The organism is Streptomyces sp. NPDC005533 (assembly GCF_042871845.1).
Taxonomy (GTDB): domain Bacteria; phylum Actinomycetota; class Actinomycetes; order Streptomycetales; family Streptomycetaceae; genus Streptomyces.
The window spans coordinates 79,597-135,596 of record NZ_JBIAJH010000023.1 but is presented as its reverse complement, the minus strand read 5'-3'; the positions used below and the strand labels follow the sequence as shown (position 1 = coordinate 135,596).

Below are 56,000 nucleotides of genomic sequence, written 5' to 3'. Positions count from 1 at the left end.
GCCGGGGGCGGCCCGGTGGGCGTGTACTGCGGCTCGGGCGTCTCCGGAGCCCACGAGGTCCTCGCGCTGGCGGTGGCCGGCATCGCGTCCGACCTCTACGCGGGCAGCTGGTCGCAGTGGTCCTCGGACCCGGCCCGCCCGGTGGCCACGGGACCCGACCCGCAGTAGCGGGTCCGCAGGCGGGCGTGCCGCCGCCGGGCCGACCCCGGCGGCGGTGCTACTCCTGCTTCTTGCGGCGGGTGCCGAAGACGATCTCGTCCCAGCTCGGCACCGCCGCGCGCCGCCCGGGGCGGACCCCGTCGGCCTCGGCCTGGCGGTCGGTGGTGCCGGTCAGGCGGTCGCGGTGGCCCGCCACCGTGCGGGGCATCAGGACGTCGGCGTACGCGGAGCCCGCGCCCGCCGAGGCGGCCGGGGCCGGCGGCTCCTCCGCTTCCGGTTCCGTCGCCGGGGCGTCGGTGCGCTCGGGGACCACCATGTCGCCGCGGAAGCTCGGGACGGCCTCCAGCAGGCTCGTCAGGGTGTCCCGCTCCTCCTCCGGGTCCGGTGCGGGCGCCGGCCTGCTGTCCGGCCGCTCCAGCTGCCGGTCCAGGGCGCGGTCCAGCGGGCGGTCGCGCGGCAGCCGCGCGATCCTCGGCACGAAGGGAAAGCTCGGCTCCGGCGTCGCCGGCAGGTCCTCGGACTCGCCGATCAGGGAACGGGCCTCGTCGTCCACGGCCACGACCAGCCGGCGGGGCGGGTCGTAGGTCCAGCTCGCCGAGTGCGGCTCGCCCGCGACGCGGTAGACGAGGAGGACCTCCCAGGTGCCGTCGTCGCGGCGCCAGGAGTCCCACTGCACGGACTCCTTCTCGGCCCCGCGCAGGGACAGCCGCTCCTGCACGGCCTCGCCGAGCTGCGGCCCGGTGTTCTCGCCGGGACGGCGCACGGGGGTCTTGCGGGCCCGCTCGGCCATGAAGGCGCGCTCGGCGAGCACGGGGCCCTCGAAGCGGCGTACGCGGTCGACGGGGATGCCGGCGAGTTGGGCGACCTCCTCCGCGGAGGCACCGGCCCGTATGCGGGCCTGGATGTCGCGGGGGCGGAGGTGGCTCTCGACCTCGATCTCGATCTGGTTCAGGCGCGCGCGGTCGTTGCGCACGGCAGCCCGCAGCCGTTCGTCGATCGGAAGCGTGTACTCCGTGCTGTCCCCAGCCTTGAGCACCAGTCGTGTGCCGTCATTTGAGACGGCCACGACACGCAGTTCGGGCATGGGGACCTCCCGGGTGGTGCCTGCCGACGTCACGTGCGTCGCTGCTTCCGCTAGTCGAGTGTGGCCTGCCCGGGTGCAGCCTGCCACAACCTTGCCGAGTTAAACCGGCGTGTCGGGCATGCGCCCTTGATCGCCGTTATGGCACGGTTACCTGTTGGGCACGCACAGTGACCGAACGGTTACTGTGCGCAGCAGGAGCCCGTGCAATACCGCGGCATCACCGGTCTTGAGTGCCGTTCTCCATCAGTCGGCCCCCTCTCCCGAGTCCGGACATCCGAAAGGAAGGACGGCCCCAGGGCTCGCCACAGTACTCCATTCGGGCCACCTGGGTGGACCGCCGCGCCGCCGAACTTCTCCCGGACGGCGGGAGTTGGCCTGCCCTCCGTCGGGCCCCACCTGCACCCGGCGTCCGATTTCGGGTGTCTTGCTTCACAGAATCACCCGAAACGGAACTATCCGCTTCGCTCGGCGGTCAGTAACTGCTGAAAGAGGAGAAGCGTGAGAGGCGGGACACACACGGGATGTCGACGGGTCGCAAGAGCACGCAGGACACCGGGGAAGCGCCCGAGGAGAAGAAGCTCGACCTGAGCGCGGCCCAGGTCGCGGGCTCCTCGCTCGCCACCGTCGCGGCGGCCCTGCTCGCCTCGAAGTTGGGCGTCTACGGGACGATCCTCGGGGCCGGCGTGGTCAGCGTCGTCGCCACCGCGGGCGGGCCCGTCATCCAGCACCTCTTCCGGCGCACCGGCGACCAGTTGCGCGAAAGCGCCCGGACCGGGGCCCGCCGGGTGCCGACGCCCCGTGAGGAGCGCCACCCCGCCGTTGCCGTGACGGCACCGCACACGGCCGCGCCCGCCGGGGAGTTCGGCGAGCCCACCGTGCACGGCACCCGGGTACGGGGCTGGAAGCGCACCGCGGTGGCCTCCGGAGCCGCCTTCGTCCTCGCCCTCGGCGGCCTCGGCACCTACGAGGCGATCGCCGGCACCGCCGTCAGCAGCGGCGGCGGCACGCTCTTCTCCGGCGGGACCCGCAAGGCCGGCCAGGACCGGCCCGCGACCCCCCGGGAGGAGCCGGCCGGCGACCGGAAGGGCGGCCGGCACCCCGGGCCCTCGGCCACGCCCGACTCCTCGCCCCTGCCCGGCGGCGGCCCGAGCCCGAGCCCGGGCCGCGACGCGAGCGGGAGTCCCCGTCCCGACCCGGGCGCCTCCGGTTCGGGGAGCCCGACGCCCGGACCCTCCCCCTCGGAGCGGACGCCCACGCCGACCCCCGCGCCGCCGACCCCGCCGCCGACTCCTGACGCGTCGACACCGGCTGCGCGACAGAGCGCTCCCTGACGCCCCGTGAGCCCACGCGGTGCCGAGCGGCTCCGGCCGGACCTCAGTCGCCCAGGACGCGCCGCAGGTAGTCGTTGCCGAAGACCCGGCCCGGGTCGAGGCGGTCGCGCAGCGCGGTGAACTCCCCGAACCGCGGATGGACCCGCGCGAGGTACTCCGCGTCCCGCGTGTGCACCTTGCCCCAGTGCGGCCGGCCGCCGTGCGCGGTGAAGATGCGCTCGGCCGCGGTGAAGTAGGCCTGGTACGGGGTGCCCCGGTACATGTGCACCGCGACGTACGCCGTCTCGCGCCCGGAGGCCGTCGACAGCGCGATGTCGTCCGCCGGAGCCGTCCGCACCTCCACGGGGAAGCTGATCCGCAGCCCCGAGCGGTCGACCATCGCGCGCAGCTCCCGCAGCGCCTCGACCACCCGCTCGCGGGGGAGGGCGTACTCCATCTCCACGAACCGCACCCGCCGCGGGCTGGTGAAGACCTTGTACGGGATGTCGGTGTAGGTGCGCGCCGACAGGGCGCGGCTGGCCACGCGGGCGATGGAGGGGATGGTGGCGGGCACCGCGCGGCCCAGCGAGTTCACCACCTGGAAGAGGCCGTTGGAGAGGAGCTCGTCCTCGACCCAGGCGCTCACCGGTCCGGGCGGGGCGGCGGGGCCCTGGCTGCGGTTGTTCCGCTTGGTGTTGCAGTTGCCGGTGTGCGGGAACCAGTAGAACTCGAAGTGCTCGTTCTCCGCGAAGTGCTCCTCGAACTCCGCGGTCACCCGGTCGAAGCCCATGGGCTCCTCACGGGCGGTCAGGAAGAAGAGCGGCTCGACGGCGAAGGTGATCGCGGTGACGATGCCGAGCGCGCCGATGCCGATCCGGGCCGCCGCGAAGACCTCGGGGTTCTCCTTCTCCGAGCAGACGAGCAGCCGGCCGTCGGCGGTGACCAGCTCCAGGCCGCGGATCTGGGCGGCGATGGAGGCCGAGTCGCGGCCGGTGCCGTGGGTGCCGGTGCTGATGGCGCCGGAGACCGTCTGCTCCATGATGTCGCCCATGTTGGTCAGCGACAGGCCCTCCCGGGCGAGGGCCCGGTTCAGGTCCTTGAGGGTCGTGCCCGCCTCCACCGTGACGGTGCCGGCGGTCCGGTCGACGGCCCGGATCCCGGTCAGGGCCTGGGGGCGTACGAGCACCCCGTCGGTCGCGGCGGCCGCGGTGAAGGAGTGGCCGGTGCCGACCGCCTTCACCCGCAGCCCCTCTTCGGCGGCCCGGCGGACCGCCTCCTGGAGCTCCCCGACCGAGGCCGGGGTCACCACGCGGGCCGGCGTGGCGGTGACGTTGCCCGCCCAGTTATGCCACGTGGTGGCCGGCCTGCTGTTCCCTGCTGTCCCCGCTGTCGCCGTCGCCATCGCTAGAGGGCTCCTCCCCTTGCGCCGGCCTCGTCAGCCGGCGGTATCCCGCGAACGCAACCGCCGCCGCGGCCACCCCCGCCGAGATGGAGACGACGTACCCGGTCCGCGCGCCGGCCGCGTCCACGACCCAGCCGGTCACGGAGGACCCGAGCGCGATCCCGACCGCGAGGCCGGTGCTGATCCAGGTCATGCCCTCGGTCAGCTTCGCGTGTGGTACGTGCGCCTCGATCAGGGCCATCGTGGTGATCATCGTGGGAGCGATGGCGAGGCCCGAGACGAAGAGCGCCACGGCCAGAAACGGAAGGTTCCCGGCCAGTAGGAGGGGGATCATACTCACGGCCATCGCACATACGCCCAGTATCCAACGGCGTTCGGTCCGGCCCTTGAGATGCAGTAGGCCGAACACGATGCCGGCCAGGCAGGATCCGAGGGCCCAGACGGCCAGGATGAAGCTCGCCGAGGACTTGCTGCCCTGCTCCTCCGCGAAGGCCAGGGTGGCCACGTCGATGGAGCCGAAGATCGCGCCGGTCGCCACGAAGGTGAACGTCAGCACCTGCAGGCCGCGCGAGCGCAGGGCCGAGGTGCGTTGCGCGCTCTTGTCGTGCGGGTGCGGGGCGGGCTCGGTGGAGGTCTGGGCGGTGAGCAGCCACACGCCGACCATCAGGCAGACGGCGGCGATCAGCGGCCCGGCCTCCGGGAACCAGGTGGTGGACAGTCCGATGGCGAGGATCGGGCCGAAGATGAAGCAGACCTCGTCCACCACCGACTCGAAGGAGTACGCGGTGTGCAACTCGCGCGGGGAGTCGCGGTAGATGACGGTCCAGCGGGCGCGGACCATCGAGCCGACGCTGGGCACGCAGCCGGCGATCGCGGCGCAGACGAAGAGCGTCCAGTCCGGCAGGCCGTTCGCGGCGGCCAGCAGCAGCCCGGTGACCGCCGCCACGGAGATCAGGGTCGCGGGACGCAGGACGCGCCGCTGGCCGTACTGGTCCACGAGCCGGGAGACCTGGGGGCCGATGACCGCGGCGGCGAGCGCCAGCGTGCCGGTGAGCGCGCTGGCCATGGCGTAGCGCCCGGTGATCTCGGAGATCATCGTGAGGGTGCCCACGCCGACCATGGATATCGGCAGCCGGCCGATGAGGCCGGCGGCGCTGAACCCCTTGGTGCCGGGGGCCGAGAAGATGGCGCGATAGGGACTGGGCAAGGGCCCTCCGTAAGGGACGACGTGCGCCCATACAGGTTACGACCGCCTACCGGGCACCCGCACGGGGAAGGTTCCGGACATGGAACTAAGGCTTACTTACCTTTGCGGCCGGTCGGCTCCTGGCCGGGCCGCTTCTCCCCGGGGGACGCCGGGTGGCAGGATTCGGGGCATGTCAGACCAGCTCCGCCCGCCCGCCGGCGGGCCCGCCGCCCCGTACGACGCCCTCCTGCTGCTGTCCTTCGGCGGCCCCGAGGGACCCGATGACGTCGTGCCGTTCCTGGAGAACGTCACGCGCGGGCGCGGCATCCCGCGCGAGCGGCTCAAGGAAGTCGGGCAGCATTACTTCGGCTTCGGCGGGGTCAGCCCGATCAACGCGCAGAACCGCGCGCTGCTGGACGCGCTGCGCAAGGACTTCGCCGGGCACGGCCTGGACCTGCCGGTCTACTGGGGCAACCGGAACTGGGCCCCGTACCTGACCGACGTGATGCGGGAGATGGTCGCCGACGGCCGGCGCCGGATCGCGGTGCTCGCGACCAGCGCGTACGCCTCGTACTCCGGCTGCCGGCAGTACCGCGAGAACCTCGCCGACGCGCTGGCCACCCTCGCCGAGGAGGGGCTGGAGTTGCCGCGGGTCGACAAGTTGCGGCACTACTTCAACCACCCCGGCTTCGTGGAGCCCATGATCGACGGGGTGCTGGCCTCGCTCGCCGCGCTGCCCGAGGAGGTCCGGGACGGGGCCCACCTTGCCTTCACCACGCACTCCATCCCGACGGCCGCCGCGGACGCCTCCGGCCCCGTGGAGGACCACACCGGGGGCGGCGAGGGCGGCGCGTACGTCAGGCAGCACCTCGACGTCGCCCGGGTGATCGCGGACGAGGTGGCCGCACGGACCGGGACCGCGCACCCCTGGCAGCTCGTCTACCAGTCCCGCAGCGGCGCCCCGCACATCCCGTGGCTGGAGCCGGACATCTGCGACCACCTGGAGGCCCTGCACGCCGAGGGCGTCCCCGCCGTCGTGATGGTCCCCATCGGCTTCGTCTCCGACCACATGGAAGTCCTGTACGACCTGGACACCGAGGCCACCGCCAAGGCGGCCGAACTGGGCCTGCCCGTCGCGCGCTCCGCGACCGTCGGCGCCGATCCGCTGTTCGCCGGGGCCGTACGGGAGCTCGTGCTGGAGCGGGCCGCCAAGGAGCGCGGGGAGCGGCCCGCGGAGTGCTGGGTGGGCACGCTGGGGCAGAGCCACGACCTGTGCGCGGTGGGCTGCTGCCCGGCGCGCAGCCCCCGGCCGGCGGCCGCGGGCGCCGACAGTCCGTACGCGTAGGAAGAGGAACCGTGATCTCCGAAGAGCTGAAGGCCGAACTGCTGGACGTGGGCCTGGAGGCCGCCCGCCAGGCCGGGGCTCTGCTGCGCGACGGCCGGCCGGCCGATCTGGCGGTGGCGGCGACCAAGTCCAGCCCGATCGACGTGGTGACCGAGATGGACATCGCGGCGGAGAAGCTGATCACCGGGATCCTCGCCGAACGGCGGCCCGAGGACGGGCTGCTGGGCGAGGAGGGCGCGGACACCCCGGGGACCAGCGGGGTGCGCTGGGTCGTCGACCCGCTCGACGGCACCGTGAACTACCTCTACGGGCTCCCGAGCTGGGGCGTGTCCATCGCCGCCGAGTACGGGGGCGAGACCGTGGTGGGCGTCGTGGCGGCGCCGATGCGCGGGGAGACGTACCACGCGGTGCTCGGCGGCGGGGCCTGGCTGGGCACGGCGCGCCTCGCGTGCCGGCCGGCGGCGCCGCTGGACCAGGCGCTGCTCGGCACGGGCTTCGCGTACGTGCAGGCCCGGCGGGCCCACCAGGCCGAGATCGCGGCCCGGATCATCCCGCTCGTACGGGACATCCGGCGGGGCGGGTCGGCGGCGCTGGACCTGTGCGACGTGGCCGCCGGGCGGCTGGACGGGTACTACGAGCGGGGGCTGAACCCCTGGGACCTGGCCGCCGGCGACCTGATCGCGCGGGAGGCGGGGGCCCTGACGGGCGGCCGGCCGGGGGAGCGGGCCTCGGGGGAGCTGACCCTGGCCGCCACCCCCGCGGTCTTCGCCTCGTTGCAGCCGCTGCTGGAGGAGTTCGGGGCCTGGCACGACTGACCGCTCCGCACGACCGACCGCTCCCGCGGTGCCCCGGCCCGATGAGGGGCGGGCGGGCCGCGCCCGCCGGAAGCACGCGAACCCCGGCCGCCGGAAGGGCGGCCGGGGTTCGCGCCGTGCGGGAGCCGTGCGGGACCAGCAGGTCGGCTCGGGTCGGATCGGCAAGTCAGGTCAGCAGGCGGGCACGGTGGCCGTGACCGGCACCCCGTGCTCGGCGGCGAGCCGCTGGAGGTCTTCCAGCTCCGCCTGTTCCACTTCCGCGAGGAAGTCGTCGCCCGTCTCGCGGGCGTGCATGAGGTCCGACTGCGTGGCCCTGATGCGCTGCAGGAGACCCGCGGTGAATGCGTCCATGATGGGTTCGCCCCCTCTTCGTGGGTCGGCGGCGGCACGTGGCTGTCCGCCGTCAGGGAGTGGATGGGGTGTGGTGACGTCCTCCCCGGCGCTCTGGGCCCAGAAACCTCTCCAGGCCAGGGAATCCTCACTTCCGTCCCGTGAGTGCGCCCGCGAGCCGCCTTACAGCCGGTTTACGGCCGAAACGTGCAGGATGGACGACGCAATACACGTGTGCCCTTCTGGGCTCGGAGGAAGGAAACGACGTGCGCGTACTCGTCGTCGAGGACGAGCAGCTGCTCGCCGATGCGGTGGCCACCGGACTGCGCCGGGAGGCCATGGCCGTGGACGTCGTGTACGACGGCGCCGCCGCCCTGGAACGGGTCGGCGTGAACGACTACGACGTGGTCGTGCTCGACCGGGACCTCCCGCTCGTGCACGGCGACGACGTGTGCCGGAAGATCGTCGAGCTCGGCATGCCCACCCGCGTGCTCATGCTGACCGCCTCGGGTGACGTCAGCGACCGGGTGGAGGGCCTGGAGCTCGGGGCGGACGACTACCTGCCCAAGCCCTTCGCCTTCACCGAGCTGACCGCCCGCGTACGGGCCCTCGGCCGGCGCACCACGGTCGCGCTGCCGCCCGTACTGGAGCGTGCCGGGATCAAGCTGGACCCCAACCGGCGCGAGGTGTTCCGCGAGGGCAAGGAGGTGCAGCTGGCGCCGAAGGAGTTCGCGGTGCTGGAGGTCCTCATGCGCAGCGAGGGGACCGTCGTCTCCGCCGAGCAGCTGCTGGAGAAGGCCTGGGACGAGAACACCGACCCGTTCACCAACGTCGTACGGGTGACGGTCATGACCCTGCGGCGCAAGCTCGGGGAGCCGCCGGTCATCGTCACCGTGCCCGGCTCCGGATACCGGATCTGACCGCGTGGCAACCAGCCCGGCGCCACCGACGGCGCCACCGAAACCGACCTGGGACCCCGGCCAGCCCGAGGGTCCCTTCCCGTGGCTGCGCCCGACGATCCGGATACGCCTCACGCTGCTCTACGGCGGGATGTTCCTGATCGCGGGGATCCTGCTGCTGTCGATCATCTACCTGCTGGCGGCGCAGGCGCTGCGGCAGGGCAACGCCCTCATGTACGAGATCGTCGACGGCCAGAACGTCCAGGTCACCAGCACCACCTGCCCGGTGTCGAGGATCAACCAGCTCGAACAGTTCAACACCGCGATGAAGGCCTGCGCGCTGGAGCAGCGCCGGCACGCCCTGGACGACCTGCTGAGCCGGTCGCTCATGGCCCTGCTGGGGCTGAGCATCATCGCCTTCGCCTTCGGCTACGCGATGGCCGGCCGGGTGCTCTCGCCGCTGGGCAAGATCACCCGTACCGCCCGCCGGGTGGTCGGCACCGACCTGACCCGGCGGATCGAGCTGGACGGGCCGGACGACGAGCTCAAGGAGCTCGCCGACACCTTCGACGAGATGCTCGACCGGCTGGAGCGGGCCTTCACGGCGCAGCAGAGGTTCGTCGCGAACGCCTCGCACGAGCTGCGCACGCCGCTCGCGATCAACCGGACCCTGCTGGAGGTGCACCTCTCCGATCCGGGGGCCCCGGTGGAGCTCCAGCAGCTGGGGAAGACCCTGCTCGCCACCAACGAGCGCAGCGAGCAGCTGGTCGAGGGCCTGCTGCTGCTGGCCCGCAGCGAGAACCAGATAGTGGAGCGCAAGCCCGTGGACCTGGCGGAGGTCGCCTCGCGCGCCGTCGACCAGGTGCGGGGCGAGGCCGACGCGAAGGGCGTGGAGATCCGCGGCGAGCGCGCCCTGGCCGTGGTCCAGGGCAACGGCGTGCTGCTGGAGCGGATCGCCCTCAACCTGGTGCAGAACGCCGTCCGGTACAACGTGCCGGAGGACGGCTGGGTGGAGGTCACCACCGAGGTCCAGCACGGCCAGGCGGTCCTTCTGGTATCGAACACAGGTCCCGTTGTTCCCGCGTACGAGGTGGACAACCTGTTCGAGCCCTTCAGGCGGCTGCGTACGGAGCGCACGGGCAGTGACAAGGGTGTCGGGCTCGGTCTGTCGATCGCGCGCTCCGTGGCGCGCGCACACGGCGGAAGGATCCAGGCGACCCCCCGGGAAGGCGGTGGCCTCGTGATGCGTGTCACTCTTCCCTTGTGAGTCAGGCACTCCGTGTTCGCTGTTGGCTGAATGCTTGCCGTCTGAAAGTAATTGCTCCTGTGTGATCGATCACAGTGGCGAGTGTCGGTGCATGTGCGTTCAGTGACCCCGGGGCGGCCGGAAAGCCCGGGAAGTCCGGGTTTCCGGCCCTCCATATGGCGGGAAATACACGGGGTGGCGTTTGTGCAAGACGGCCCCCGGACCGTGTACGGTCCCGGTCGTCATCCCAGCCAATCGCCCCTTCAGGTGGGCGGCTGGGTGTCGATTGAGTAACAGACCTTGATGTGAGGCAAAATCTCCGCCTCAGGTCGGGCACAAGTCCGGCCTCTCGTGCGTTACGTGCGCTGAGACACCGCTAACACCCAGAGGGGGAGAGCGAACAATGGCAACGGACTACGACACCCCGCGCAAGACAGACGACGACGTCGACAACGACAGCATTGAAGAGCTGAAGGCCCGACGTAACGAGAAGTCGTCCTCGTCCGTGGACATGGACGAATTCGACTCGGCCGAGAGCCTGGAGCTTCCCGGTGCGGACCTCTCCAATGAGGAGCTGGCCGTCCGGGTCCTGCCCAAGCAGGCCGATGAGTTCACCTGCATGAGCTGCTTCCTGGTGCACCACCGCAGCCAGCTGGCACGTGAGAAGAACGGTCAGCCGATCTGTCGCGACTGCGACTGAGAGGCGTCGGCCGTGGCTGGCTCGACACCCTTTCGGAAGCGACGCTTCCGGAAGTCTGGTGATCAGGCGGAGGCGCAGGTGGCACCCCCGGACCCGGAAACGGGTTCCGGAGCCCCCGGCGGCTCCGCCAGTGAAGTGATCGCCGTGCCCTCCGACACCGCCCCGGCGGTGCCGTCGGTCACAGAGCCCGGCGAGGGGGCCCGGCCCAGGCCCGGGGCCCGTCGGCTGCAAGCCGTCAAGAAGGGTGTACGCAAGGGCGGCGAAGGTGTCAGACACGCCGCCCTGTACATCACCGAGAGGGTCATCGAGAACGCACCGCGCGTTCCGGTTCGGGACCTCGCGACCCTGCGCGCGCAGTTCCCGGGCCTGGACCCCGAGCAGCTTGCCGACAAGCTGATCTCGGGCGCGGCCAACGCCACCTCCACCGTCGGCGCCGGGATCGGCGCGGCGGCCATGCTGCCCGTCCCGCCCGCGATGCCGGCGGAGCTGGCGGCGGAGATCACCGGGGTCGCCGCGATCGAGCTGAAGCTCATCGCCGAACTCCACGAGGTCTACGGGCTCCGCGCGCCCGGCACCCTCGTACAGCGCAGCTACGCCTACCTGACCTCCTGGACGGAGGAGCGCGGGGTCGACCTGACCAAGCCGACCACGCTGAACGCCGCGCTCGGCGGCCAGATGAAGCGCGAACTGCGCCAGCAGATCATGAAGCGGATGTTCCGCAACCTGCCGAACCTGATGCCGTTCATGGTGGGCGCCGCCGTCGGCGCGGTCATGAACCGGCGCGACACCCGCAAACTCGCCGAGAAGGTCCGTGGCGACCTGCGCACCAGGGCCGTGGCGTGGGACGCCCTGCCCGCCCTGCCGCCCCTGGAGCAGCCCACACAGCCCCTTCCCGAGGCCACCAGGGCCGCACTCGAGGGTGGGGATCCCGAAAGCCACGGCTGAGGCCGGCCGCAGCCGGGCTCGCGGGCGCTACTCGGCCGGGACCGCCCGGGCCTTCGCCGCGCGGATCGCCGCGACCAGGGCCCCGGGCTCGCGGGTGGAGACGTACACGTACGGGGTGGGGTCCGCCGGGTCGGTGACCTCGACGCGGACCGCGGTCGGCACGTAACTGCGCAGCAGCATGAAGGCGCGCGTGTCCGCCTTGTGCGTGCGCCAGGCGCGCGACTCCTCGGCGTCCAGCACCTCCGGCTCACCCAGCGCGGTCACCGGGATCCGTGCCTCGCCGACCGCCAGCGCCCCGTTCACCACGCGCACGCGCGCGGAACCGTACGAGCTCACCAGCAGTCCGCTCAGCGCGGTGCCCCCGACCAGGCCCGCCAGCAGCGGCATCGTGCCCAGCGGCAGCAGCATCAGCGCGCACGCGAGGCCGGTCAGTACGGCGATGGCCCACCAGGAACGGGGAGCGGTCAGGCGTTCGTCGTGGTGCGCGGGGGAGAGCTGCATGAGCTCAAGCCTGCCACGAGGCGAGCGGTGGGCAGCCGCGCGGGTAAGGTCTGCGGCTGTGAGTGGACGAAACACAGCGTTGACGCCCCCGGCCGACGCCACCGCGCCGGTCCGGCACCCCGACGCCCCGGCACCCGGCGAGCTCCTCGGTGCGCACTACGAGCACTGTTTCGGCTGCGGCGGGGGCCAGCCGCACGGCCTCCACCTGGAGGCCCGCGCGGGTGAGGGCGTGCGCATCACCGCCGAGTTCACCGTCAGGTCCGCACACCAGGGCGCTCCCGGCCTCGCCCACGGCGGGGTGCTCGCCACCGCGCTCGACGAGACGCTGGGCTCCCTGAACTGGCTGCTGCGCGTCATCGCGGTGACGGGGCGGCTGGAGACCGACTTCGTACGGCCCGTGCCCGTCGGCACCGTGCTGTACCTGGAGGCCGAGGTCACCGCCGTCGCCGGACGGAAGATCTACTGCACCGCCGTCGGCCGAATAGGCGGTCCGCAGGGCCCGGTCGCCGTGCGCGCCGACGCCCTCTTCATCGAGGTGAAGGTCGACCACTTCATCGACAACGGACGGCCCGAGGAGATCCGGGCGGCGATGGCCGACCCGGACCAGGTCAGGCGCGCACGCGCCTTCGAGGTGAACCCCTGATGTCCCTGAACCCCAACGGACCCCGCCATGAGGTCGACGTGCTGATCCGCCGCGTCGATCCGGAGGTCCCCATTCCGGCGTACGGCCACCCCGGCGACGCCGGCTGCGACCTGGTGACGACCCGGGCCGCCGAGCTGGCACCCGGCGAGCGCGCCGTACTGCCCACCGGAGTGTCCATCGCCCTGCCCGACGGGTACGCGGCCTTCGTGCACCCCAGGTCCGGCCTGGCCGCACGCTGCGGGCTCGCCCTCGTGAATGCCCCGGGGACGGTGGATGCCGGGTACCGTGGGGAGATCAAGGTGATCGTGGTCAATCTCGACCCACGCGAGAGCGTCCGGTTCGAGCGTTTCGACCGCATTGCCCAGCTGGTTGTCCAGCGGGTCGAGAAGGTGCGCTTCCACGAGGTGGCGGAACTTCCCGGCTCGGCCCGGGCCGAGGGGGGTTTCGGCTCCACCGGCGGTCATGCGGCCGTGGCCGGATCCGGGGCTGGTCAGCAGGGTGGGAATGGCTACGCTTCGGTCGTAACCGACCGGGAAGGACAGTGACGTGTTCGGACGTCGCAAGAAGAACGACTCCGCCCAGGACGGCGGCGCGGCCGAGCAGGTCGTAGACGGCGTCGGCTCGGGTGAGCCGGACGACGCGGGCGAGCAGGACGGCGCTGCCACGCCGCGCCGCGTGAACCTGCCTCCCGCCCCGCGGCCCGACGGCCCGTGGGACATCTCCGAGGTGCTCGGGAACCCGGCCGACGGCCGGGTCGACCTGGGCGGCATCCTCGTACCCGGTGTCGAGGGCATGGAACTGCGCGTCGAGGTCGCGGGTGACGCGATCGTGGCCGCGACCGTGGTCCTGGGCGACAGCGCCGTGCAGCTGCAGGCCTTCGCCGCGCCCAAGAAGGAAGGCATCTGGGGCGAGGTCCGCGAAGAGATCGCCGCGGGCATCACCCAGCAGGGCGGCATCATCGACGAGGCCCAGGGTTCGCTGGGCTGGGAGCTGCGCGCACAGGTGCCCGTACCGCTCCCGGACGGACAGACCGGCGCCCAGCTGGTCCGCTTCGTCGGCGTCGACGGTCCGCGCTGGTTCCTGCGCGGCGTCATCTCCGGCCAGGGCGCGGTGCGCCCCGAGTCGGCGGGCGTGCTGGAGCAGATCTTCCGGGACACCGTCGTCGTCCGCGGCGACGGCCCGATGGCCCCCCGCGACCCGATCGTCCTGAAGCTGCCGAACGACGCCCAGATGGTGCCGGACGGCGTGCAGACGGAGGAGCAGGAAGGCTCCCGCTTCGGCGGCGGCATGGGCCAGCTGGAGCGCGGCCCGGAGATCACCGAGGTCCGCTGACCTCGGACGGCCCCGTGCGCACAGGGGGCCGTCGCATGTTTTCGGCCGGTGGGCCCCACTCCTTCGGGGTGGGGCCCACCGGCCTTCGCGCGCCCGCCCGCGCCCCCGGGCGCGAGGACCCCGCCCGCGGCGGCGTCAGGGATCCGTCAGGGATCGGCGCCCGGGCGGTGATCGGTGCGTGGACCTCCCGGACGTCCCCGAGAATGGGCGCATGGGACGCGGCAAGCTCAGGATTTATCTCGGCGCGGCACCCGGTGTGGGCAAGACGTACGCGATGCTCTCCGAGGGCCACCGCAGGGTGGAGCGGGGCGCGGACCTCGTCGTCGGCTTCGTCGAGCACCACGGGCGGCCGCGCACGGAGGTCATGCTGCACGGTCTCGAACGGGTGGAGCGCAAGGCCCTCGCCTACCGCGGGGCCTCCTTCACCGAGATGGACGTGGACGCGCTGCTCGCCCGCGCTCCCGCCATCGTGCTCGTCGACGAACTCGCGCACACCAACGTGCCCGGGTCGCGCAACGCCAAGCGCTGGCAGGACGTCGAGGAGCTGCTGCGGGCCGGCATCGACGTGGTGTCCACCGTCAACATCCAGCACCTGGAGTCCCTGGGGGACGTGGTCGAGTCGATCACCGGGGTGCGGCAGCGGGAGACCGTGCCCGACGAGGTGGTCCGCCGGGCCGACCAGATCGAGCTGGTCGACATGTCGCCGCAGGCGCTGCGCCGGCGGATGGCGCACGGGAACATATACACGCCCGAGAAGGTCGACGCGGCCCTGTCCAACTACTTCCGGCCCGGCAACCTCACCGCCCTGCGCGAGCTCGCGCTGCTGTGGGTCGCCGACCGGGCGGACGAGTACCTCCAGCAGTACCGGGGCGAGCACGGCATCCGCTCGACCTGGCAGGCGCGCGAGCGGATCGTCGTCGGGCTGACCGGCGGGCCGGAGGGGCGCACGCTCATCCGGCGCGCCTCGCGGATGGCGGCCAAGGGCTCGGGCAGCGAGATCCTCGCCGTCTACATCGCCCGCAGCGACGGGCTGACCGCGGCCTCGCCGAAGGAGCTCGCGGTCCAGCGGACCCTGGTCGAGGACTTGGGAGGAACGTTTCACCATGTGATCGGCGACAACATCCCGGACGCGCTGCTGGAGTTCGCGCGCGGAGTCAACGCCACCCAGATCGTGCTCGGCTCCAGCCGCCGGCGCTCGTGGCAGTACGTCTTCGGCCCCGGCGTCGGCGCGAGCGTGGCCCGCGACAGCGGACCCGACCTCGACGTGCACATCGTCACGCACGAGGAGGTCGCCAGGGGGCGCGGCCTGCCCGTGGCCCGCTCGGCGGCCCGGCTCGGGCGGACCCGGATCCTCGCCGGCTGGCTGGTGGGCGTGGTCTGCCCGCCGCTGCTGTGCCTGCTGCTGACGCACGTCGCGTGGGACCCCGGCCTCGCCAACGACATGCTGCTCTTCCTCGCGCTGACGGTCGCGGCGGCGCTGCTCGGCGGCCTCTGGCCGGCCCTCGCCTCCGCCGCCCTCGGCTCCCTGCTGCTGAACTACTACTTCGCCCCGCCGCTGCACCGGTTCGCCGTCTCCGACGCCCGGAACATCGTCGCCATCGCCGTCTTCGTCGGGGTGGCCGTGTCGGTGGCGTCCGTGGTCGACCTGGCCGCGCGGCGCACCCACCAGGCGGCCCGGCTGCGCGCCGAGTCGGAGATCCTCTCCTTCCTGGCCGGCAGCGTGCTGCGCGGCGAGACCACGCTGGACGCGCTGCTGGAGCGGGTGCGCGAGACCTTCGCGATGGAGTCCGTGGCCCTGCTGGAGCGGGAGAACGACGTCGACCCCTGGAAGCCGGCCGGCAGCGTCGGCCCGAGCCCCGCCGAGCGGCCCGAGGACGCCGATGTGGACATGCCCATCGGCGACCACATGGCGCTGGCCCTGTCCGGGCGGGTCCTGCCCGCCGAGGACCGCCGGGTGCTGGGCGCCTTCGCCGCCCAGGCCGCCGTGGTCCTGGACCGCCAGCGGCTGGTCGGCGAGGCCGAGGAGGCCCGCCGACTGGCCGAGGGGAACCGGATCCGGACCGCGCTGCTGGCCGCCGTCAGCCATGACCTCCGTACGCCGCTGGCTTCCATCAAGGCCTCCGTGAGCTCCCTGCGCTCCGACGACGTGGAGTGGTCCGAGCAGGACCGGGCGGAGCTCCTGGCGGGCATCGAGGAGGGCGCCGACCGCCTCGACCACCTCGTGGGCAACCTGCTCGACATGTCCCGGCTGCAGACCGGCACCGTCACCCCGCTCATCCGGGAGATCTACCTCGACGAGGTGGTCCCGATGGCGCTGGGCGGCGTACCGGAGGACAGCGTGCTGCTGGACGTGCCCGAGACGCTGCCGATGGTGGCGGTGGACCCGGGGCTGCTGGAGCGGTCCGTGGCCAACGTGGTGGAGAACGCCGTCAAGTACAGCCCGCCCGGGCAACCGGTGCTGGTGGCGGCCAGCTGCCTCGGCGACCGCGTCGAGGTACGGGTCGTCGACCGCGGGCCGGGGGTGCCCGAGGAGGCCAGGGACCGGATCTTCGCCCCCTTCCAGCGGTACGGCGACGCCCCGCGCGGTTCCGGAGTGGGCCTCGGGCTCGCGGTCGCCCGCGGGTTCGCCGAGGCCATGGACGGCACCCTGGCGGCCGAGGACACCCCCGGCGGAGGCCTGACGATGGTGCTCACCCTGCGGGCGGTGCCCCCCCGGACCCGTGCCGGAAGGCCCGCTCGAACCGATGGAACACATCGAACCCACGGATCGTGATCACACCAGTGATCGGATGACGCGACAGAAGGCAGGACCTCAATGACCCGGGTGCTCGTGGTGGAAGACGAGCCGCAGATCGTCCGAGCCCTTGTGATCAACCTGAAGGCACGCAAGTACGAGGTCGACGCCGCGGCCGACGGCGCGAGTGCGCTGGAGCTCGCGGCGGCCCGCCACCCCGACGTGGTCGTCCTCGACCTCGGACTGCCCGACATGGACGGCATCGACGTGATCAAGGGGCTGCGCGGCTGGACCCGCGTGCCGATCCTGGTCCTCTCCGCCCGCCACACCTCCGACGAGAAGGTCGAGGCGCTGGACGCCGGGGCCGACGACTACGTCACCAAGCCCTTCGGCATGGACGAGCTGCTGGCCCGGTTGCGCGCCGCCGTCCGCCGCGCCGAACCCCCGGCCGGCTCCGGCGAGGACGAGGTGATCGTGGAGACCGAGGGCTTCACGGTGGACCTGGCCGCGAAGAGGGCCGTGCGCGAGGGGCGCGACGTACGCCTGACGCCGACCGAGTGGCACCTGCTGGAGGTGCTGGTCCGCAACGGCGGCAAGCTGGTCGGCCAGAAGCAGCTGCTGCAGGAGGTGTGGGGGCCGTCGTACGGCACCGAGACCAACTATCTGCGGGTCTACATGGCCCAGCTGCGGCGCAAGCTGGAGGCGGACCCCTCGCACCCGCGGCACTTCATCACCGAACCGGGCATGGGATACCGCTTCGAGAGGTAGTGGGCACGCCGGTAGGCTTCTTTGTATGAGTGCTGAACCGCGTCCCGAGAAGCTCGCCAAGCCGGCCAGGCCGGCGGGCCGGTTCCGCCGGATGATCGAGCGGCTGTCCACCTCACAGGAGGAGCTGCATTCGGCGGAGCTGCAGGAGGACGCAGAAGCCGCGGGGTGCACGCGGATCTGCGACTGCCACGACCGCCAGATAGTCAAGGTGACCGGAACCCTGCGTACGGTCACCCTGCGGCCGCGGGCGGGCGTCCCCGCGCTGGAAGCGGAGCTCTTCGACGGCTCCGCCGCCCTGGACGTGGTCTGGCTCGGGCGTCGCTCGATCGTGGGAATCGAGCCGGGCCGACGCATGATCGCCTCCGGGCGCATCTCGATGAGTCATGGCCGTCGGGTGCTCTTCAACCCGAAGTACGAACTCCGACCGCTCGGACAGGAGCACTGACCGGTGACGTCATTCGACAAACCGACCACCCCGGAACCCGCCGCCACGCCGACCGAGGACCAGAGCGCGGTGACGCAGGCGGCGCTCTTCGACGCCTTCGGAGGCATCCGGGGCACCGTGGAGACGATGCTCCCCGGGCTGCTCTTCGTCATGATCTACACGATCAACAAGGACCTGAAGTGGTCCGCCTTCGCCGCGGGCGCCGTCGCGGTGCTCCTGGTGATCGTCCGCCTGCTGCGCAAGGACACGGTGAAGCACGCCTTCAGCGGGGTCTTCGGCGTGGGCGTGGGCGTGGCCTTCGCCCTCTTCACGGGCAGCCCGAAGGGCTTCTACCTGCCGGGCATGATCTACGGGGCCGGGCTCGGGGTGGCCTTCACGCTCTCCGCGCTCGTGGGCTTCCCGCTGCTCGGCGTGATCCTGGGACCGGTGTTCAAGGAGAACCTCTCCTGGCGCACCCGCAACCCCGGGCGCAAGAAGGCGTACACCAAGGCCAGCCTGGCCTGGGGCCTGATCTTCCTCGCCAAGTACGCGATCCTCTTCCCGCTGTACTGGTGGGGCGACGCGACGCAGCTGGGCTGGGTGCTGATCGCGCTGAAGCTGCCGCCGATGGTGCTCGCGGTGTACTTCACCTGGGTCTTCCTGGCGAAGGCGCCGCCGCCGATCGACGTGATCGCGGAGTGGGAGGCGAAGGAGGCCGCTGCGGAGAAGCAGGGGTCCTGAGCCGGACGTGAAGGGGCGGGGGTGACCGGATGGTCACCCCCGCCCCTTCGTGCGTCTCGCCCGCCCCTTCGTGCGCCTCGCGCCGGCGGGACCGGGGTCGGCTAGCCGCGGGCCTGGAGGAGGTCCTCCAGTTGCTCCTCGCGGGCCTGGGCGGCCACGAAGAGGAGCTCGTCGCCCGGCTCCAGGGTCTCCTCGCCGTGGGGCGTGAGGACCCGGTTGCCGCGGATGATCGTGACCAGCGAGGTGTCCTCGGGCCAGGTGATCTCGCTGATCTGGGTGCCCGCGACCGAGGAGTCGGCCGGCAGGGTCAGCTCGACGAGGTTGGCGTCGCCGTGGCTGAAGCGCAGCAGCCGCACCAGGTCGCCGACGCTGACGGCCTCCTCGACCAGGGCGGACATCAGGCGCGGCGTGGACACGGCCACGTCGACGCCCCAGGACTCGTTGAAGAGCCACTCGTTCTTCGGGTTGTTCACACGGGCCACCACGCGCGGCACCCCGTACTCGGTCTTGGCCAGCAGCGAGACGACGAGGTTGACCTTGTCGTCGCCGGTCGCCGCGATGACCACGTTGCAGCGCTGGAGCGCCGCCTCGTCGAGCGAGGTGATCTCGCAGGCGTCGGCGAGCAGCCACTCGGCCTGCGGCACCCGCTCCACCGAGATGGCGGTCGGCGCCTTGTCGACCAGGAGCACCTCGTGGCCGTTCTCCAGCAGTTCGCCCGCGATGGAGCGACCCACCGCACCTGCTCCGGCGATCGCGACCCTCATGCGTGTGCCTCCTCAGGACCTTCGGCGAACGACGCCTCCACCTTGTCGATCTCGTCCGTGCGCATCATCACGTGGACGAGGTCGCCCTCCTGGAGGACGGTCGCCGACGTGGGCAGCATGGCCTCGCCCAAGCGGGTGAGGAAGGCGACGCGGACGCCGGTCTCCTCCTGGAGCTTGCTGACCTTGTGCCCGATCCAGGCGGCGGAGGTGTGCACCTCGGCGAGCTGCACACCACCGCTCGGGTCGCGCCACAGCGGTTCGGCGCCCGACGGCAGCAGCCGGCGCAGCATCTGGTCGGCGGTCCACCGCACGGTGGCGACGGTGGGGATGCCGAGGCGCTGGTAGACCTCGGCGCGCTTGGGGTCGTAGATGCGGGCGGCGACGTTCTCGACGCCGAACATCTCCCGGGCCACCCGGGCGGCGATGATGTTGGAATTGTCACCACTGCTGACGGCGGCGAAGGCGCCCGCGTCCTCGATTCCCGCCTCCCTCAGGGTGTCCTGGTCGAAGCCGACCCCGGTGACGCGGCGACCGCCGAATCCGGCGCCGAGCCGGCGGAATGCGGTGGGGTCCTGGTCGACGACGGCGACCGTATGTCCCTGCTGTTCCAGGGTCTGCGCGAGGGCGGAGCCCACTCTTCCGCAGCCCATAATGACGATGTGCACGGCCGTCCTTCCGGCTGTCAGCGACTCGCTGGTTCCCAGCCTCATTGCATGCTCTGGTTTAACAGGGTCTCAGACCATGGCCCAAGCTACACACGGGCGGTCACCGGTGGGGCCTCTTGCGGCGCAGTCGTGGCGCGCTCGGGGAGGAATTGCGGTGGGATTGCGGTGTGAGGGGGTGCGGGGTTCGTCAGTCTGATTTCGAACGCTTACGATCCTCTGCGTGTCCAAACTGACCGACGTGCCCAAACGGATCCTGATCGGCCGGGCGCTACGCAGCGACCGCCTCGGAGAAACACTCCTTCCCAAGCGGATCGCCCTTCCTGTCTTCGCGTCCGACCCGCTCTCCTCGGTGGCATATGCCCCTGGCGAGGTCCTGCTGGTCCTCTCGATCGCGGGCGTGTCGGCGTACCAGTTCAGCCCATGGATCGCGCTCGCGGTCGTCGTGCTGATGTTCACGGTCGTCGCGTCCTACCGCCAGAACGTCCACGCCTACCCGAGCGGTGGCGGGGACTACGAGGTGGCCAACACCAACCTCGGACCGAGGGCCGGTCTCACCGTCGCGAGCGCCCTGCTCGTCGACTACGTCCTGACCGTCGCCGTGTCGATCTCCTCCGGAGTCGAGAACCTCGGCTCCGCCGTGCATTTCGTCATCGAGCACAAGACGCTCTCGGCGACCGTCATGATCCTTCTCCTCACGCTGATGAACCTGCGCGGTGTGAAGGAATCCGGCAAGCTCTTCGCGATCCCGACCTACGTCTTCGTCGCCGCCGTATTCGTCATGATCGCCTGGGGTGCCTGGAAGGGCATCGTCCTCGGCGAGACCCTCAAGGCCCCGACCGCCGACCTCGAAATCCGACCCGAGCAGCAGGGGCTGGCCGGGTTCGCGATGGTCTTCCTGCTGCTGAGGGCCTTCTCGTCCGGCTGTGCGGCCCTCACCGGGGTCGAGGCCATCAGCAACGGCGTACCCGCCTTCCGCAAGCCGAAGAGCAAGAACGCCGCGTCCACCCTCGCCTACATGGGCGGCCTGGCGGTCACCATGTTCTGCGGGATCATCGGCCTGGCCATGGCCAGCGACGTGAGGATGGCGGAGAACCCCGCCGAGGACCTGCTCGCGAACGGCGTCCCGGTCGGCCCCGGGTACATCCAGAACCCGGTGATCTCGCAGGTGGCCGAGGCCGTCTTCGGTGACGGCAGCTTCCTCTTCGTCCTGCTGGCCGCGGCCACCGCGCTGGTGCTCTTCCTGGCGGCGAACACCGCCTACAACGGCTTCCCGCTGCTCGGCTCGATCCTCGCGCAGGACCGCTACCTGCCGCGGCAGCTGCACACCCGCGGCGACCGCCTCGCCTTCTCCAACGGCATCGTGCTCCTCGCCGGCGCCGCGATCCTGCTCGTGTGGATCTACGACGCGGACTCGACCAAGCTGATCCAGCTCTACATCGTCGGCGTGTTCGTCTCCTTCACGCTGAGCCAGATCGGCATGGTCCGGCACTGGAACCGGCACCTGACGTCGGAGCGCGACGTCGCCGCCCGCCGCCGGATGCACCGCTCCCGGGCGATCAACGCCTTCGGCGCCTTCTTCACCGGCATGGTGCTGGTCATCGTCCTCGCCACCAAGTTCACCCACGGTGCGTGGGTGGCCCTGCTCGGCATGCTGATCTTCTACGGCACCATGAGCGCGATCCGCAAGCACTACGACCGCGTCTCCGCCGAGATCGCCGCCGCCGAGGGCCCCAGCGACGACAGCGTGCGGCCCTCCCGGGTCCACTCCATCGTCCTGGTCTCCAAGGTCCACAAGCCCACGCTGCGGGCCCTGGCCTTCGCGAAGCTGACCCGCTCTGACACCCTGGAAGCGCTCAGCATCAGCGTCGACCCGGCCGAGACCAAGGCGCTGCGTGACGAGTGGGACCGGCGCGGGATCAACGTTCCGCTCAAGATCCTCGACTCGCCGTACCGGGAGATCACCCGCCCGGTGGTCGAGTACGTGAAGGGCCTGCGCAGCGAGAACCCGCGCGACGCGGTCAGCGTCTACATCCCCGAGTACGTCGTCGGGCGCTGGTACGAGCACCTGCTGCACAACCAGAGCGCGCTGCGACTCAAGGGCCGGCTGCTCTTCACGCCCGGTGTGATGGTCACCTCGGTGCCGTACCAGTTGGAGTCCTCGGAGCTCGCCAAGAAGCGGGCGAAGAAGCGCCAGGACTGGAACGCTCCGGGCGCCGTGCGCCGCGGCCCGGTGGACAGCCCCGCCAGGCCCGCGCCCCCGAAGGAGTCCTCCTCGAAGCGCTGAACCGGTTGGTGAACGGCCGGACGAGAGCCACGTAAACTGGTGGGTCGGTCGTCCGGCCGTTCCCCGTTTCAGGTTTTTGGAGTCTTCCCACCATGACGAGCGCCGAGCAGAACGAGAAGCAGTCACTGGTGGGGGAGGAGTACGAGGTCGAGGTCGGCCCCGTCGCGCACGGTGGGCACTGCATCGCCCGCACCGAGGACGGCCGCGTCCTGTTCGTCCGCCACACCCTGCCCGGCGAGAAGGTCGTCGCGAAGGTCACCGAGGGCGACGTCGACTCCCGCTACCTGCGCGCCGACGCGATCACCGTGCTCGACGCCTCCAAGGACCGCGTCGAGGCCCCCTGTCCGTACGCCGGCCCCGGCAAGTGCGGCGGCTGCGACTGGCAGCACGCGAAGCCCGGTGCCCAGCGCCGGCTCAAGGGCGAGGTCGTCGCCGAGCAGCTGAAGCGGCTCGCCGGCCTCACCCCGGAGGAAGCCGGCTGGGACGGCACGGTGATGCCCGCCGAGGGCGACAAGCTGCCGGCCGGTCAGGTGCCGCAGTGGCGCACCCGCGTGCAGTTCGCGATCGACGAGGACGGCCGCGTCGGCCTGCGCAAGCACCGCTCGCACGACATCGAGCTGATCGACCAGTGCATGATCGCGGCGCCGGGCGTCACCGAGCTGGGCATCGAGCAGCAGGACTGGCCGCAGATGGCGACGGTCGAGGCCATCGCGGCGACCGGCTCCCAGGACCGTCAGGTCGTCCTCACCCCCCGCCCCGGCGGCCGCCTCCCGCTCGTCGAGCTGGACAAGCCGGTCTCGGTCCTGCGGGTCGAGGAGAAGGACGGCGGCGTGCACCGCGTCCACGGCCGCCCCTTCGTACGGGAGCGCGCCGACGGCCGTACGTACCGCGTGGGCATGGGCGGCTTCTGGCAGGTCCACCCGCAGGCCGCCGACACCCTGATCAAGGCCGTCATGCAGGGCCTGATGCCGCGCAAGGGCGAGATGGCCCTCGACCTGTACTGCGGCGTCGGCATCTTCGCGGGCGCGCTGGCGGAACGCCTCGGCGACACGGGCGCGGTGCTCGGCATCGAGTCGACGAAGCGCGCGGTCGAGGACGCCCGGCACAACCTGGGGGACTTCCCGCGGGTCCGCGTGGAGCAGGGCAAGGTCGAGCAGATCCTCCCGAAGACCGGCATCACCGAGTGCGACCTGGTCGTCCTGGACCCGCCCCGCGCCGGCGCCGGCAAGCAGACGGTCCGTCACATCGCGGGCCTCTCGGCCCGCCGCATCGCGTACGTGGCGTGCGACCCGGCAGCCCTGGCCCGCGACCTCGGCTACTTCAAGGAGAACGGCTACAAGGTCCGCACCCTCCGCGTTTTCGACCTCTTCCCGATGACCCACCACGTGGAGTGCGTGGCGATCCTGGAGCCCATCCGCGACGACGCCTGACATGCGGTTTGTCGGTGAGCGTCATGTGCGTTGCGGGCGGTGGCTTGACGGGGAAGCGACGCTCGTGACGCTCGTTTGACGGGGCCTCAGGGCTTGAGCCGGGGTTACGGTTCCGGGGAGTCCCACTCGACGGCCAGGCGCAGCGCGGCCGCCGAGCGGGGTAGGGGGGCGGTCTGCAGGCCGAGGTGGTCGGCGGCGTGCAGGAGCTCGTCCAGGAGCATCGGGTCGGCATCCTGCACGGCGATCACCAGGAGGGGGTCGAGCTGTTCGCGCCACGCGTCGTGCGCGCGGGGGCGCGTGCGGACCTCCTTGGCCCAGGCGAGCATCTCCGTGCGGTCGGCGCGGGGCATCGGGACTCCGGGATCAGGTCCTGGGGGGACGGAGCGCAGGGTCACCACCGCGGCCAGCGCGGCCGCGAGGGTGGTGTGGTAGCAGGTGCCGAAGAGATAGGCAGCGGCCTTGTCCCCGGTCAGGCCATCGAGGACCGCGGGCCGGTGCACCGGGCTGGGAACGGCACCGTCGGCGCGCTGAGCGGCTTCGACGGCTTCCCAGCCCTGCCGTTCGAAGGCCAGGGTGGCGCCGCCCAGGGCCCTGGCGCACAGCAGGAGTTCGGACAGCAGGTCCAGGTTCCTGCGGGCCAGATGCACGCCGAGCAGAACGCGTACGGCCTCTCGCAGGGCTTCGCTTCCGGGCGTGTCCGGGCAGGGGCGCTGCCCGAAGTCGGTGGCGTAGAAGACGGAGTGCGTCAGCGCGTACGTCTCGCTGCTCGTCAGTTGGTGGACGTCGGGGCTCAGGGCGGCGATGCTCCGGGCGTACAGCGACTCGGCGTCGGGCAGCCGCGCCGGGGCGGTGAAACCGCCTCGGTCGACGAAGTAGCGCAGTTCAAGACGGTTGAGGACGGGTTTGTACAGCTGGGTGTGGCCGCCGGCATCGGCGTCCAGCAGAGCTTGGCAACGGCTGCGCGACGTGGGCTGAGGGCGGCCGAGGAGGTCGAGGAGGGCCACGAGGTTGAGGTGGTAGGGGAAGAGCTCGCCGGCCTTGCGCAGACCGTCGCCGAAGGAGGGCGCGGCGGCCGTGCGCGCGGCCAGGTCGACGGCACGGCGGGTGAAGTCGACGTCGGCCTCCGGGGGGACGCCGGGCCGGTTCAGGAGCCGCACCAGGCCCAGGAGTTCGAGGAGCGTGCCGGGCGGGAACGGTCGGCGGGGCAGGTGCTCCTCCCAGCGCTCGGGGGCGAACCATTCCAGGTTGGTCTCCAGCCAGCCGAGCGCACCCGCCAGCACCCGGGCGGCGGCGGTCATCGGCCGCTCCGCAGCCGCAGCAGGGCCAGGACGGCGAGGAGGATTGCGCCGAGCACGGCGAGGTCCGCCCAGAGGGGGAGGAGGCCGCCGCTGCCGAGGAGGGTCTGACGGGCCAGGTCGACGGCATAGGTCATGGGGTTGAGGTGCATGATCCAGCCGAGCCAGGCGGGAGCGTCCTGCGGGCTGAACACCGAGCCGGACAGGAACAGCATGGGGAACATCGCGAGCTGGACGGTTGCCTGAAGGGTCTGCACGCGCGTGATGACCGTGGCCAGGCAGAGGCCGATGACGCTGAAGACGGTGGCCGCGAGCCCGTAGCAGCCGACCGCGGCGACGAAGCGCAGCGGAGACAGATGGACGCCCATGAGGGGGGACAGGGCCAGCATCAGCACGCTCTGCACGGTCACCATCCCGGCTCCCGCGGCGACCTTTCCCAGCGGGAGGCAGATCCGTGGCACGGGGGCGACGATGAGTTCGCGCAGTACGCCGTACTCGCGGTCCCAGGCGTAGGTCTGGCCCGAGGCGATGCCGATGGAGACGACCTGGATGGCGATGATGCCGGGGAAGACGTATGCGCTGAACTCCACCGGGCCGCCCGCTCCGTCGGCCCCGACGGTGCCGATCATCCCGTCGAAGCCGACCGCGTACACGAGGACGAAGAACAGGATCTGCACGGCCTGGCTGAGGAGCACGCCGGGCCGTTTCACCTGACGCAGCAGATCGCGGTGTGCGATCACCGCGATGGCGCGCAGAGCGGTTCGCAGGGGCGCGTCGGCGGGGGTGAGGGGCGAGGTGCCGTCCGGGGCGTACCGCGGAAGCCGGGCGTCCGGTTGAGCGGGGGCAGGGGCGACGGTCATCGGGGGCTCACACTCTCCTGCGTCTGCGGCGGGCGGGTGCTGTCGGGGTGGGCGGCGGCCGCGAGGTACACGTCGTTCATGGAGGGGCGGTGCACGGAGACGGTCAGGCCGGGTACGTCGAGGGCGCGGACGACGTCGGCGATCCGGGCCTCCGGGTCGGGGCAGTGCACCGCGACGCCTCCGTCCTCGATCAGGGGCTCGAACCCGGCGGCGCGCAGCTGGCGTGCGGCGGCTTCGTCGTCCGCGCAGGACACCACGATGCGGGAGGAGTCGAGGCTGCTCTTGAGACGGCCGACGCTGTCGTGCCGGACGACGCGTCCGCGTTGGAGGATGACGATGTCGTCGGCGTACTCCGCCTCGTCCATGTAGTGCGTGGCGAACAGGACGGTGACGCCGAGCTCGTCGCGCAGCTGCCGGAGGTCGGACCACACCCCGGCGCGCACGGCCGGGTCGAGGCCGTTGGTGGGTTCGTCGAGGATCAGCAGGCCCGGGCGGTGCAGCAGCGCACGCGCGATCTCGACGCGCCGGGCGAGGCCACCGGAGAGTTCCTCGACGGGCTGGCGGCGCCGGCCGGTGAGGTCGAACCGTTCGAGGAGGGTGTCGATGCGGGCGCGCGCCTCCGCTCGGGGCACGCCGAAGAGGCGGGCGTGGAACCAGAGGTTTCGGTCGATGGAGAGCTCTTTGTCCAGGGTGCGTTCCTGGAAGACCAGACCGAGCCGCCGACGGGCGGCCATCGGCGCCTCCTCGACGTCGTGCCCGAAGATGCGGACCCGTCCGGAGTGGGGTCGCGAGGCGGTCGACAGGACGCCCAACAGGCTGGACTTTCCCGCGCCGTTCGGCCCGAGGAGGGCCGTGATGCGGCCGGGCGGCGAGCTGAGGGACACGTCCTGGACCGCGGTGACGTCGCCGTACCGCACCACCAGAGCGGTCGTCTCGAAGGCCGCGACGGGCGCGGGAGGAGGACCGGGTGTGTGCACGGGGTCGTCTTCCCGCGGTGTGAGGGGCGGCCGGATCATGCGAGCCCCAGCGTGCGGTCCCAGGGAAGCGGGGAGTCGTGCACGGGGAGAAGGCACAGGGCGACACCCGCCGCTCCTTCGAGCATGCCCGCGGTGTCGACGGCCCGGTGCGGTACCGGCGAATGGGCCGCCGCCGCGAACCGCATGAGGTGGCGGAAGCCGAACGGGGCATCCGGGTCCGCGCAGTCCAGGGTCCGCCTGAGCAGCAGGGCCTGACCCAGATCGAGTTCGGCCCGTGCCTGGGGGTCCGTGACGTCCCGGGCCACCCGGCCGACGATCCTCAGCAGGCCGCCGTAGCCGTGGCAGAGCGTCGCGCCCTCGATCGCCCAGTCGGACTCGTCCCGCCGCAGAGCGGCCCGCAGCGCGTCGACGGCCGCGGTGGTCCACTCCGGGCGGTTCAGGGCGCGTCCGGCCCGGAAGAGGGCGGCCGCGACACCGGGGGTGCCGTAGCACCAGGCGGTACGGGTGAAGAGCCGGCCGGGGCGCTGGTCGGCGACTTCGTCGTCCCAGCTCGCGCGGGCAGGCCAGTAGGGGCCGGCCTCGTCGTGGAGCGTCCAGCCGAGGAGCCACTCGGCGATCCGGACGATGGCCTCGCGCAGGGCGGCGTCCGCGTGCCCCCTCTCGTAGGCGGAGGTCAGCACGGCGAGCGGACCGGTGATGCCGTGGGCCATGCCGAGGTTGAAGTCGCCTCGCGGGTACGTCGTCCGGTCGCGTGCGGTGACCTGGAGCTCGGCGGGGACCCACCACCCGGGGACGTCCCGTCCGCGGACCCGCACCGGTTCGGTGAGCGCGATCAGGTGCCGCAGGGAACGGCCGAGCGCCTCCTCGACCGCGGGACCGGACTCGACGGCGTCGCTCGCCGAGTCCAGCAGGAGGCGGGTCGTGCCCGCCAGTCCGTTGATGAGGTCGTACGCGGCCCAGTCGACGCCGGGGGTACCGGCGCCGGCCCGGGCGCGGAAGGCGTCGAGGCGGTCGGTCTGGTCCTGGGCGAGCCAGCCGGCGAGGCTCTTGCGGAGCGACCCGTAGTGCCCCTCGGGTCCGGCGCAGGTCTGGGCGGCCGCGAGCAGGGCCGCCGGCCCGGAGAACAGGCCGAGGCTCGGCGCGGAGTTCATGGCGCGGCCCGCGGCGGCCAGGTGCCGGTGGGCGGCCTGCCGCCAGGCGTCGTCGGAGCGGGCGAGTTCGCCGTAGAGCAGGGCGGTGCCGGGCAGGCCGTTGGCCAGCGTCATCGGACCCCACATCACGGCGTCGTAGATGGGGTCGCGGTTGTCCTCGCGCGAGGCGACGCTCGCGACGTGCTCGGGGTCGGCGAGCCGGGACGCCACCAGAGCGACGGCCGCCTCGGCGGTGAGGGGGGCCGGTGCGGATCCGGCGGTCATGAGGTCGGTCGCGGACCGTGAGGTGTCCGTGCCGTGTGGGTCGGTCGTCATGAGTTCTGGTGCCTCCGGCGGTTGAAGTGGTCCTGCACCGCGCCGCGGGCCGTGCCGAGGACAGTCATCTCGCGCGCGCTGTCGCCGCCGAAGAGCCGGTTGCAGACCATGTGGAGCAGGCTGCCCACCACGCGTCCCTCCGGGGTCGGCCCGCCCGCACGGACCGCGTCGGCCAGTCTGCGCACCGCACGGTCGCGCTCGTCGAGGACGGCGAGCACCCGGGCTCCCGTCGGGTCCGGGGCGAGCCCGGTCCAGCCGTCGTACGGATCGACCAGACGGCGCCAGTGCGCCTTGCGGGAGCGGAAGGCGGACGGCAGGTCGCGGCGCGTGCCCGTCATCGAGAGCCAGGCCACCGCCGCGTCGTCCCCGGGGTCGCCGTCGGCCGCCATGTCCGCGAGCCGGGGGTTGTCGGGTGCGGGCGGCCCGAAGGCGTGGGCGAGGGCCGCACAGGAGACCACCGCGAGATCGTCGAGGTCGAGCCGCTCGAAGCGCGCCGGGCCCTCGGACGCCGGCACGGGGTTCTTGACGAGTCGGAGCAGTTCGACGGCGGCTTCGCTGTCGGACCGGAAGACCTGCTCCGCCAGGTGCCGGGCGTCCGGGCCGCCGTACCGCTCGATCTCGGGATCGTAGGGTGCGACCGCATGCCCGCGTACGAGCCCCGATCGCTGCCAGCGGTCCAGGAGCGTACCGACTGCGGGAGCGACCTCGCCCCACAGCGCACGGGGATCGGTGCCGTGCAGACGGACCCGCAGGTGGTGGCCGTCGGCATCGGTGTAGCGGATGAAGAACCAGTTGTCGCAGCCGAGGCCGGCGGCGAGCGAGACCAGTTCGGGCAGGTGATCACGGATCAGCTCGTCCTGGGAGCGCGCCGCGCAGTACAGCTTGAGGTAGAGCCACTCGCCTCCGAGACCGTGGACGGTGCGCGCGAGCTGGCGGTTGCCCGCGTAGGGACGCCGCAGGGTGAATCCGGCGGGGGAGGGGACCGAAGGAGCGGGGACCGAGGAAGCGGGGACCGAGGGAGCGGCGGGGACCGTCGGGTCGGCTTCCGCGGCGACCGCGTCCCGGCGCACCATCGGAACGACCAGTTCCGACGTGTGTCCGGCCAGTGGGCTGTCGAGCCAGCCCTCGTACTCGCCGGGGACCTCCTGGGCGATCAGGTCGGGGTGGCGCAGTACCTGGTCCCGGAGGAGCTCCCGGTGCCAGGCGTCGTCGAGGTCGAGGAGCAGGCGCTGGTCGGCGGTGACGGCGAGCACGCGGTTCGGTACGTCCCATTGCGAGCGCCACGTGCTGACGGCGGCGGCCCATTCCCCGGCCTGCGGCTCGGTGGTGCGGGTCCGCAGTTCCCGCGCCGTCGCGCGCAGGGTGTCGAGCCGCCACACGGCGCAGGCGAGCACGAACCGCCCGTACCGCACGCGCGGGACGAAGGGCGCGTCCGCGAGGGGACCCCAGTTCCACGGTTCCCACAGGCGCTGCCCTTCGAGCCCGATCTCCCACAGGAGACGTATGGCGTTGGGTGCCTGGGCCGGGGCGCTCACCATGTTGCCCAGAACCGGCACGAGTTCGCGGCCGGTGGGCAGGTGGACGGCGGTGAGGCGATCGAGCGTGGCGCCGATGCCTATGTCGGACAGCGCGAGCTCCTCGACGCCGCCCGGCGTCCCCGGTTCCCGGGGGCCGACACCTCCATCGCCGTTCGCGACGTTCGGCACCCCTACGCTGATCCGCACGCCCGTCGCCGGAACGGTGTGCGCGAGGTTCGCGGCCCGCCCCGAGCGCGGCCGGAACGCCAGGTCCACCGGGACCGCGTCCTGGACGTGCACCGGGTTGTCACGGTGCAGGGCGGTGAATTCCCGCTTCCAATCGGGGTGCTGATCCGCGAAGCGGGCGAAGGTCGAGCCGGCCCGGTGGGAGCCCGGCGAGGGTGAGAGGAAGACCAGGAAGTCACCCTCGTCAAGCGCCTCCACTGCGGGAGCGACCAACTGCACGGTCACCTCGCAGGAGTTGGGCAGGCCGGCCGAGGGTGCCGCGGCGGCCGCCTCCACCCCGTCGTGGCACAGTTCGGCGAGGTCGGCGTCGCCGATGACGATCTCCCGATGGCCACCGCGCTGCGCCACTGCCGCGAGGCGGGCCAGCGCGCGGTCCCGGGTCGCCGTGCGCGGGTCGGCGGGCGGGACGGGTGCGGCCTCACTGTTGGGCCAGCCATAGCCGGCGGGCGGACCCAGACCGGTGGACTCGTCCAGGAGTTCCAGGATCGGGACGAGCCGGTCGGCGCCGTGCACGTCGAGGAACCGGCGGTGGAAGTCACGCAGGGAGAAGAGCCCGAGCTTGGGCCGGGACAGGTGCCACATGACGGTCGTGGCCCGCTCGATGACGTTCCGCACGTCATGCGGCACATGGAGGGAGGAGTCCGTCCGGGTGTCGATGTGCAGGGGGGTGTCGTCCGGCTCGACGGCTCGCGCGGCGGCGAGGAGCCGGCCCAGCTGCTCGCTCCCTTCGCCCACGGCCCGGGTGTCGTACAGCTGTCGTTCGCGCTCGACGATCAGCAGGCCGTCATGGATCTGCCGGGTCTCGACGGTTGCCGCGTCCCTGTCCACGCCCGCCAGGAGACCGAGTACGTGGTGCAGGGGGTCGCCGCCGTCCAGCGGCGGGCGCAGCCCCGTGATCAGGAACTCCTGGCGCACCAGCTCGGCGAGCAGGTCCCGCACCCGCCCGAGCGGGGCGCCCGGGAAAGCGGCCAGGGTGCGTTCCACGAGCTCGGCGTACGGCAGCGGGGACGCGGCCTCGATGAGGGCCCGCTCGACGACCGGCGTGCGGCGCAGCGAAACGGTGGAACGCCCCTCGCCGTTGTCCCCCGGACGCACGCCCTGGGTGGAGGGGGAGGCCAGGACGAGACGGTCGCCCCTGGGGACCAGCGCCTGGTGTGCCTGGACGGGGAGGCCGGCGAGGACGGCCGGGTCCTGCTCGAGACGGTGCCCGATCCGGGTCAGCCACTGCATGTCCGCATGGGTGCGGGTGCGGTGGTCGTTTCCGCGCTCCGCTTTCGCGGCCGAGTCGAAGCGGCCGACGGAGACGCCCGCGAACAGGCCGAAGGGGGTGGGCCTGGTGCGCATCCGGATGTCGTAGCGGAGTACGGCGAGAGCGGCGCGGCGCAGCTGGCCCGGCCTGATGCCGGCGGGTCCGCGTTCGACGACGCGGCGGACCAGCGCGTCCAGGCTGGGCGAGGCCAGGGCCAGCGCCTCCTGGAGACGAGGGTCGGCCGGTACGGAGGAGAGGAGGGCTCCGCAGGCTTCGAGGTCCTGGGGGTCGGGCCCGTACGCGGCGGCGACGGCAGGTCCCGCACCCGTACCGGTGAACTGCGCCAGCGGTGCGCGGTGCAGGAAGATGTCCCGCGCCTCGAACAGTGCCGTCGGTTCTGCTTCCCCCATGGATCTTTCCCTTTCGTGTCCCTGCGTGCGGTGCGTCCGTGGTGACGTGCGCGCGCCCGCGGTGCGCACGCACGTCATCTACGGGAACTGCCTACGGTCGGGCGGCCGGTGAGCCGCCCGACCGTACGGCATGCGTGAGATCAGCAGCAGTGGCTGCAGCCGGAGCCGCCGCCCTCGCTGGTGCAGCCCGGGGTGCAGTACGAAATGCTCGTGATGGCCGGGCCCGCGATGGACTTCTCGACGCCGATCTCGAGGTCGAGGTCGAAGAGGTTCGTGTTGTTCTGGGGCTGGGGCGACATGGTCAGGCCCATGGACACTCCTTCATCGAAAGTGGCTGGATGTTCATGGATCGCGATCCGTTGATCACGGAACCACACGGGCTCGGGGATGCTCAAGGACGTCGAACTGGGTTGGCAGTCGTGGCAGTTGTGGCAGTTGCCGAGCAGCGCGACGCAAGTCGACGGTGCAGACGGGCCGCCTCCATGACGCGGAAGGACCGCTCGACGACCGGGTCGAAGCTCCCCGGAGGGGCGTGCGGCGCTGGTGGGAGAGCCCCCGTCCGGCGCTCCGGCCCTCGACACCCTCGGCTGGTCGCACGTGCCCGGCCTGCCAAAGTGGCTGGAAAGTACACCTAGTTCGTCGGGGCCGGTGAACCGGTCGGAGGTTTTGGGATACGTATGAGACATGTGTACGGACGAAGCCCTGATCGCTTCCGTCGCCCGCGGCGATCAGACGGCCCTGCGGACCCTCTACGAGAGGCATGCCGCTGCCATGCTTCGACTCATCCGCAGACTCTCCTCGGACCAGGGCGTCTGTGAGGAGATCCTCCAGGAGACCTGGCTCGCGGTGTGGCGCTCGGCAGCGGGCTTCCGGGGCGAGTCCTCCGTGCGGGGCTGGCTGCTCGGCATCGCGAAGCGCCAGGCGCACAACCAGCTGCGCCGCTCCCGACCACAGTCGGTCGACCTGGCCGAAGCCCTGCACGTCCCGGACTCCGCACCGAGCGTCGAGGACCAAGTACTGCGGGAAGCCGCGCAGTCGGAACTTCTCACCGCCGTACGCGCGCTGCCCGAGCACCTGCGCGAGGTGCTCGCTCTGGTGCTGGTCGAGGACTTGCCCTATCCGGAGGTGGCCTCCGTGCTCTCCATCCCGGTGGGCACTGTCAAAAGCCGCATGTCCCACGCACGGCGGAGACTCGGCACCATGCTCACCGCGAAGCGGTTGGAAGGAACGGGACGACGATGACCGGACATCCCGGGGAACACCCCTCGGACGAAGTACTGACCCTGCTGGCCAGGTCCGGCGCCTCCGACCTGCCCCCGCACGTGTCGCAGTGCCCGGACTGCCGTACCCGGGTCGACACCTGGCACGTGCTCCGTGAGGCACTGCGCACAGACGCCGTGAACGTCGCCCCACCGTCCTTCGACGTGCTCCTGGGGCCGGCGCTGCTCGCCGGCGGCGAAGGCCCGCGTGCCGTCCACCCGGCGGGAGCGCGCAAGGAGGCGCACGGCACAGCGAGATCTGGACGACTTCCGTTCCGGCCGGCTTTCGTTCTCCAGCTCTTCGCCCAGCAGATGACGTTGATGCCGCTGCGATGGGCCGCCCTCAACGCGGCGGGCTTCCTCACGGCCGCCCTGCTGGCCTCCACGCACGTACAGATCAGCCTCGGAGCACGCTTCTTCGGCGCCGTGACCGTGCTGCTCATGCTGTTCGGAGCCCTGCTCGTCGCCTCGCCGCGGCGCGACCCCCGCCGTGAGCTCCTCTTCACCCTGCCGGTCTCCCCGACCGCGGTGTTCCTGACCAGGCTGACGCTCGTACTCGGCATCGACCTCCTCCTCGCGGTGGGCTGCTCGGCCCTCGTGGGCGGGCCCGGCTGGTGGCCGGTCGTCTCCGGCTGGCTCGGCCACGCCCTGCTCTCCACCTCGCTCGCCCTCGCCCTGTCCGTCCGGTTCGGTCCGGCCGCCGGCGCCACCGCGGGCGGCGTCCTGTGGCTGTTCGGCGCCGTGCGGGGCGCGTTCAGCACCCCCGCCGACCCGGTCGTGGACGTGCTCGCGTCCACGACCCCCTGGACGCTGCTGGCCGCCGCCGCACTTCTGGGATGGGCCGTGCGTTCCATGCGGACGATCGTGTGAACCGGAAAGCGCCGAACCGCTACGTACCGAGCACAGCCCCGTGACGGGGCACGGTCACGGACGGGAGGAGATGCTCCATGCGGGCCGGAACACGGTGGCGGTACGAGATCCGCCGCTGCGGGAAACAAGCCGCCGTACTGCCCCTGGTGGCGGCCGCGCTCGCCTACGCGGCAGTGGGCGGGACGCACGACGCGGGCCCGGGATTCGCAGGTGGTGCGCTCCTCGGCCGTACCCTCCTGTCCACCGCGCTGCCCGCCGCGACCGCACTGGCCTGCGCGGCCGTAGTGGTCCGGGAGCCGATGACGGAGCTGCACCTGACCCTGCCCACCCCCTATGCCCGGACCCTCGCCCGACGCCTGGCCTGGCCCGCGACGGTCGCGACGGCCGGCGCCGTCGGCCTGCTCACCGCCGCCGTACTCGTCGGCCTTCCGCTGGACCCCGCGGCCCCGGTCATGCTGCTCCAGCTGTGGGGGCTGACCGCGCTGTTGAGCGGCGCGGCGGTCTACGTGACGGTCCGCTCCGGATCGGCGGCACCGGCCACGGGCCTCGTCGTGGCAGCCGTTCTCGCCAAACTCCTGCTCGTGGACCGGGTCCTTCCCGAGGGCCTCGCCCAGGCCCTTCCCGCCCTGCTGGGCGGAGCGGTCCTGGCCGGCCTGGCCCTGCGCACCGTGACTCCCCCCAACGAGGCAGGTCCGCTCCTCACCCGCCGCGAGCCCGGGTGACCCGATCGACCGGTAGGCGTGTCGACCCCCTCCTCTCCTTCATCCCCGAGCACGAGGACCCCCCGTGACCATCCTGCTGTGGACGCTCCGCTACGAAGCCCTGATGGCCGCGCGCCGCAAGGTCGTATGGGGAGCCGTACTTCCCCTCACCCTGCTCAGCCTGGTCCTCGCGGGCAGCTCACCGGTGGTGACCGGTCACGACGACCCGGCCGCGCGGGTCGGAGCCGCCGCCGTGCTCGTCACGACCCTGTGCTCGCTCGGCACGGGCCTCGCCCTCGCCGACCGCATGCGCGGGCGCACCGGATCCACCGGCCTGCCCGAACTGCTCACCGCCACCCCGGCCTCCCCGCTCGCCCGGGGAGCCGGCGCCCTCGCCGGGCCGATGCTCGCGGCGCTCGCCCCGGTGGCCGTGCTCTTCCTGCTGTACGCGACGGTGGTCACCGCCACCTCGGGCTCGTTCGCCCCCCTCGGTGCCGCCCTCGCCGCGCTGCTGACCTCCGTCCTGCCCGCCGCGCTCCTGGCCACCGCGCTCGCCGGGCTGATCGGAGTGCTCCTGCCGGTCGCCGCGGCCCGCGCGATCACCGTCGTGGTGTGGCTGTGGGCCTGCCACTTCCCCCCGAGCTTCTCCCCGGTCCCCACTCCCACGGGCACCGTGCTGTCCCCGCTCGCCGGCTACACGCTGGTCGACTGGGCACACGCCCCCGTGGTGTGGGCGACGCGCGGGGGCGACGGCCCCCTGCGCCCGACCGTCACCTTCGGCACGGCTCTGCTGAACCTCGCCCTCGTCCTCGCCCTGGCCGCCGCCTGCCACCTGCTCGGCCACTTCATCGCACGCGTACGTGCCCGCCGAATCGGAGCATCGTGAACATCGTCACGGAACAGCTGAACAAGACGTACCGCGGAGGCCGACGCGCACTGGACTCCGTAGACCTGCACATCGACCGGGGCACCGTGGGCCTTCTCGGTGCCAACGGCGCCGGCAAGACCACACTGCTGAGGATCCTCACCGGCGTGCTGCGCCCGACCTCGGGGCGCGTGGAGGTCGCCGGGCACGATCTGTCGACGACCGCGGGACTCACCGGCGCCAAGCGCTCACTCGGCTACCTCCCTCAGGAACTGTCCCTGTACCCGGACCTGACCGCTCGCGAATTCCTCGACTACATCGGTGTCCTCAAGGGCATGGAAGACAAGCGGCAGCGGCGCGCGCAGGCCGAGAGCCGCCTCGCCGAGGTCGGCCTGGGCGACCGGGCGGGCGACCGGCTCTCCGGCTTCTCGGGCGGTATGCAACGCCGGGTCGGCATCGCACAGGCGCTGATGGGCGACCCGGCCGTACTGATCGTCGACGAACCGACCACCGGACTCGACCCGCACGAACGGATGCGGTTTCGGACCCTCCTCGCGGGGCTCGGCCACAACCGCACCGTCCTGCTGTCCACACACATCCTGGACGACGTGGCCCAGACCTGCCCCGAGGTGGCGGTGCTCGCCGCCGGACGGCTGGTCTTCCACGACACCACGTCCGCCCTCGCGGGACTCGGCGCGGGTATCACCTATCTGCACCGCACCCACGGCGGGCCCCCGGCCGACGCGGAAGTGGTGAGCGCCGTCGCCACCGCCGAAGGGTCCGAGTACCGCATCGTCACCCCCCGTCCGCCGGCCGGTGCACATCCGGTCGAACCCTCGTTGGAGGACGGGTACGCCGCCCTGCTCGGCGCGGGCCGCCGGGCAGCGCAGAGCGCGGGCCCCAGTGGCCGGTGACCCTTCCCGCTCCGAAAAGAAAGGCATCCCCATGAGCCGTACCGAACCCTTCCGTACCGGTGGCCGCTTCCGCACCGGGGGCCTGGTCCTCGCGTGCGTGACCGCCGTCGCCACCCTGGCCGCCTGCGGCGGTGAGGCGGTGAGCGATGCGGACAAGCCGGTGCCGCTGCCCAGTCCCACGGGCACCAGCCAAGAGGTGAGGAAGGAGAACCTGCGACACGTCTGGCCGCTGACCGTCGACCGCGCCGTCATGGAGTGCCGGGGCGGCGACCAGGCCGTCGTCACCGTTCCCGACGGGACGGTCTACGCACTCAACGACCGTGCGACCGCGGCAGGGTACGCGGATCCCCGGCCGGTACGGGCAAAGGGAGAGAACGGGGACGAGATCAGCCTGGGACCCATGCTCAGCCGGACCCTGAAGCTCTGCAGGGCCCCACAGGAGCAGGCTCCGACCGCCGGTCCTTCCTGAGCACCTGCCGCACACACAGAGGGAGCACGCAAGAGAACTGCCTGCACGACAGTAAGGAACAAAACATCATGGGGGAAAAGATGTTGCTTCGTGAAACACAAACACACGACCGCGTCACCAATACCGACCGGATACACAAGCGAACACGCCGCGTCGACCGCGTGTTCCGGATCATCGTCCATTCCGGATTCAAGGAGCACTTCGACCGTCCGGAGAGCGCCCCCTCGGTTTTCAGTGCTCTTCGCTCAGGCGTGTCCCGTATCGACTTCGCCGACGACGCGGAACTCACCGCTGCCGCCGCCGGACCGATCGACGTGCCGATCCTGGTCCCGGTGATCAGCGAGTTCCAGGCGGAGACGATACGCACCATCCGGATGCGTCATCCGCTGTCCCTGATCACCGCCGTCACCGACGACGTCACGGGACATCTCACCTACGGCGCCATCAGGTCGGGAGCGAAGTTCGTACTCAACCTCGCGATACCCGCCGAGCGGCAGCTCGAGCTTCTCTTCGCCCAGTTCCACACGCATTTCCAACCTCGTACGTGCCCCACCCCGACAGCACCCGGCTCCCCACAGGCCGGCGGTACCCCTCGTGACCACGGCCCGGCCCGGCTGCCGGCGCCGGCCACGAGGCAGGGCCGCCCTGTTCAGGATGCGGAACTCATGCGCCTGCTCTGTACGCCCATGACGGTCGCCGAGATCGCCCGCCGTCACTACTGTTCCGAGCGGTCGATGTACCGCCGTATTCGACAGCTCTACAACGAGGTCGGCGTCCGCGGCCGCACCGAGCTGATGGTGATGGCGTCGATGCCCGCCTGACCGCTCCTCGGTCCGACGGGCCGCCGGGTGGGGGTACTGGATACCCCCACCCGGCGGCCTTCGGTCAACGGATCTTCATGTCGGCGCCTTCCAGCAACTGGAAGAACCCGGCCTCCAGGTCACCGTCCCTCGCCAGCCCGTCCAACGGGCCCTCGTACTGGGTCCGGCCGGCGACGAGCACCTGTACCCGGTCGCAGATCTGTGCCACTTCCGTCAGCTGGTGACTGGCGATCAGTACGGCTGCCCCCTCGCTCGCCAACGTCCGGATGATGCCGCGCATCTCGCGGATGCCCACCGGGTCGAGGCCGTTGGTCGGCTCGTCCAGCACGATCAGCCGCGGCTGTGCGAGCAGAGCCACGGCGATGCCCAGCCGCCACCGCATGCCCAGCGAATACGTCGAGACCTTCCGACCCCGCGCCTCGGTCATCCTGACCACCCGCAGGGCGGGTTCGGCCCACTCCACCGGCACCCCGCGCAGTTTGGCATGGACCCTGAGCGTCTCGTCCGCCGTCAGGTTCGGCCACAGGCCGGGTACTTCGATCAGTGCGCCGACCTGGGCCAGCGTCTCCCGGCCGATGGGCTCGCCGAAGATCTCAATGGTTCCGGACGTGGGCCGCTGCAGTCCCAGCAGCGCCTTCATCAGGGTCGTCTTCCCGGCGCCGTTGGGGCCGAGGAGGCCGTACACCTCGCCGGCCCTGACCGTGAGGTCCACCCCGTCCAGGGCGCGGTGCCCCCCGTAGTGCTTGTGCAGATCCTTGATCGACAGGGCGATGCCGCCGCGCCCGCCGTCATCCGAACCATGCGTGGTCTCGTACATGATCAGATTTCCTTACGGCTCATGTGGATCGTACCCAGGACCAGCAGTACCCCGGTGAGGACGGCGCTGAGAGCGATCGCCTGCGGGATGGCCGTCATCGAGTGCACGGGGCTGTCCGGCGGGAGCGGTACACCGTTCGGGCCGATGCCGGCCAACGGCAGTACGACCCGCATCGGCCACGCGAACGGGACGGCGTACCAGAAGTCCTTGTCGGAGACGAGCGCACCGCTCAGCAGTCCCGCGATGCCGGCTCCGAGGCTCGGTCCCATTCCCCACAACACTGCCACCAGCACGGCGAGCGCCGTCATGGCCAGCCCCGCCAGCCACGGCAGGTAGACGGCCGCTGCGACCGTCCCCATTCCGTGGGGGAACTGGCCGCTGACCAGCGCGCCCAGCGCCAGCATGAACAGGAGCACGGTCGACGAGACGAAGCCGAGGACACCCAGGGCGGCGAACTTCCCGACGAAGTAACGACCGCGGGGCACTCCGTACGAAAGCATCAGGCGCCAGGCGTCCTGATCGGCCCGGACCGAGAGGGCCGCCGCGAGTCCGGCGGTCATCGGAATGAGGACCCCCCAGAACTCCAGCGTGACGTTGCGGAACACGTCGAAGGTCCGTTCCGCATCCGCGTCCGCCGCACCGAGCGACCCGAGAAAGAGAGGAATGGTGATGACCACGGGCGAGACGAGGTGGTACCAGAACACGAATCCGCGTTTGTTGCGCGCGAGTTCCGTGCCCACCACGGTCAGCGTCGAAGGGTCGTCCCGCCGTTCGGGGCGAGGCGGTGCGACGGATCCTTGGCGCATGAAGTTCTCCTGTTCGGCAAAAGGCGCGTGCACGGAGGTACGTAGCCCATTCCGCCCACCCGGTTCACGCTTCCGGTTCACCCGGATCCGAAGGCAGGTTCCTGACACCGCACTGCCAACTCCCGCCCCCGGAACACAATTCGGCGACGAGAGGTGCGAGTCTCGGGATACCGCCGGGGTCAGCCCTGGTGCTCACCTGCGGCGGACTTGGAACATGCACTGCTCTTACCGACCCTGGAGGACCTGCTATGTCCCTCATCAAGACGTACCGTTCCCACACTCTGGCCGCTGCAGGCCTTGCCCTGGCCGCGACCGCTCTGCTGGCCCCGACCGCCTCGGCCGCCCCGGTGACGGGCACGTCCTCTGCCGCGGTATCCGTGTCCGAGGCTTCGCAGGCGAAGTTCGGCATACAGAAGCTCTGGCACGCCACCGTCCAGTGCCAGATCGTTCGCATCAGCGACAACAATGTCGTGGGATACGACCGGGCCGACGGCACGGGCAACACCGAGCAGGCCGCCGTCACGGACGCGGCCCGCAACATCCCCGTCCCGTCCGGTCACTACAAGCGCCACTGCGACACCAAGCGCATCTGGTAGCACCACCAGAGTCGCGCTCGTCGCCCACCGGGAAGAGAGCGACCCGATGACATCCGAGAGCCCACGCGTCCACGAGATCCGCCTCGGTCTGTATGCCACCCCCGCACAGGCCGAGGAGATCAAGGAGCGCATCACGCGGCTGCTGTGCCCGGAGCCCGAGCACGCACCGCCGTGCCCCGTTCCCTGGTCCGTCAGCCTGTTCGACCGCTCGGCCGATACGGACGACACCGGTGACGGCGTCCCGTACCAGGAGCTGATCGACCAGGCGCGGGCCGAACAGGGCACACGGGAGTCCTGAGAGCACGACGACCGACCACGCTGCCCTGCACCGCGATCCGGTGCGGGGCAGCGTGCTGTCGCCGCCCGGAGCGTTCCCTCGAACGGGTTAGTCGACGGCGCTGCGGGTGACGAAGAGTCCTCCCATCCGCAGGCCCGTCGGCTACGAAGAAGAGACGACACACGCACAGGTTTGAAAGGCCGGGCCGTCCCTCGGGGGTGGTCCGGTCCCGGACGAGTGACGACACGAGGACCGGCATGCGATGGACGCCCCGCCCCCCGACGGCCGACCCAGGCCGCCGCTTCGCCTCCTGCCCACGGGCGGAGCGGTACAGGTGAACCAACCGAGCCCCTTCGGCGCCGGCCGCCCGGCCGACGCCGACCGCAGCGACCTCACCGACGTCATGCGCCACGTCGCCAACGGCGACAAACAGGCGTTCTCCACCTTGTACGACGCCCTCGCGCCGCTGGTCTTCGGCATCGTGCTCAAGGTGGTCCGTGACCGGGCGCAGTCCGAGGAGGTCGCCCAGGAAGTCATGATCGATCTGTGGCGGCAGGCCGCCCGGTACCGCTCCGACGCCGGCAGCGTCCGGACGTGGGCGGCGACGATCGCCCACCGGCGGGCCGTGGACCGCGTCCGCTCCGCGCAGGCGACGGCCGACCGCGAGCGGGCGCAGGCCGCCCGCGAGCACACCACGGCCTTCGACGAGGTCTCCGAACAGGTCGAGACCCGCCTGGAGTCCGAGCAGGTACGCCGCTGCCTGCGCGGCCTGACCGAACTGCAGCGCAAGGCCGTCACCCTGGCCTACTACCGGGGGCTTACCTACCGTGAAGTCGCCGAAGCCCTGAGCACTCCGCTTCCCACCATCAAGACACGCATGCGCGACGGGCTCATCCGGCTCCGCGACTGCATGGGGGTGACCGCGTGAAACACCACGCCACCGACGCCCACACCCTCGTGGCCGCCTACGCCCTGGGCGCACTCGAGGACGACGAACGCACCGCCTTCGCCGCTCACCTGCAAGCCTGCGAGGCATGCCGGCAGGAAGCCGCCGAATTCGAAGCGACCGCGGCACGCCTGGCCGCGGCGGTCTCCCAGGCACCGCCTGCGGCGATCAAGAGCCAGGTCATGGACGCCGTCGACGGCGTCCGCCAGCTGCCGCCGCGGCTTCCCGCCCCGGTGAGCGCATCAACTCTCGACGGCATCCTGCGCCGACGGGCCCTGCCGCTGGCGCTGGCCGCCAGCGTGGCCGCGGTCGCACTGGGCGGCGTCGCCGTATGGCAGGCACAGAACGGACAGGAGCTGCGCCGGCAGGCCCGCCAGGCACAGCAGCAGGTCGACACCGTCAGCGCCGTGCTGGCGGCACCCGACGCACGCACCGTCCACGGCAAGGCCGCCAACGGCGCGCTCACCACCGTCGTCGCCTCCGACCGGCAGAACAAGGCCGTCTTCACCGCCGTCAACCTCCCCGCCCCCGCCGCGGGCAGCACCTACCAGCTGTGGCTCGACCACGACGGCACCATGCTCCCGGCCGGACTCATCGACCACGACGGCACCGTGGTCCTGACCGGCAACCCCGCCGACGCCGGCGCCGTCGGACTCACCCTCGAACCCGCCGGAGGCTCCCCCGCACCCACCACCGCCCCCCTGCTCCTGATGACCCTGCCCGCCTGACCGGGCGCCCCGAACCGACAGATCGAGGCCCCCATGGCCGGCACCCCGCCGATCGGTGACGCGACGCCGTCGGCGTCTTCCGGCTGCCGGGCGGGCACCCGGACGGCGAAGCCTTCCGGCACGGCGCATGCACATCGACTCCAATCCGTCGGCCCGGCCACTGCGAAGCACCAGTGAGGCGCAGTAGCCGGGCGGAGTGTCGAGTGGTGGGAGCGTGGTCATGCAAGAACGGAAAGTCGCGGTCGTCGGGGCCGGGGTGGCGGGGCTGACCGCCGCCTACATCCTGGCTTCCTCGCACGAGGTCACCCTGTACGAGGCCGACGGGCGGCTCGGCGGGCATGCCCACACCCGCGAACTACCCGGCCCCGGCGGACAGCCGGTCGCCGTGGACTCGGGGTTCATCGTCCACAACGAGCGCACCTACCCCACCCTGCTGCGGTTGTTCCGTGAGCTGGGCATCGGCACACAGGACGCCGAGATGAGCATGTCGGTGCGCTGCGACGGCTGCGGTCTGGAGTACGCGGGCGCCCGCGGGCCCGCCGGCCTGTTGGCGTCGAAGGCCGCGCTGCGGGGCCGCTACCTGCGGCTGCTGGCCGAGGTGCCGGTCTTCCACCGCGGCGCCCGGCGGCTCCTGGCCCGCGGGGCGGACCCGGACCTGACCTTCGGGGACTTCCTGCGCCAGGGCGGCTTTTCCCCGTACTTCGTCAGTCACTTCGCTCTTCCCCTGGTCGCCGCGGTGTGGTCCTGCCCCGCGGCGACGGCCCTGTCCTATCCGGCCGCCTACCTCTTCGCCTTCCTGCACCACCACGGCCTGCTGTCCGTCACCGGCTCCCCGCAGTGGAAGACCGTCACCGGCGGATCCGCCGCCTATGTCACCGCCGCCGCCCGGCACCTCCAGCGGATCCACACCTCCAGCCCGGTCCACACCATCCGGCGCACCGGCCGGGGCGTACTGATCACGGCAGGTGACGGCGTCGGCGAGGCGTACGACGCCGTCGTCATCGCCACCCACCCCGATCAGGCACTGCGGATGCTCGCGGACCCCACCGCGGACGAGAAGCGGCTCCTCGACGCCTTCCGGTACGCGCGCAACCCCACCGTGCTGCACACCGACACCTCCCTCCTGCCCCGCTCACCGCACGCACGCGCGTCCTGGAACTACCGCATGACCGGCTGCGCCCCCTCCACGGACCGCGTCCGGGTCAGCTACGACATGGAGCGTCTGCAGCGGCTGCCCTCCGGCGCCGGCTACGTCGTCACCCTGGGCGGTGACGAGGGCATCCCCGCCGACCGGGTGGTGGAGCGGATGGTCTACGAACACCCGGTCTACACGCCCGCCTCCGTCCAGGCGCAGAAGGAACTGCCCCTCCTCAACACCGGTGTCACCGCGTACGCCGGGGCCTGGCACGGCTGGGGCTTCCACGAGGACGGCTGCCGGTCCGGCGCGGCCGCCGCACGGTCCCTCGGGGCACGCTGGTGACCCGCACCGCAGGAGACGTCATGTCCGGTCATCGCGTGGGCACGCAGAGCACCGCGTCGCTGTACGCGTGCGAGATCACCCACGTCCGCCGCACGCCCCTGCGGCACGTTCTGCGCCACCGCACCTACCTGTGGTGCGTGGACCTCGACCGGCTGCCGGTACTGCCCCTCGCGCTGCGTCCCCTCGCCCGCTTCGACGCCCGCGACCACTTCACCGGCACCGCGGGCTCCATCCGGGAGGGACTCGACGCCTTCCTCGCCGGCCAGGGCATCGACCTGGAGGGTGGGCGTGTGGTGATGCTGGCGCACGCCCGCGTCTTCGGGTACGTCTTCAACCCGCTGACCGTGTACTGGTGCCACGACGCCCACGGCGCCCAGGTGTGCGTCGTCGCGGAGGTCCACAACACCTACGGGCAGCGCCACTGCTACCTGCTGCGGCCGGACGCGGCCGGCGAATCGGTGGTGGACAAGACGTTCTACGTCTCGCCCTTCTTCGCCGTCGAAGGCCGCTACCGGATGCGGCTGGCACCGCCCGGTGAACGCCTGGCCCTGACCGTCCACCTGGAAGGCGACGGCGGACGCGTGTTCACCGCGGTGGTCCGGGGCCGCCGCCGGCCCGCCACCGCGGCCGCGCTGCTGTCAGCCGCCGCCCGCAAACCCTGGTCGACCGCAGCGGTCTGGGCCGGCATCCGCCGCCACGGCATCCACCTGCTGCTCCGCGGCCTTCCCGTCCAGCCCCGCCCTTGCCGGGCCCCGCAGAAAGGCATGCTGCCGTGACCCGCCCCGCCCTCGCCTCCCAGGACCGCTCTCCGCACGCCGCCCGTACCGCCAGGACCCCTTCGCAGCCGACGCAGGGCAGCCGGCCCCCGACCACCGTGCCCGCCGTCCGCCGCGCGGACGTCGACGCCGCCCGATGGCCGGACGTGGCCCGGCTCCCGCCGACCGCACGCGCCCGCACCGCCGTCGCCGGACATCTGGTGGAGCGGGCACTGGCCAAGCTGAACCTGACCGGACCCGCGGCCGGCGCCCGCCCGTCGGCCGTCCGGCCGCGGCTGGTCATCCACGACCCGGACGCGTTCCACGGGCGCATCGGCCGCCATGGTCTGATCGGCTTCGGCGAGTCCTACATGGCCGGTGAATGGGACAGCGAAGACCTGGCCGGCGTCCTGACCGTCCTCGCCGGCCACGTCGACGAACTGGTCCCCGCCCCGCTGCGCCGCCTCCGCGGCCGGTGGGCGCCCACCCGTCCCGCCGCCGACCGGAACACCCGTTCAGGGGCGCGCGACAACATCCAGGCCCACTACGACCTGTCCAACGACCTGTTCTCCGCGTTCCTCGACCCGACCCTCACCTACTCCTCCGCCCTCTTCCCGGCCTTCCCCGCCCGCTTCGAGTCCCTGCCCTCCGCCCAGCACGCCAAGATCGACCGGCTCCTGGACCTCGCCGACGTCGGCGAAGGCACCCGGCTGTTGGAGATCGGTACCGGCTGGGGCGAACTCGCCCTGCGGGCCGCTGCCCGCGGCGCCCGCGTCACCACCTTGACCCTCTCCGCCGAACAGGCCGACCTGGCCCGGAAACGGATCGCGGCGGCAGGCCTGAGCGACCGGGTGGAGGTCCAGCTGCGGGACTACCGCGACATCCAGGGCCGCTACGACGCCGTGATCAGCGTCGAGATGATCGAAGCGGTCGGCGCCGAGTACTGGCCCACCTACTTCACCGCGCTGCGACGCGCGCTCGCCCCCGGCGGCCGGATCGCCCTGCAGGCCATCACCATGGGCCACCAGCGGATGCTCCACACCTCCGCCACCCACACCTTCATCAGCAAGTACGTCTTCCCCGGCGGCCTGATCCCCTCCCGGCAGGCCATCGCCGAACACTCCGCCGCCGCCGGACTGGCCACGGTCGCCGACCACGGCTTCGGCGAGCACTACGCCGAGACCCTCCGTCTGTGGCGCGAGCGGTTCACCGCCCGCCGCGACCACGTCACCACCCTCGGCTTCGACGCCGTCTTCCAGCGCATGTGGGAGTTCTACCTCGCCTACTCGGAAGCCGGCTTCCGCTCCCGCTACCTCGACGTGCGCCAGCTGCTCCTCACCGAAGGGACCCGCCCATGAGGCACACCGCAGACCGTCTCGCCCGCCTCCTCGGCCTCTTCCTCCCCGGCCCCCTCCCCGTACGCATCCGCGCCTGGGACGGCAGCCAGGCCGGCCCCGCGGACGCGCCCCTCATCACGCTCCGCTCACCCGACGCCCTGCGCCGCCTGCTGTGGCAGCCCGGCGAACTCGGCCTCGCCGAGGCCTACGTCACCGGCGACCTGGACGTCGACGGGGACCTCGCCGAGGCCCTCTCACGGGCCGGCCGGAGCGTGCGCCACCGGCCCGCACAGCGTCCCGGGCCGGCCGCGCTCGCCTCCGCCGCCGCCCTCGCCATACGGCTGGGCGCGGCCGGGCCGCCCCCGCGGCGCCCCGACGGGCGCGCTCGCCTGACCGGCCCCCTGCACAGCGCCTCCCGCGACCGGGCCGCGATCAGCCACCACTACGACCTCTCGAACGACTTCTACGCCCTCCTGCTCGACGCCTCGATGGCCTACTCCTGCGCCTACTGGACACGCCCCGACGACCCCACCTACACGCTCGCCGACGCCCAGCGGGACAAACTCGAACTGACCTGCCGCAAGCTCGGGCTGCGGGCCGGCGACAGGCTCCTCGACGTGGGCTGCGGCTGGGGCTCCCTCACCCTGCACGCCGCCCGGGAACACAAGGCGCGCGTCACCGCCGTCACCCTGTCCCGCGCACAGCGCGACTTCGTCGCCGACCGGGCCGCACGCGAAGGCGTGGCCGATCTCGTGGACGTCCAGTTGCGGCACTGGCGGCACATCGACGGCGGCGGCTACGACGCGGCCGCCGCGATCGAGATGGGCGAACACGTCGGCGACGCCGAATACCCGGCCTTCACCGCCAAGCTCCACGACGCGCTGCGCCCCGAGGGACGGCTCCTGATCCAGCAGATGTCCCGCGGAGCCCACGCACCCGGAGGCGGGGCCTTCATCGAGACGTACATCGCCCCCGACATGCACATGCGCCCCGTCGGCCGCACCGTGGACCTGCTGGAGGACGCGGGCCTGGAGGTCCGCTCCACCGAATCCCTCCGCGAGCACTACACGGCCACCATCGACGCCTGGCGCGACACCCTCGAACAGCGGTGGGGCGACGTCGAAGCCCTCGTCGGGGAGACCACCGGCCGGGTCTGGCGCCTCTACCTCGCCGGAGCATCGCTCGCCTTCGCCGAGCGCCGCATGGGCGTCGACCAGATCCTCGCCGTGCGACCCACTCGCGAAGGGACAGCAGCCATGCCGGCCACCCCCACCTCCTGGTACACCCCGGTGAGCCCGTCGTGAACGGGACCGACTGGGCACACCTCGCCACCAACCTGGGCGTCACCGCGGCGACGGCCGGGGTGGTGCTCCTGGCCACGTTCGCCGTCGCCGTGCGCCTCGGCCTCCACCGCATCGTCGACATCGCCTGGGGCATCGCCTTCAGCGCCGTCGCAGTCGTCACCTGGCTGCTCTCCGACGGACACGGCGACGACGGCCGCCGACTGCTCGTCGCCGCGGCGACGGTCGTATGGGGGCTGCGGCTCTCGGCGCACATCGCCAGGCGCTCCCACGGCCACGGCGAAGACCCGCGCTACACCGCCCTCCTCGACAAGGCCCGCGGCAACCGGACCCTGTACGCGCTGCGCACCGTCTACCTCGGCCAGGCCGCCCTCGTCTGGCTGATCTCCCTGCCCGTCCAAGCCGCCTCCTACAGCTCCTCACCGCCCGACCTCCTGGCCTTCTGCGGTATCGCGGTGTGGGCGCTCGGCGTCGGCTTCGAGGCCGTCGGCGACCATCAGCTGGCACGGTTCAAGGAGGATCCGGCCAACCGGGGACGGATCATGGACCGGGGCCTGTGGGCCTGGACCCGCCACCCCAACTACTTCGGGGACAGCCTCGTCTGGTGGGGCCTGTACCTGATCGCCTGCACCGCCTGGCAGCCGGCCCTCGCCGTGCTGGTCTCGCCGGTCCTCATGACCCTGCTGCTCACCGTCGGCAGCGGCAAGCGCCTCCTGGAGAAACACATGGCAGGCCGTCCCGGCTACGCCGAATACGCCGCCCGCACCAGCGGATTCGTGCCGCTGCCCCCCAAGAAGACCGCTCCGGTCAGGCCCGGGGGGAACCGGTGAACGACTCCGGCAGCGCGCGGGGCCATCGTGCTCTCGAGCTGCCGCAGCCGCCGTTCCTGCCCGCAACCGGGGCGGTGCTCGTCCTGCACGGTGGCCGCGCCGACTCCCTCACACCCCCGCCCCTGTTCAACCTGCCCGGCCTGCGGATGAGGCCGTTCGCCCGAGCGATGGACCGGGACCCCGTCCTTGCGGACGTCCTGGTGGCGTCCGTCCGGTACAGGGTGCGCGGCTGGAACGGGCACCGGGCCGACCCCGTCCAGGACGCCAGACGCGCCCTGGAGGAGCTCCGGGACCTCGCGGGGCCGCTTCCCGTGGTCCTGATCGGGCATTCCATGGGGGCCCGAGCGGCACTGCGCGTCGCGGACGACGCGCACGTCCGGGGCGTCGTCGCCCTGGCACCCTGGTGCCCGCCCGGCGACCCCGTCGGGCATCTTGCAGGCCGCACGGTCATGGCCCTCCACGACGAGACCGACCGGATCACCTCCGCCGCAGACACCTGGAACTACCTCGGCCGCGCCCGCGCGGCCGGGGCCCGGGTCCGCGGCATCCGCATGCACCGCGGGCGGCACGCCATGCTCCGCGACGCGGGCCTGTGGCACCGTCTCACCACAGCCTGCGCGGCGACGGTTCTCGGATGGGCGCCGCCGCCCGGCGGCGGCCTGCCGGACGAGCCCGCCTGGGAGAACCAGCTGGTCGACGCCTGCGACATCAACCTGCCCGGCAGGTGACGTCCGGCCCTTGCCGCGGGCGCCCGGTGTTTCGCCCGATTCGTTGCAGAAACAATGCGACTTTCGTCATCGTCCCCCACCGGTCACGCTCGAGTTCTCCGGACGCGTGCAGCGACGATCCACGGGAGTGACGATGAACCTGCGAGACGAACTGCCGGTCGACCATCCCCTCAACCGCGTCTACCGCATCGGTGCCGCGGCGTGCGGGCTCCTCCTCCTGCTTTTCGGCTGCCTCGGTTTCGCCGACAGCCTCTCCTCCTTCGACACCGCCGGCAGCATCGCCGGGATGTCCACGAACGGCCTGCTGAGCGCCATCTCCGTGATCGTCGGCCTGCTTCTCTTCGTCGCGGCCCTGATCGGCGGAAACGTCGCTTCGAGCGTCAACATCGCCGTGGGGGTGCTGTTCGTGCTGAGCGGCTTCGTCCACCTGTTTCTCATCGGCCGTCCGGGTAACGTCCTCGACTTCGGCATGACGAACGTGATCTTCAGCTTCCTCATGGGGCTGCTCATCATGACCTTCGGCATGTACGGCCGGGTCAGCGGAGGCCTTCCTCATGACAACCCGTACTGGAAGCAACGCCACGCAGGCGCCGGCGCCACGGGCCAGGGCCGGGTCGGCGGCTCCCGGCAGGCTCAACTGCCCGGGCGGTAGGTCGTGCACCGGGTCCTGGTGGTCGGAGCCACGGGCGAGCTTGGCACGCACGCCGTCGACGGCCTGCTGACCCGCGGGTCCGAGCTCGCCGTGGCCGGGCGGGACCCCGCCCGGCTGGCCTCCCTGGCCGCGCGTACCGGCTGCCCGGCCTTCCCGATCGACGCCTACGACCTGGATGGCTGCGCCGGGGCGGCACCCCGGGCGGCTGCCGCTCTCGGCGGACTCGACGGAGTGCTGGTCGCCGTCGGCGTTCCTGCGTTCGGGACGGCGGACTCCACACCGGACGCCGTCGCCGAGCACCTGATGACCGTCAACGCGCTGTGCCCGATGGCCGTCCTCCGGGGCGCGATCCCGGTGGTCCGCGACGGGGGGTTCCTCGCAGCGATCACGGGCGCCATTGTCGGGGCACCACTGACGGGAACCGCCGACTACGCGGCCTCCAAGTCGGCGCTGTCCTGCTGGCTCGCAGTGGTCTCCCGCGAAGTCCGACGCCGTGACGTGCACGTCGTCGACGCCCGCCTGCCCCACATGGCCACCGGCTTCGCATCGCGCGCGGTATCCGGCAGCCCGCCGCGTCTTCCGCCTGCCGCGGATCCTGCCGCCGAGATGGCGGCGCTGCTCGACCGCCTCCTGGGGCACCTCTCATCCCCTCGCAGGCAACCGAACCGCTAGGGGCAGCCAGGCGCCCGTCGCCGGGCCTTCGACCGCACCGTTCAGCAGCCGGTGACGGGCGTGCCGTTGTAGGGGTCGGGGTCGGTGACGCCGTCGGTGACGCTCTTGAGGTAGTAGCCGCAGGTGGGGCGGTTGGCGAAGTCGAAGGTCCGGCCGGAGGTCAGTCGCCAGATCTTGTAGTCGGAGTAGGTGAGCGGCTGCCCCGGGCGGGCTCTTTCGGGCCGGTGGTCGCCGAGTACGACGTAGGCGTCGGCGCCGTAGAGGGTGGCCAGGCCGTTCTTGTCGATGAAGAGGGAGCCGCCTTCCTCGACGCCGACGCCCCAGGCTTTTCCGCCAGGGGTGAGTCCGTCTTCGAGCGCACGTGCGACGAAGGCCATGGTTCGGCCCATGCGGTCGCGGGTGACGAAGTGGGAGTCGTTGATGGTGGCGGCGTAGTGCGGCCAGTCGAACATGCCGGTGGTGAACGTGGCGTACGCGTCGTAGGGGTCGGCCAGGGCCTCGGCGGAGGTGATGCTGCCCCGGCATGCGTCGTAGACGACGGAGCTGTTGATGTGGTGGCCGGCGCTGCCTCCGCCGGAGCCGCCGCCCTTGGCCACGACCGACTGGACGGAGGCGCGGAGCGCAGTGGACTTCCAGGCGGCGTACTTGCACTGGTCGCCACCGGCGAAGTAGACGAACTCGGCGTTGCGGATGTCGGTGTTGACCTGCGTGTTGTTGCCGTCGCTCGCCTTGGTCAGGGTCCACGTGGTGCAGGAGTTGACACCGCTCAGGCGCATCACCGCATCGCACTCGGGGGTTCTGCTGCCGGATCCCGGTGTCGATGCCGCGAGCACCACCACGTCGAGCGAACCGGTACCGCCGCGGATGGCGTCGACGGCCTTGGTCATGGATGCGGGGACGATGCCACCGGACCCGTTCATCGTGAAGGCGGGGCCCGCCCAGCCGGATCGGCCGGCATCCGCGGAGCTGCCCAGGCGGATGCGGGTGGCAGCGGCTTCGGCCGGGGTCGCCTGGGCCAACCCGCCGGCGAGGAGGGCCAGAGCGGCCGTGACGCAGGCGGCGAGACGGCGTACGGGCCGGCGTGGCATCGGGGAGGGGGTGGCCGTCGCGGGGGACGTGGGGTGGGGGAGCGCGTTCATGGATCCTCCGTGCGGAGCGTTGGGGGGCCGCGGTCACCGAGAGCGGGCGTAGGAACGGAAGGTACAGATGGCTCGCACTGAGCGGAAGATGTAACGCAAGGATGCTGTTCCCCGCGGGGCCGGACTGCCGTCGGAGCAGTCGAAAGCCGTGCAAGTGCCAGGCGGGCGGGCCTTCGCTCTCGGCGTTACCGATATGAAATATGCGTTACATCTAGTCAGCTGCATGGGTGGCATGTAATTTTTCGGCAGTCGGGCGGTGCCGTACGGAGCCATCGCCGACAGACCTCCGAGAGGGCTACCTGTGATGCCAACCCTGTCCCTCCGCCGCGTGTCGACGGCCTTTGCGCTGCCCGCGGCGATCCTCATGACGATCTCGGCCTGCGGGGACGACGCGTCCGACGGGGCCGCCGGGGCGACCGCGCCCGTCACCGTCGCGGGCGTCACGATCGTCAAGGACGCGGCGCTCCACGCCGCCCTGCCCGGGGAGATCAGGGAGGCGGGTGTGGTGCGCGTGGCCACCGACGTTCCGTACGCGCCCTTCGAGATGTTCGTGACCGAAGGCAAGCCCGAACTGACCGGTCTCGACTACGACCTGGGTCAGGCGCTGGGCGCGAAGCTGGGCGTGAAGTTCGCCTTCGCGCCGCAGAAGTTCGACGGCATCGTGCCCGCCATCCAGGCCGGAAAGTTCGACGCGGCGATGTCGGCCATGACCGACAACAAGGAGAGGCAGGCGGTCGTCGACTTCGTCGACTACTCCGTCTCCGGCTCCGGGATCATGGTCGTCAAGGGAAACCCCGAGAAGATATCGACCCTGGACGACCTGTGCGGCAAGAAGGCCGCGGTACAGGCGGCGACCAACCAGCTGGACCTGCTCAAGGAACACCAGACGAAGTGCAAGGCGGCGGGCAAGGCCGAGATCGACATCCAGACCTTCCCCAAGGACTCCGACGCCCAGCTCGCCCTGCGCTCCGACAAGGTGGCCGCCCAGGTGCAGACGAAGCCCGCCGCGGGCTGGACCGCCAAGACCGCGGACAGCGGCAATGCCTTCGAAGTCGTCGACGACCCGGCCGCCGCGGGCGGCTACGGGGCCTCACCCAACGGGATCGCCGTGTCCAAGCGGCTGCCGCAGCTCGGTGACGCGATCCAGAAGGCGTTGCAGGCCCTGATCGACGACGGAACCGTCACCAAGATCTTCGACAAGTACGGCGTCGCCTCCATCGCCGTCAAGGAGGCCACCAAGAACGCGGCGGTGGACTAGAGATGACCACCACCACGGCTCCCGCGGACACCGACCGCACGGTGCCCGAGCAGCTCACGGTCGTCCCGCTGCGCCACTACGGCCGCTGGATCACGGCCCTCGCGGCGGTCGCCGCCCTGGTCGGCGTCGCCGGATCGCTGGCGAAGAACGGCAATCTCCACTGGGAGATCATCGGCCACTACCTCTTCGCCGATCTGATCTTCTCGGGGCTGGTCACCACCCTGTGGCTCACCGCGGCGGCGATGGCTCTCGGACTCGTCCTGGGCACGCTCGTCGCGGTGATGCGCCTGTCGACCAATCCCGTGCTGTACGGGATGTCCTCCCTCTTCGTCTGGTTCTTCCGGGGCACACCCCTGCTGGTCCAGATCATCTTCTGGGGGTACGCCGCGGCCCTCTACAAGTACGTGCTGATCGGCATCCCGTTCACCGACGTCACCTTCTTCCGGATCGAGACGAACTCCCTGCTCACCCCCGCCGTCGCCGCGCTGCTGGCGCTCGGACTCAACGAGGCCGCCTACGCCTCGGAAATCGTCCGGGCCGGTATCCAGTCGGTGGACCCCGGCCAGACCGAGGCCGCCCACTCCCTCGGCATGCGGCCGGCCCTGACGATGCGGCGGATCGTCCTGCCCCAGGCCATGCGGGTGATCATCCCCCCGATGGGCAACGAATCGATCAACATGCTCAAGATGACGGCCCTGGTGTCGATCATCTCCGCACACGACCTCATGTCCAACATCCAGGACGTGTACGCGCAGAACTACCAGGTCATCCCCATGCTCGTGGTCGCCAGCCTCTGGTACCTCGCCCTGGTCACCCTGCTCAGCATCCCGCAGACGTGGCTGGAGCGCCGGTACGGCCGGGGCACCGGGCGCGACGGTCACACCTCGCCGATGCGCCGCATGTTCGCCGGAGCCGTCAGCCGACCCGTGCGTTCGGCTCAGGACCGTGCGAAGAAGGACAGCAAGGAGGCAGGCCGGTGAACGTCCCCATGGTCCACGCCCAGGGCGTACGCAAACACTTCGGGAAGCTCGAAGTCCTCAAGGGCATCGACCTGACCGTCGAACGCGGCCAGGTGTGCTGCCTGCTGGGGCCCTCCGGCTCGGGCAAATCCACGCTCCTGCGCTGCATCAACCACCTCGACCGCGTGGACGGCGGGAAGCTCGCGGTCGACGGCGAGCTGGTCGGCTACCGCCAGAGCGGCCTGCGCCTCCATGAACTGCGGGAGCGGGAGGTCGCCGCGCGACGCCGTGACATCGGCATGGTGTTCCAGCGGTTCAACCTCTTCCCCCACATGACCGCCCTCGAGAACGTCATGGAGGCCCCGGTCAACGTCCGCGGGGTCACCAAGGCGCAGGCCAGGGCCGACGCCCACGACCTGCTGGAGCGGGTGGGCCTCGGCGACCGGGCCGGCCACTACCCGGCGCAGCTCTCCGGCGGACAGCAGCAACGCGTCGCCATCGCCCGAGCTCTGGCCATGGAGCCCAAGCTCATGCTCTTCGACGAGCCCACCTCGGCGCTCGACCCCGAGCTCGTCGGCGACGTCCTGGACGTGATGCGCGCGCTCGCCGCCCAGGGCATGACGATGGTCGTGGTGACCCACGAGATCGGCTTCGCCCGCGAAGTGGCCGACACCGCCGTCTTCATGGACGACGGCGTCGTCGTCGAAGCCGGCGATCCCCGCCACGTCCTCGTCGAGCCCGAGCAGGAGCGCACCCGCGCGTTCCTCTCCAAGGTCCTGTGACCGCCCCCTCGCGGGAGCGGCTCCGCCCCACCGCGCTGCTCCCGTACGCCGAAGCGTGCCTGGAGGGCTACCTGGCCGACCTGGCCCACCTGGTCGCCATCGACTCGGGCTCGTACAGCCCCGCGGGCGTGAACCGGATGGCCGACTGGACCGGGGAACGGCTCCGCAGGCTCGGATTCGAGGTCGAGCGCATCGCTCCGGCCGCCACGCACGGGCACCCGGTCGGCGACGTGGTCCTCGCCCGCAAACGAGGGGACCTGCCCGTCGCCGAAGGGGGCAGGCGTGTCCTGCTCGTCGCCCATCAGGACACCGTGTTCGAGGACGGCACCGCCACACTGCGGCCCTTCGCACTCGACGGCCGCATGGCGCGCGGGCCGGGCGTCAGCGACGACAAGGGCGGACTGCTCGCGGGACTCAGCGCCCTGGAGATCCTCGACGCGGCCGGAGCGAGGCCGTACGCCGAACTCGTCTTCCTCGCCACACCGGACGAGGAGATCGGCTCACCCGCGAGTCGCCCGGTGACGGAGGCGGCAGCCTGCGGAGCCCACTTCGCTCTCGCCCTGGAATGCGCGCGGGAGAACGGCGACGTCGTCATCGCCCGCAAGGGCGTCGCCGACTTCCGGGTGACGGTCACCGGCCGGGCGGCGCACGCCGGCATCGAGCCGGAGCGCGGGGCGAACGCCGCCCTGGCGGCCGGCCACCTGATCGTCGCCCTCCAGGCCCTCAACGGCCACTGGGACGACGTCACGGTCAACGTCGGCGTCGTCCGCGCGGGGACCCGGGCGAACATCGTCTGCCCGGAAGCCGAACTGCGGGTCGAGGTGCGTTCGGCCACCGCCGCCGGCATCGGAGCGGCCAGGTCCGCGATCGAGGCCGCCGCCGCACGGCCCGCCGTACCCGGCACCACAGCGACCGTCGAGCAGCTGGACCTGTGCCCGCCCATGGAGGACACGCCCGCCTCGCGCCGCATGTTCGACCGGGCCAGGAAGATCGCCGCGGACCTCGGGGCACCGCTCGGCGGCTCGGCGACGGGCGGCGTGGGGGACGCCAACTTCATCGCGGGCATCGGCGTGCCCACCCTGGACGGGCTCGGCCCGGTCGGCGGCGCCGACCACACCCCCGAGGAATGGCTGGACACCTCCACCGTCCCCGTCCGCGTCGCGCTCCTCGCGTCCCTCGTCGCCGAACTCGGCGACAGCCGCACCGGCTGACGCCCCCGACCGTCCCGTACCGGTGCGATCGCGCCATCGCCCATCGCCCATCGCCCATCGCCCATCGCCCATCGCCCGGTACGGGCCCGGCCCCGGCAGCCCGGTCCACCACCACGCACCCGGCCGCCGGCCACGCCGGGACCGCGGCAGGCCCACCCCGCCGCGGTCCCGGCCACCACCGACCCCTCACCCACAGGAGGCACCCCATGCGCGTCCCGACCGGAGCCCGCCGCACCACACTGGCGGGCGGCACCGCACTCCTGCTCACCCTCGCCCTCGCCCCGTCGGCCGGCGCCCACACCCCGCACCCCGCAGGCGACCGGGGCTCCCTGGTCCTCGTCGGCGGCGGGCTGAAGGCCGACAACACCCAGGTCTACGGCGAGATCATCAAGCGGGCCGGCGGCGCCTCGGCGAAGATCGGAGTGATCACCGCCTCCTCCGTTCCCGCCAGCCAGGACCCGCACGCCGCCGACCCGGACACGTGCAGCAACTCGGAGTGCAACGGCGCGTACTACGCCGGCCTGCTCGAGCAGCACGGCGCCGCCGACGCCCAGTGGATCCCCGTCGACCTCGACCACATCGCCAACGCCGACTCCGACGAGGTCGTCCGGCAGGTCAACTCCATGACCGGCTTCTTCTTCGGTGGCGGCGACCAGTACCGCTACATCACCACCCTGCTGCACGGCGCCGCCCACACCGACTCCAAGGTCCTGGCCGCGATCCGCGCCGGACTCGCCGCCGGGGCGGTCGTCTCAGGCTCCAGCGCGGGAGCGCAGATCGCCGCCGGAGCCGACATGGTGACCGGAGGCGACTCGTACGAGGGCCTGCGCGACGGCAGCAGCCCGGGCTACTTCGACGACCCCTCCCGGCTCGGCTACCTCCGGGCCGGCGGCTTCGGCTTCGTGCGCTCCGGGTTGATCGACACGCACACCGGCGCCTACGGCCGGGAGGGCAGGGCCATGCGGCTGGCAGCCGACACCGGTCACGACCGCGTCTACGCCCTGGAGGAGAACACCGCCCTCATCGTGGAGGCACCCCGCACGCCGAACGAGCGGCTACGCGTTCTCGGACCACAGGGCGTCGCCGTCCTGGACCTGCGT

Annotated in this window: 57 protein-coding genes (2 of these 57 only partly in view); 41 read left to right on the top strand and 16 right to left on the bottom strand. The window is 71.8% G+C overall.

The features are described 5' to 3' along the window. On the top strand, window positions 1–168 hold the final stretch of the coding sequence (locus tag ACFYP3_RS23460; RefSeq protein ID WP_388835733.1) for a sulfurtransferase. The gene continues 678 nt to the left of window position 1, outside the view; the window shows 168 of its 846 coding nt (coding positions 679–846); its start codon lies off the left edge, out of view; the stop codon is at window positions 166–168. A gap of 49 nt (window positions 169–217) precedes the next feature. Here ACFYP3_RS23460 and sepH read toward each other — a convergent pair whose 3' ends face one another. Beyond that, window positions 218–1,276 carry a septation protein SepH gene (sepH, locus tag ACFYP3_RS23455; protein WP_388835730.1) on the bottom strand — a complete coding sequence of 353 codons (1,059 nt, stop codon included), beginning with the start codon at window positions 1,274–1,276 and terminating at the stop codon, window positions 218–220. Between the two features lie 488 nt (window positions 1,277–1,764). Here sepH and ACFYP3_RS23450 point away from each other — a divergent pair, with 488 nt between their 5' ends. Next, window positions 1,765–2,574, top strand: coding sequence for a hypothetical protein (locus ACFYP3_RS23450; protein ID WP_388835727.1), 810 nt, complete (start codon window positions 1,765–1,767; stop codon window positions 2,572–2,574). Window positions 2,575–2,617: 43 nt separating this feature from the next. Here the strand turns inward: ACFYP3_RS23450 and ACFYP3_RS23445 are convergent, their stop codons facing one another. Both ACFYP3_RS23445 and ACFYP3_RS23440 read right to left on the bottom strand, forming a co-directional pair. Next, the gene (locus ACFYP3_RS23445; protein WP_388835724.1) at window positions 2,618–3,955 is read right to left on the bottom strand and encodes a D-arabinono-1,4-lactone oxidase; all 1,338 of its coding nucleotides are present in this window, start codon (window positions 3,953–3,955) and stop codon (window positions 2,618–2,620) included. Continuing rightward, window positions 3,897–5,162: an MFS transporter gene (locus ACFYP3_RS23440; protein WP_388835721.1), complete on the bottom strand. Its 1,266-nt coding sequence runs from the start codon at window positions 5,160–5,162 to the stop codon at window positions 3,897–3,899. Before ACFYP3_RS23440 ends, ACFYP3_RS23445 begins: the two co-directional genes overlap by 59 nt. A gap of 169 nt (window positions 5,163–5,331) precedes the next feature. Here ACFYP3_RS23440 and ACFYP3_RS23435 point away from each other — a divergent pair, with 169 nt between their 5' ends. Further along, window positions 5,332–6,486, top strand: a complete 1,155-nt coding sequence (locus ACFYP3_RS23435) for a ferrochelatase (RefSeq protein ID WP_388835718.1) — start codon at window positions 5,332–5,334, stop codon at window positions 6,484–6,486. Between the two features lie 11 nt (window positions 6,487–6,497). Next, window positions 6,498–7,301 (top strand): inositol monophosphatase family protein, encoded by an 804-nt coding sequence (locus ACFYP3_RS23430; protein WP_388835715.1) that lies wholly within the window; start codon window positions 6,498–6,500, stop codon window positions 7,299–7,301. A 171-nt stretch (window positions 7,302–7,472) separates the two neighbouring features. On the opposite strand, the gene ACFYP3_RS23425 is transcribed toward ACFYP3_RS23430, so the two are convergent. Beyond that, a complete protein-coding gene (locus ACFYP3_RS23425) occupies window positions 7,473–7,652 on the bottom strand; it encodes a hypothetical protein (protein ID WP_030709532.1) in 180 nt (59 codons plus the stop codon). Window positions 7,653–7,897: 245 nt separating this feature from the next. On the opposite strand from ACFYP3_RS23425, the gene ACFYP3_RS23420 reads away from it, so the two are divergent. The 4 genes from ACFYP3_RS23420 (at window position 7,898) to ACFYP3_RS23405 (ending at window position 11,421) form a co-directional block, all read left to right on the top strand. Beyond that, window positions 7,898–8,551 (top strand): response regulator transcription factor, encoded by a 654-nt coding sequence (locus tag ACFYP3_RS23420; protein WP_030008767.1) that lies wholly within the window; start codon window positions 7,898–7,900, stop codon window positions 8,549–8,551. Window positions 8,552–8,555: 4 nt separating this feature from the next. Next, window positions 8,556–9,797, top strand: a complete 1,242-nt coding sequence (locus tag ACFYP3_RS23415; protein ID WP_388835710.1) for a sensor histidine kinase — start codon at window positions 8,556–8,558, stop codon at window positions 9,795–9,797. A 382-nt stretch (window positions 9,798–10,179) separates the two neighbouring features. Next, complete coding sequence (locus tag ACFYP3_RS23410; RefSeq protein ID WP_030036261.1) at window positions 10,180–10,476, top strand: DUF4193 domain-containing protein; 297 nt, start codon at window positions 10,180–10,182, stop codon at window positions 10,474–10,476. A gap of 12 nt (window positions 10,477–10,488) precedes the next feature. After that, window positions 10,489–11,421: a hypothetical protein gene (locus ACFYP3_RS23405; protein WP_388835707.1), complete on the top strand. Its 933-nt coding sequence runs from the start codon at window positions 10,489–10,491 to the stop codon at window positions 11,419–11,421. A gap of 27 nt (window positions 11,422–11,448) precedes the next feature. On the opposite strand, the gene ACFYP3_RS23400 is transcribed toward ACFYP3_RS23405, so the two are convergent. Beyond that, entirely contained in the window at window positions 11,449–11,922 is a 474-nt protein-coding gene (locus tag ACFYP3_RS23400; protein WP_388835704.1) for a DUF3093 domain-containing protein, read from the bottom strand. A 58-nt stretch (window positions 11,923–11,980) separates the two neighbouring features. On the opposite strand from ACFYP3_RS23400, the gene ACFYP3_RS23395 reads away from it, so the two are divergent. The 7 genes from ACFYP3_RS23395 (at window position 11,981) to ACFYP3_RS23365 (ending at window position 18,564) form a co-directional block, all read left to right on the top strand. Further along, entirely contained in the window at window positions 11,981–12,565 is a 585-nt protein-coding gene (locus ACFYP3_RS23395; RefSeq protein WP_388835701.1) for a PaaI family thioesterase, read from the top strand. Next, window positions 12,565–13,110, top strand: coding sequence for a dUTP diphosphatase (dut, locus tag ACFYP3_RS23390; RefSeq protein WP_388835698.1), 546 nt, complete (start codon window positions 12,565–12,567; stop codon window positions 13,108–13,110). The genes ACFYP3_RS23395 and dut overlap by 1 nt, the downstream gene beginning before the upstream one ends. A gap of 1 nt (window position 13,111) precedes the next feature. Next, window positions 13,112–13,897 carry a DUF3710 domain-containing protein gene (locus ACFYP3_RS23385; RefSeq protein ID WP_362801736.1) on the top strand — a complete coding sequence of 262 codons (786 nt, stop codon included), beginning with the start codon at window positions 13,112–13,114 and terminating at the stop codon, window positions 13,895–13,897. Between the two features lie 211 nt (window positions 13,898–14,108). Continuing rightward, a complete protein-coding gene (locus ACFYP3_RS23380; protein ID WP_388835694.1) occupies window positions 14,109–16,670 on the top strand; it encodes a DUF4118 domain-containing protein in 2,562 nt (853 codons plus the stop codon). 42 nt (window positions 16,671–16,712) lie between these two features. Then, the gene (locus ACFYP3_RS23375) at window positions 16,713–17,399 is read left to right on the top strand and encodes a response regulator (protein ID WP_388835692.1); all 687 of its coding nucleotides are present in this window, start codon (window positions 16,713–16,715) and stop codon (window positions 17,397–17,399) included. A gap of 25 nt (window positions 17,400–17,424) precedes the next feature. After that, a complete protein-coding gene (locus ACFYP3_RS23370; RefSeq protein WP_078892815.1) occupies window positions 17,425–17,844 on the top strand; it encodes an OB-fold nucleic acid binding domain-containing protein in 420 nt (139 codons plus the stop codon). Between the two features lie 3 nt (window positions 17,845–17,847). Then, complete coding sequence (locus tag ACFYP3_RS23365) at window positions 17,848–18,564, top strand: DUF3159 domain-containing protein (RefSeq protein WP_388835689.1); 717 nt, start codon at window positions 17,848–17,850, stop codon at window positions 18,562–18,564. A gap of 101 nt (window positions 18,565–18,665) precedes the next feature. On the opposite strand, the gene ACFYP3_RS23360 is transcribed toward ACFYP3_RS23365, so the two are convergent. Together ACFYP3_RS23360 and ACFYP3_RS23355 are read right to left on the bottom strand one after the other, a co-directional pair. Then, window positions 18,666–19,328, bottom strand: a complete 663-nt coding sequence (locus ACFYP3_RS23360; protein WP_030709508.1) for a TrkA family potassium uptake protein — start codon at window positions 19,326–19,328, stop codon at window positions 18,666–18,668. Then, complete coding sequence (locus ACFYP3_RS23355) at window positions 19,325–19,993, bottom strand: potassium channel family protein (protein ID WP_388835685.1); 669 nt, start codon at window positions 19,991–19,993, stop codon at window positions 19,325–19,327. Before ACFYP3_RS23355 ends, ACFYP3_RS23360 begins: the two co-directional genes overlap by 4 nt. Window positions 19,994–20,213: 220 nt before the next feature. Between ACFYP3_RS23355 and ACFYP3_RS23350 the strand changes: the two genes are divergently transcribed. After that, window positions 20,214–22,277 carry an APC family permease gene (locus tag ACFYP3_RS23350; RefSeq protein WP_388835682.1) on the top strand — a complete coding sequence of 688 codons (2,064 nt, stop codon included), beginning with the start codon at window positions 20,214–20,216 and terminating at the stop codon, window positions 22,275–22,277. A gap of 92 nt (window positions 22,278–22,369) precedes the next feature. Beyond that, window positions 22,370–23,707: a class I SAM-dependent RNA methyltransferase gene (locus ACFYP3_RS23345; RefSeq protein ID WP_388835679.1), complete on the top strand. Its 1,338-nt coding sequence runs from the start codon at window positions 22,370–22,372 to the stop codon at window positions 23,705–23,707. Window positions 23,708–23,811: 104 nt separating this feature from the next. Here the strand turns inward: ACFYP3_RS23345 and ACFYP3_RS23340 are convergent, their stop codons facing one another. The 6 genes from ACFYP3_RS23340 to ACFYP3_RS23315 all read right to left on the bottom strand — a co-directional run bounded on the left by ACFYP3_RS23340 (window position 23,812) and on the right by ACFYP3_RS23315 (window position 32,038). Further along, window positions 23,812–25,005 carry a DUF6895 family protein gene (locus ACFYP3_RS23340; RefSeq protein WP_388835677.1) on the bottom strand — a complete coding sequence of 398 codons (1,194 nt, stop codon included), beginning with the start codon at window positions 25,003–25,005 and terminating at the stop codon, window positions 23,812–23,814. Beyond that, a complete protein-coding gene (locus ACFYP3_RS23335; RefSeq protein WP_388835674.1) occupies window positions 25,002–25,862 on the bottom strand; it encodes an ABC transporter permease in 861 nt (286 codons plus the stop codon). Before ACFYP3_RS23335 ends, ACFYP3_RS23340 begins: the two co-directional genes overlap by 4 nt. Beyond that, entirely contained in the window at window positions 25,859–26,839 is a 981-nt protein-coding gene (locus tag ACFYP3_RS23330) for an ABC transporter ATP-binding protein (protein WP_388835671.1), read from the bottom strand. Before ACFYP3_RS23330 ends, ACFYP3_RS23335 begins: the two co-directional genes overlap by 4 nt. A 35-nt stretch (window positions 26,840–26,874) precedes the next feature. Then, window positions 26,875–28,305, bottom strand: coding sequence for a lanthionine synthetase C family protein (locus ACFYP3_RS23325; RefSeq protein WP_388835669.1), 1,431 nt, complete (start codon window positions 28,303–28,305; stop codon window positions 26,875–26,877). Then, window positions 28,302–31,727 (bottom strand): lantibiotic dehydratase, encoded by a 3,426-nt coding sequence (locus ACFYP3_RS23320; protein WP_388835666.1) that lies wholly within the window; start codon window positions 31,725–31,727, stop codon window positions 28,302–28,304. Before ACFYP3_RS23320 ends, ACFYP3_RS23325 begins: the two co-directional genes overlap by 4 nt. Window positions 31,728–31,867: 140 nt before the next feature. Continuing rightward, window positions 31,868–32,038 (bottom strand): gallidermin/nisin family lantibiotic, encoded by a 171-nt coding sequence (locus ACFYP3_RS23315; RefSeq protein WP_376614183.1) that lies wholly within the window; start codon window positions 32,036–32,038, stop codon window positions 31,868–31,870. Window positions 32,039–32,411: 373 nt separating this feature from the next. Here ACFYP3_RS23315 and ACFYP3_RS23310 point away from each other — a divergent pair, with 373 nt between their 5' ends. From ACFYP3_RS23310 to ACFYP3_RS23280, 7 genes are all read left to right on the top strand, one after another. Continuing rightward, on the top strand, window positions 32,412–32,969 hold the full coding sequence (locus tag ACFYP3_RS23310) for an RNA polymerase sigma factor (protein WP_388835663.1): 558 nt from the start codon (window positions 32,412–32,414) through the stop codon (window positions 32,967–32,969). Continuing rightward, window positions 32,966–33,856, top strand: a complete 891-nt coding sequence (locus tag ACFYP3_RS23305; RefSeq protein ID WP_388835660.1) for a hypothetical protein — start codon at window positions 32,966–32,968, stop codon at window positions 33,854–33,856. The genes ACFYP3_RS23310 and ACFYP3_RS23305 overlap by 4 nt, the downstream gene beginning before the upstream one ends. A 77-nt stretch (window positions 33,857–33,933) precedes the next feature. After that, window positions 33,934–34,578, top strand: coding sequence for a hypothetical protein (locus ACFYP3_RS23300; RefSeq protein ID WP_388835657.1), 645 nt, complete (start codon window positions 33,934–33,936; stop codon window positions 34,576–34,578). Between the two features lie 64 nt (window positions 34,579–34,642). Further along, window positions 34,643–35,443 carry a hypothetical protein gene (locus ACFYP3_RS23295; protein WP_388835654.1) on the top strand — a complete coding sequence of 267 codons (801 nt, stop codon included), beginning with the start codon at window positions 34,643–34,645 and terminating at the stop codon, window positions 35,441–35,443. Then, the gene (locus tag ACFYP3_RS23290; RefSeq protein ID WP_388835651.1) at window positions 35,440–36,336 is read left to right on the top strand and encodes an ATP-binding cassette domain-containing protein; all 897 of its coding nucleotides are present in this window, start codon (window positions 35,440–35,442) and stop codon (window positions 36,334–36,336) included. Before ACFYP3_RS23295 ends, ACFYP3_RS23290 begins: the two co-directional genes overlap by 4 nt. Window positions 36,337–36,367: 31 nt before the next feature. Further along, window positions 36,368–36,805, top strand: a complete 438-nt coding sequence (locus ACFYP3_RS23285; protein WP_388835648.1) for a DUF2511 domain-containing protein — start codon at window positions 36,368–36,370, stop codon at window positions 36,803–36,805. Between the two features lie 68 nt (window positions 36,806–36,873). Next, the gene (locus tag ACFYP3_RS23280; protein WP_388835645.1) at window positions 36,874–37,626 is read left to right on the top strand and encodes a DNA-binding response regulator; all 753 of its coding nucleotides are present in this window, start codon (window positions 36,874–36,876) and stop codon (window positions 37,624–37,626) included. 64 nt (window positions 37,627–37,690) lie between these two features. On the opposite strand, the gene ACFYP3_RS23275 is transcribed toward ACFYP3_RS23280, so the two are convergent. Together ACFYP3_RS23275 and ACFYP3_RS23270 are read right to left on the bottom strand one after the other, a co-directional pair. Continuing rightward, window positions 37,691–38,443 (bottom strand): ABC transporter ATP-binding protein, encoded by a 753-nt coding sequence (locus tag ACFYP3_RS23275; protein WP_388835642.1) that lies wholly within the window; start codon window positions 38,441–38,443, stop codon window positions 37,691–37,693. Window positions 38,444–38,445: 2 nt separating this feature from the next. Continuing rightward, entirely contained in the window at window positions 38,446–39,249 is an 804-nt protein-coding gene (locus ACFYP3_RS23270) for an ABC transporter permease (protein WP_388835639.1), read from the bottom strand. A gap of 248 nt (window positions 39,250–39,497) precedes the next feature. Between ACFYP3_RS23270 and ACFYP3_RS23265 the strand changes: the two genes are divergently transcribed. From ACFYP3_RS23265 to ACFYP3_RS23210, 12 genes are all read left to right on the top strand, one after another. Further along, the gene (locus ACFYP3_RS23265; RefSeq protein WP_376614198.1) at window positions 39,498–39,845 is read left to right on the top strand and encodes a hypothetical protein; all 348 of its coding nucleotides are present in this window, start codon (window positions 39,498–39,500) and stop codon (window positions 39,843–39,845) included. Window positions 39,846–39,891: 46 nt separating this feature from the next. Next, window positions 39,892–40,143, top strand: a complete 252-nt coding sequence (locus ACFYP3_RS23260) for a hypothetical protein (RefSeq protein WP_388835636.1) — start codon at window positions 39,892–39,894, stop codon at window positions 40,141–40,143. 313 nt (window positions 40,144–40,456) lie between these two features. Further along, window positions 40,457–41,050 (top strand): ECF RNA polymerase sigma factor SigK, encoded by a 594-nt coding sequence (sigK, locus tag ACFYP3_RS23255; protein ID WP_388835633.1) that lies wholly within the window; start codon window positions 40,457–40,459, stop codon window positions 41,048–41,050. Beyond that, a complete protein-coding gene (locus ACFYP3_RS23250) occupies window positions 41,047–41,796 on the top strand; it encodes an anti-sigma factor domain-containing protein (RefSeq protein ID WP_388835630.1) in 750 nt (249 codons plus the stop codon). The genes sigK and ACFYP3_RS23250 overlap by 4 nt, the downstream gene beginning before the upstream one ends. A gap of 220 nt (window positions 41,797–42,016) precedes the next feature. Further along, on the top strand, window positions 42,017–43,276 hold the full coding sequence (locus tag ACFYP3_RS23245) for an NAD(P)/FAD-dependent oxidoreductase (RefSeq protein WP_388835628.1): 1,260 nt from the start codon (window positions 42,017–42,019) through the stop codon (window positions 43,274–43,276). Window positions 43,277–43,296: 20 nt separating this feature from the next. Then, entirely contained in the window at window positions 43,297–44,052 is a 756-nt protein-coding gene (locus tag ACFYP3_RS23240; RefSeq protein ID WP_388835625.1) for a DUF1365 domain-containing protein, read from the top strand. Beyond that, window positions 44,049–45,389 (top strand): class I SAM-dependent methyltransferase, encoded by a 1,341-nt coding sequence (locus tag ACFYP3_RS23235; RefSeq protein WP_388835622.1) that lies wholly within the window; start codon window positions 44,049–44,051, stop codon window positions 45,387–45,389. Before ACFYP3_RS23240 ends, ACFYP3_RS23235 begins: the two co-directional genes overlap by 4 nt. Next, entirely contained in the window at window positions 45,386–46,672 is a 1,287-nt protein-coding gene (locus tag ACFYP3_RS23230; RefSeq protein ID WP_388835620.1) for a class I SAM-dependent methyltransferase, read from the top strand. Before ACFYP3_RS23235 ends, ACFYP3_RS23230 begins: the two co-directional genes overlap by 4 nt. After that, entirely contained in the window at window positions 46,669–47,499 is an 831-nt protein-coding gene (locus ACFYP3_RS23225; RefSeq protein WP_388835618.1) for a DUF1295 domain-containing protein, read from the top strand. The genes ACFYP3_RS23230 and ACFYP3_RS23225 overlap by 4 nt, the downstream gene beginning before the upstream one ends. Next, the gene (locus tag ACFYP3_RS23220; protein WP_388835615.1) at window positions 47,496–48,227 is read left to right on the top strand and encodes an alpha/beta fold hydrolase; all 732 of its coding nucleotides are present in this window, start codon (window positions 47,496–47,498) and stop codon (window positions 48,225–48,227) included. Before ACFYP3_RS23225 ends, ACFYP3_RS23220 begins: the two co-directional genes overlap by 4 nt. A 133-nt stretch (window positions 48,228–48,360) precedes the next feature. Further along, window positions 48,361–48,879, top strand: coding sequence for a DUF4383 domain-containing protein (locus tag ACFYP3_RS23215; RefSeq protein ID WP_388835612.1), 519 nt, complete (start codon window positions 48,361–48,363; stop codon window positions 48,877–48,879). 3 nt (window positions 48,880–48,882) lie between these two features. After that, a complete protein-coding gene (locus ACFYP3_RS23210; protein ID WP_388835609.1) occupies window positions 48,883–49,551 on the top strand; it encodes an SDR family NAD(P)-dependent oxidoreductase in 669 nt (222 codons plus the stop codon). Window positions 49,552–49,592: 41 nt separating this feature from the next. On the opposite strand, the gene ACFYP3_RS23205 is transcribed toward ACFYP3_RS23210, so the two are convergent. Beyond that, a complete protein-coding gene (locus ACFYP3_RS23205) occupies window positions 49,593–50,690 on the bottom strand; it encodes a hypothetical protein (protein WP_388835606.1) in 1,098 nt (365 codons plus the stop codon). Window positions 50,691–51,018: 328 nt separating this feature from the next. On the opposite strand from ACFYP3_RS23205, the gene ACFYP3_RS23200 reads away from it, so the two are divergent. The 5 genes from ACFYP3_RS23200 to ACFYP3_RS23180 all read left to right on the top strand — a co-directional run. Beyond that, window positions 51,019–51,948 carry an ABC transporter substrate-binding protein gene (locus tag ACFYP3_RS23200; RefSeq protein ID WP_388835603.1) on the top strand — a complete coding sequence of 310 codons (930 nt, stop codon included), beginning with the start codon at window positions 51,019–51,021 and terminating at the stop codon, window positions 51,946–51,948. Between the two features lie 2 nt (window positions 51,949–51,950). Further along, window positions 51,951–52,928 (top strand): amino acid ABC transporter permease, encoded by a 978-nt coding sequence (locus ACFYP3_RS23195; RefSeq protein ID WP_388835601.1) that lies wholly within the window; start codon window positions 51,951–51,953, stop codon window positions 52,926–52,928. Between the two features lie 8 nt (window positions 52,929–52,936). Next, window positions 52,937–53,689 (top strand): amino acid ABC transporter ATP-binding protein, encoded by a 753-nt coding sequence (locus ACFYP3_RS23190; protein ID WP_388835748.1) that lies wholly within the window; start codon window positions 52,937–52,939, stop codon window positions 53,687–53,689. Continuing rightward, window positions 53,686–54,900, top strand: coding sequence for a M20 family metallopeptidase (locus tag ACFYP3_RS23185; protein ID WP_388835598.1), 1,215 nt, complete (start codon window positions 53,686–53,688; stop codon window positions 54,898–54,900). The genes ACFYP3_RS23190 and ACFYP3_RS23185 overlap by 4 nt, the downstream gene beginning before the upstream one ends. Before the next feature lie 206 nt (window positions 54,901–55,106). Beyond that, window positions 55,107–56,000, top strand: partial view of a cyanophycinase gene (locus ACFYP3_RS23180; protein ID WP_388835595.1) — the 5' portion only. It continues 399 nt past the right edge of the window; the window shows 894 of its 1,293 coding nt (coding positions 1–894); its start codon is at window positions 55,107–55,109; the stop codon falls past the right edge of the window.

What these genes read in the sequence shown, in the direction of transcription:
- ACFYP3_RS23450 (WP_388835727.1), top strand. Translation starts at nt 1,765, where the DNA reads ATGTCGACGGGTCGCAAGAGCACGCAGGACACCGGGGAAGCGCCCGAG.
- ACFYP3_RS23445 (WP_388835724.1), bottom strand. Translation starts at nt 3,955, where the DNA reads ATGGCGACGGCGACAGCGGGGACAGCAGGGAACAGCAGGCCGGCCACC.
- ACFYP3_RS23435 (WP_388835718.1), top strand. Translation starts at nt 5,332, where the DNA reads ATGTCAGACCAGCTCCGCCCGCCCGCCGGCGGGCCCGCCGCCCCGTAC.
- ACFYP3_RS23425 (WP_030709532.1), bottom strand. Translation starts at nt 7,652, where the DNA reads ATGGACGCATTCACCGCGGGTCTCCTGCAGCGCATCAGGGCCACGCAG.
- ACFYP3_RS23410 (WP_030036261.1), top strand. Translation starts at nt 10,180, where the DNA reads ATGGCAACGGACTACGACACCCCGCGCAAGACAGACGACGACGTCGAC.
- ACFYP3_RS23400 (WP_388835704.1), bottom strand. Translation starts at nt 11,922, where the DNA reads ATGCAGCTCTCCCCCGCGCACCACGACGAACGCCTGACCGCTCCCCGT.
- dut (WP_388835698.1), top strand. Translation starts at nt 12,565, where the DNA reads ATGTCCCTGAACCCCAACGGACCCCGCCATGAGGTCGACGTGCTGATC.
- ACFYP3_RS23380 (WP_388835694.1), top strand. Translation starts at nt 14,109, where the DNA reads ATGGGACGCGGCAAGCTCAGGATTTATCTCGGCGCGGCACCCGGTGTG.
- ACFYP3_RS23375 (WP_388835692.1), top strand. Translation starts at nt 16,713, where the DNA reads ATGACCCGGGTGCTCGTGGTGGAAGACGAGCCGCAGATCGTCCGAGCC.
- ACFYP3_RS23370 (WP_078892815.1), top strand. Translation starts at nt 17,425, where the DNA reads ATGAGTGCTGAACCGCGTCCCGAGAAGCTCGCCAAGCCGGCCAGGCCG.
- ACFYP3_RS23360 (WP_030709508.1), bottom strand. Translation starts at nt 19,328, where the DNA reads ATGAGGGTCGCGATCGCCGGAGCAGGTGCGGTGGGTCGCTCCATCGCG.
- ACFYP3_RS23345 (WP_388835679.1), top strand. Translation starts at nt 22,370, where the DNA reads ATGACGAGCGCCGAGCAGAACGAGAAGCAGTCACTGGTGGGGGAGGAG.
- ACFYP3_RS23340 (WP_388835677.1), bottom strand. Translation starts at nt 25,005, where the DNA reads ATGACCGCCGCCGCCCGGGTGCTGGCGGGTGCGCTCGGCTGGCTGGAG.
- ACFYP3_RS23335 (WP_388835674.1), bottom strand. Translation starts at nt 25,862, where the DNA reads ATGACCGTCGCCCCTGCCCCCGCTCAACCGGACGCCCGGCTTCCGCGG.
- ACFYP3_RS23325 (WP_388835669.1), bottom strand. Translation starts at nt 28,305, where the DNA reads ATGACGACCGACCCACACGGCACGGACACCTCACGGTCCGCGACCGAC.
- ACFYP3_RS23320 (WP_388835666.1), bottom strand. Translation starts at nt 31,727, where the DNA reads ATGGGGGAAGCAGAACCGACGGCACTGTTCGAGGCGCGGGACATCTTC.
- ACFYP3_RS23315 (WP_376614183.1), bottom strand. Translation starts at nt 32,038, where the DNA reads ATGGGCCTGACCATGTCGCCCCAGCCCCAGAACAACACGAACCTCTTC.
- ACFYP3_RS23310 (WP_388835663.1), top strand. Translation starts at nt 32,412, where the DNA reads ATGTGTACGGACGAAGCCCTGATCGCTTCCGTCGCCCGCGGCGATCAG.
- ACFYP3_RS23305 (WP_388835660.1), top strand. Translation starts at nt 32,966, where the DNA reads ATGACCGGACATCCCGGGGAACACCCCTCGGACGAAGTACTGACCCTG.
- ACFYP3_RS23300 (WP_388835657.1), top strand. Translation starts at nt 33,934, where the DNA reads ATGCGGGCCGGAACACGGTGGCGGTACGAGATCCGCCGCTGCGGGAAA.
- ACFYP3_RS23285 (WP_388835648.1), top strand. Translation starts at nt 36,368, where the DNA reads ATGAGCCGTACCGAACCCTTCCGTACCGGTGGCCGCTTCCGCACCGGG.
- ACFYP3_RS23280 (WP_388835645.1), top strand. Translation starts at nt 36,874, where the DNA reads ATGGGGGAAAAGATGTTGCTTCGTGAAACACAAACACACGACCGCGTC.
- ACFYP3_RS23275 (WP_388835642.1), bottom strand. Translation starts at nt 38,443, where the DNA reads ATGTACGAGACCACGCATGGTTCGGATGACGGCGGGCGCGGCGGCATC.
- ACFYP3_RS23270 (WP_388835639.1), bottom strand. Translation starts at nt 39,249, where the DNA reads ATGCGCCAAGGATCCGTCGCACCGCCTCGCCCCGAACGGCGGGACGAC.
- ACFYP3_RS23265 (WP_376614198.1), top strand. Translation starts at nt 39,498, where the DNA reads ATGTCCCTCATCAAGACGTACCGTTCCCACACTCTGGCCGCTGCAGGC.
- ACFYP3_RS23260 (WP_388835636.1), top strand. Translation starts at nt 39,892, where the DNA reads ATGACATCCGAGAGCCCACGCGTCCACGAGATCCGCCTCGGTCTGTAT.
- ACFYP3_RS23245 (WP_388835628.1), top strand. Translation starts at nt 42,017, where the DNA reads ATGCAAGAACGGAAAGTCGCGGTCGTCGGGGCCGGGGTGGCGGGGCTG.
- ACFYP3_RS23240 (WP_388835625.1), top strand. Translation starts at nt 43,297, where the DNA reads ATGTCCGGTCATCGCGTGGGCACGCAGAGCACCGCGTCGCTGTACGCG.
- ACFYP3_RS23230 (WP_388835620.1), top strand. Translation starts at nt 45,386, where the DNA reads ATGAGGCACACCGCAGACCGTCTCGCCCGCCTCCTCGGCCTCTTCCTC.
- ACFYP3_RS23215 (WP_388835612.1), top strand. Translation starts at nt 48,361, where the DNA reads ATGAACCTGCGAGACGAACTGCCGGTCGACCATCCCCTCAACCGCGTC.
- ACFYP3_RS23205 (WP_388835606.1), bottom strand. Translation starts at nt 50,690, where the DNA reads ATGAACGCGCTCCCCCACCCCACGTCCCCCGCGACGGCCACCCCCTCC.
- ACFYP3_RS23195 (WP_388835601.1), top strand. Translation starts at nt 51,951, where the DNA reads ATGACCACCACCACGGCTCCCGCGGACACCGACCGCACGGTGCCCGAG.
- ACFYP3_RS23190 (WP_388835748.1), top strand. Translation starts at nt 52,937, where the DNA reads ATGGTCCACGCCCAGGGCGTACGCAAACACTTCGGGAAGCTCGAAGTC.